We start from the raw sequence: 56,225 nt of genomic DNA, 5'->3' as shown, positions 1-56,225 counted from the left end.
GCGGGCCGGCTGGGTTTTTGACGGTATGACGATGGACGGTGGCGAGGAAGTGGTGACGGCACCTGACCCCCGGTCTCTGGCCCAGGCCGTCATTGACCGTTGGGCGGATCGCTATGCCGGTCGCTATGCGGTTGCTGCGGGTGAGGTCGGTGATCTTCCGCAGGTTGATATTCTGGTACAGGGCATTCAATCCGTGGCGGACTACGGCAGGGTTACCCAGGTTCTCGAAGGGTTTACGCCGGTCCGCGCGGTGGGTGCTTCGCGGGTTAAGGGGGATCAGCTGACGCTGCGAGTCACCTTCAGCGGCGAACTGGACCAGCTCAAGCAATACGTGGCACTGGACCCCCGCTTTATCCCGCTGGATAGCGGTTCCTTCGCAGCGGAGCCGGAACCGGAGGAAGAAGCGGCAGCGCCGGATGCAGAGGCAGTGCCGGAAACTGAATCCACGCCCGAGGCGGAAGCCAGCCCGGAAGCGGGCGCCGGGGAAGGTGGCACGTCGGAAACGACCGGCGCGGGCAATCAGACGGCGGGTACCGAGCCCGCGACCGAGGCCTTGCCATTGGATGCCGAGGGTGCGGAACAGGCCTTCGAGTCGCTGTACCAGGTGTTGTACTACCGTTGGCAGCCTTCATCAGCCATTGGAAATGCCGGGGAAGAATAGGGCGTTGCCGGAGGGAGCCTTGTGAGATCTCAACGCTGGCGGTGGATACCCAATGCGCTGACATTTCTGCGTATTGTGCTGATAGCTCCCTTTGCCGGCGCCCTGTTACTTGAAAACTACCAGCTGGCCCTGATTATTTTCTTCGTGGCCGCTGTTTCCGATGGCTTTGACGGGTTCCTGGCCAGGCGCTACAACTGGCGCTCCCGGCTTGGTGCAATTGCGGATCCGCTGGCAGACAAGGCGTTGCTGATCACCGCCTACCTGATGCTGACATTGACCTCGGTGCTGCCGACCTGGCTATTCATCGTGGTGCTTGGGCGAGATCTTCTGATCGTTGTCGGCGCGCTTGCCTATCATTACGGCGTCGGGCGATATGACATGGAGCCGAGCATGCTCGGTAAAATCAATACGCTGATCCAGATTGTGGTGGTGCTGGCCATTATCATCCTGCTGGCCGGGTTGCCCATGCAGCCATGGGTCCTGGAAGCGGGTATCCTGCTGGTGGCGGTTTCGGCCGTGATCAGTGGCGGGCACTACATGGTGGTCTGGGGTGTGCGGGCCTGGAGGGCCAAGCAGTCATGAGCGCTTCCCAGCTGGTTCTGGGCGTCAAGTTGCGGGACGATGCCCGGTTTGACAACTTCCACGGAGATCGCAACATAGAGGCCGCACAGCGCCTCAAAGTGATCTGCGATCAACCGGCCGGAGTGCCGGTGGTGGTGATCTGCGGTGACTCGGATACCGGGAAAAGCCATCTGCTGCAGGCCGCCTGCCACCATGCCGAGGCTCGTGGCCGCACCGCCGTCTGCATCAGTATCGTGGAGCTGGAGCCGTTCGGTCCAGAGGCGCTGGCGGGTCTGGACACGCAGGACCTGGTCTGCCTGGACGACCTCGACCGAATTGCCGGTGACCCGGCATGGGAAGAGGCGGTTTTTCACCTTTACAACCGGATTCACGACCGCCATGGCCTGTTAATGGTCAGCCTTTCGGAAGTTCCGGCCTCTCTGGGCTTTCGCCTGCCCGATCTGGTGTCACGGCTCACTCACGGGCTGACTTTGCAGCTGGGCATCTACCGGGATGAGGACCGCCAGACCATTCTCCGGGCCAGGGCCGAGCAGCGTGGCCTGGTCATGAGCGATGATGTCGCCAGTTTCATCATGCGCCGCGCGCCGCGGCGCCTGGGTGATTTGCTGGCCATGCTTGATGTTCTGGACGAGAATTCCCTGCAGGCACAGAGACGGCTGACCATCCCGTTCGTCAAAACGGTCATGGGATGGTGAAGGCCGCAATGATACAAAGGACGGTAAAACCAATTCAGGTTAACGGAGGGACGACATGAGACGGGTTGTATTCAATCAGAAAGGCGGGGTGGGCAAATCGAGCATCACCTGCAACCTGGCGGCCATCAGTGCTGCCCGGGGAAAGCGGACGCTGGTGGTCGATCTGGATCCCCAGGGCAACTCGACGCATTACCTGCTGGGCAGGCCGGCGGCAGAGCTGAGAGATACGGTTGCCGACCTGCTGGAGCAGACGGTGGCGTTTACCGTCTTCAACCGCCGCCCGGACGAGTTCGTGCATGCGACGCCGTTCGACAATCTGTTCGTGATGCCCTCGAGCCCGGAGCTGGACTTTCTTGAGCGCAAGCTTGAAGCCAAGCACAAGATCTACAAGCTCCGGGAGGCCCTGAAAAAACTGGGCGACAGTTTCGATGCGATCTATGTTGATACCGCGCCGGCGCTGAACTTCTACACCCGTTCCGCACTGATTGCTGCCCAGCGGTGCCTCATTCCGTTTGACTGCGACGATTTCTCGCGTCAGGCGCTGTACAACATCCTCAACGAGATCCAGGAGTTGCAGGAAGACCATAACCAGGACCTGGTGGTGGAGGGCATTATCGCCAACCAGTTCCAGCCCAGAGCCAGCCTTCCGCGGAAGCTGGTCATGGAGCTCACCGAGGAAGGCCTGCCGGTATTGCCGGTCCGGCTGTCCAGCTCGGTCAAGATGAAGGAATCCCATCAAAGCCGGCAGCCACTCATTCACATGGCTCCAAAGCATCCGTTAACCCGCCAGTATGAAGACCTGTTCCGGGTCCTGCATGGTGAGGCGGTGGAGCTGGAGCCGCTGACCGACTAGGTAATTGCATGACTGATTCACACACCACCGTTGCCCGGGTAGCGGACAGCCTGCTACAGATCGAGATCGAACTCCGGCAACTGGAGGTCTGGGAGAGCGAACCGCCGCCCGAGGAAGCCTTTCAGAGCGAGAAGCCCTTCTGTCTGGACACCATGGAGTTCACCCAGTGGCTCCAGTTTGTCTTCGTGGAGCGGATGAAAATCCTGATCGAAAATGGCCACCCCTTGCCGGAGGTGTCGGGTATTGCGCCGATGGCAGAGGAGCACTTCCGTGGCCGGCCGGAGTCCGGCCACGGGCTGATCCGGGAACTGGAGAAAATGGACGAGCTGCTGTCCGGGAAATAATTCCGGTCAGTCCAGGCGCATGGACAGATCCACCGCCTTCAGGTCTTTCGTCAGCGCACCGATGGAGATGTAGTCCACGCCGGTCTCGGCAATCGGGACAAGGGTCCGGTCATTGATGCCTCCGGAGGCTTCGAGCCTGGCCTTGCCGTTTGCGACCTTCACGGCGGTTCGCATGTCATCCAGTGAAAACTCGTCGAGCATGATGATGTCGGCGCCTGCCGCCAGTGCCTGATCGAGCTCGTCGAGGTTTTCCGTTTCAACCTCGACCGGGCGGCCCGGCGCAATGCGACGCGCCTCCTCAACGGCTTTGGCAATCGAGCCGCAGGCAGCGATGTGGTTTTCCTTGATCAGAAACGCATCCCAGAGCCCGATCCGGTGATTGTGGCAGCCACCGCAGGTAACCGCATACTTCTCTGCAAGCCGCAGTCCCGGGAGTGTTTTGCGGGTATCCAGGAGTTTGACGTCGGTGTGAGCGACTTTCCCGGCATAGGCCGAGCAGGTGGTCGCCACACCGGACAGGGTCTGAAGCCAGTTCAGGGCGGTGCGTTCGGCAGTCAGCAGGCTGCGGGCGGCGCCTTCCATGGTGAACAGGACCTGATTGGGGGAGACCCGGTCACCATCCTGAGCCTGCCATCGAAGCGTCACCTGGGGGTCCACTTGGCGAAAGACTTCGTCGACCCACGCCCGGCCGGCCAGGGTGGCGGCTTCACGGGTGATGACGCGGCCTGTGGCCAGTTTGTCGGCCGGAATCAGTCGGGCAGTGATGTCGCCGTCCCCGATGTCCTCTCTCAGGCTTTGGGCAACGGTTTCGATTCTGGACTGGCGCAGGAGTTCGGCAGGGAGCATGGTGTCGGGTCCGGTCTGGTCATGGGAAAGGAAATCTGGCGCAAGATTCTAAAGCCATGTTTCCCGATTACCAAATGTGAGGCCTGTCACATTTGACCCTGATGGGCTCCTGTGCGACACATTTGGTGACAAAATCTGACAGAATCTGACGCTAAGAGCTTCTATTATAGTAACTTATACAAACAGGCACTCTACAATCCATGACCCCGGAGTTAGGCAATGGCGCAGGATAACAAGGTAGTCAGCTTTCAGGACCGGAAGCCGGCGGGCCAGTTCTCGCTGCCACCTGCACTGATCCGTTTGCGGGATACTTCGGGCAGGGAACTGAAATCCGTTCTCAACGAGTTTTTTGATCGCTCTGACGATGCCCTGTTCGAACTGGCAGACCGTGCCGGCAACGAACACGGCCAGCTTGCCTATTTCGATGCCATGCGGGAACTCCGCCTCCGCCGCAAATCCATCTCTGTTTCGATCCTGCAGTATGTTTCCCGGGCTTTCAACGAGATCGGCCGGTTTCGTCCGCACGTTGCCCAGGGGGATCTTGAGGAAATAGATCACGACAACCTCAGCCTGATGGACCATGGTGAGCTCGAGCAGCAGGTTGCCATCGATAACCTGGTCAACAAGCTGCGTAACCGCTATGCCGATGCAATCCGGCTGCTGACAGTCCGGGTCAATCATCTTGTCGCCGACATCGAACTCTCCGACAGCCAGATGCCCCTGAGCCCCGAAGTTATTTGTGGTGGTGTCAGTGAGGCATGCGCCGACCTGGATATCGACATCCGGGCCAAGCTGGTGGTGCTCAAGCTGTTTGACAAGCTATTGGTGGGAATCCTTGCCAATTTCTATCAGGACGCGAACAAGACGCTGATCGACGAAGGGGTGCTCCCGGATATGAAACGCCCTCCCGTGGGCAAATCGTCCCCCCCTTCGGCAGGCAAGTCCTCCGGTTCCGCGCAAGGTCAGGCGGCTGCCGGTGGCGAGGAAGGGGCAGGTGCGACCTTCTCGGAATTAAGCGCGTTATTGCGTCAGGGGGACGAGTCCTCCCGTGCAGAGGTCGGCCAGTCCGGCGTTGCGTTCCTGGATACTGACGGGCTGATGTCAAAGCTCAGCCAGGTACAGGTTCAGGTCGTGAGCTGGGAAGTCGATCAGGTGGTACCCCTCAGGGAGCAGATCCTGCTGGTTCTGAAGACGGACGAGGGCAAGCCCCTGCAAGTGGGGCAGATGGACAACGATGTGATCAACCTCGTGTCCATGCTGTTTGATTTCATTCTTGAAGATCGCCAGCTCCATGCGGTGATGAAGGCTCTGATTGCGCGGTTGCAGATACCGGTGCTGAAGGTGGCCCTCAGCGATCCGAACTTCTTCAACCGGGGCGGCCACCCGGTTCGTAAGCTCCTGAACGACATGGCGCTGTCTGCTATTGGCTGGACAGAAAAGAGGCCGGGTCAGCGGGATCCGTTCCGGGAGAAGATTGAATACATCGTGGACCGGATCCTGAACGAATTCACAACCAATGTGTCGCTGTTCGAGGAGTTGCTCCAGGATTTCAGCCATTTCATGGACCTGGATCGCCGCCGCCGGGAGTTGGTCGAGCAGCGCCTCAGGGATGCCGAGGAAGGTCGGGCGCGGCAGGAACGGGCCAATGAAATGGCGGACACCATGGTGTCCGGGGTTGTCAGTAATCGGCAGATACCGGAGCAAGTGCTTGCGCTGCTCGAGCAACCCTGGACCCGCTATCTCCAGTGGGTGTTTCTGCGCCAGGGAGAGCAAAGCGAGGCCTGGAAAGCCGCTCAGGAATTCACGGAACGTCTGGTGTGGAGTGTCGATCCCAGGCCGATCACCGAAACAACGCGAAGCGAGCTTTTACGGGCGATTCCCGCAATCGTGGACGAATTCCGCAAGGCCATGCAGGAAATCTCGTGGGATCCCTTTGCCACGGATTCTGCAATCCGGGATCTGGAACTGGCCCATGTGGATGTCTTCCAGCGACTGGTGACGGCCGTGCCTCAGCCGGAGGCGCCGGCGGGTGCTCCGGAAGCTGCCCCGGAAGAGCCGCTGGCCGATGCCGGTCTCGCCGATGCTGCTGCGGTTTCGGACGAAGACTCCGGCATCGAAGCGGAATGGCTGGCTCGTGCGGACAGCCTTCGGGTTGGTTCCTGGATCGAGCTGAACCGCGACGACAACCGGATCCGCTGCAAGCTGGCTGCCTTTATCAAGGCGACCGGCAAATACATTTTCGTCAACCGCAGCGGAGCGAAAGTGGCCGAATACCCGCGCGAACAGCTGGCCCGGGCCATGGCTGCCGGCGAGATCGGAATGCTGGATGACGGTCTGATCTTCGACCGGGCACTCGAGTCCATCATCGATAACCTGCGCAGCAGCAGAAAAGACTGATGGTTTCCGAATCCGGGATCGACAGACTCAGGGAAACAGGACGCCTTCCGGGGGCTGTCTGGTGGCCTTCGCCCAATTTCGGGCCAAGGCCGGACGGGGCCGGCATCAGCCTGCTGGTGGTTCATAACATCAGCCTTCCGCCTGGACAGTTCGGTGGTCCGGAAATCCAGGATTTTTTCTGCAATTGCCTGGATCCGTCCGCTCATCCCTACTTTGAAACCATTGCCCACATTCAGGTATCCGCGCACGCGCTGATTCGCCGGGACGGCGAGGTCATCCAGTTTGTCAGCCTGCTGGATCGGGCCTGGCACGCCGGGCGATCCTGTTTTGATGGGCGGGAGGAGTGTAATGACTTTTCCATCGGCATCGAGCTGGAAGGGGCTGATGACATTCCCTATACCGAGGCCCAGTACCGGAAACTCGCTGACATTGCCCGTCAGGTGATGGCCGCATGGCCGGAGATTGATACCAGCCGGATTGCCGGTCACAGTGATATCGCGCCCGGTCGCAAGACCGATCCGGGCCCCGCCTTTGATTGGGAGCATTTCATGGCCTGTCTGCAGTCCCGCTCCGGATCCGGAGAGCTCGCCTGATGGTGCTCATCGTCTTCCTGCTGGCTTACCTTGTGCGCCGAAAGCTGGACAGTGCCGGACATGTTTCGGGAGACGCTCTCTGGCGATCCTGGTTTCACCGGGGCAGCCGGGTTCACGCGGGCGCCGAAACCAGTGTTGCCGGGGGGCTTGCGCTGGTGCTTTTGCCCGCGTTCCTGAGCGGTTTGCTGGAGTACCTGCTGATCGGTTACGGCCTGCGGTGGCTGGTCTATCCGGTGGAGTTTGTGGTGCTGGTTGCGATGATGGGGGCTCCGGGATGGAAGCGGACCCTGCGGGCCTATTCCGATGCCTGGAGCAGGGACGATATGCAGGCTGCCTGGCATCATGTCCGTGACCGGTTGCCTGTGGAGGATCGCCGGGAGGACAGTTCTGCCGAAAGCATGCACCTGTCGCTGTCACGGGCCTTCATCGTTTCGGTGTTCGAGCGTTACTTTCTGGTGGCGTTCTGGTTCGTGATCGGTGGCATGCCCGCGGCCATAGTAGCCCGCGGGGTGGTGGCGCTGGCGGAGCAATGGCCCCAGGCGGCGGCCCGGCCCCGATTTGTCCGTTGGGCCGAATGGCTGGCCTGGATTCCTGCCCGCCTGGTCTCGGTAACCTTCGGGATTGCCGGTGATCTTGCTGGCTGGCTCAGTGAAGCGAGGAGCTTGCTGCTGGCCCTCCGAAAGCCGGCCGCAGAGGTGCTAGCCGAATCAGCGAACAGTGCTTTGACCGGCTATGCACTTGATCCGGAAAGGTTCCTGCAGGTGCATCCGGACGAGTGGTCCCGTTTCGGTTCCTCCAGCCTGACTGCAGTGAGGGATCTGCTCGATCGGTCGATGCTGGCGTGGCTCTGTGGGCTTGCGCTGCTTGTGATTTCCGGCGCTGTGTGAGGTTTGTGGATCGACGAAATCCGGCCCTTAGAGGCCGGATTTTTTTTGTTCCCAGAGAATCTCTTCACCGCCATCCCGGCGCGCAAGCACCCGCGCGATGACGAACAGCAGGTCCGAAAGCCGGTTGAGGTAGTGACGTGACGCTGTATTGATGGAATCCTCGTGGCCGAGTGCCACAACTACCCGCTCGGCCCGACGGCAAACGGCACGGGCAAGGTGGCACTGGGCGGCCGCCGGTGTTCCTCCGGGCAGAATGAAGTTCTTCAGCGGCGGCAGATGCTCGTTATGTCGATCCAGGGTTTCCTCGAGCCACTGGATATGGTCGTCGCCGATAACCCGGCTTCCGGGAATGGCGAATTCGCCACCGAGATCGAACAGGTGGTGCTGGATGCGGCGCAGGGATTCGATCAGCTCGTCGTCCTGGTCCAGGGTCTCGATCAGCAGACCGATGTGGCAGTTGAGTTCGTCGGCCGTACCCATGGCTTCTACCCGCTGGGCGTTCTTGGCGATACGGTTGCCGTCGGCGAGGCCGGTGGAACCGTCATCCCCGGTGCGGGTGTAGATCTTCGAAAGGCGATTGCCCATCAGGAAACTCCTCTGACTCTTTATGTGGCGACAGTTGTTTTACCCTGTCGGTCAGCAATTGGTTCACCGGTGTGGGGATATCAAGGCGCTGTCCGAGCTGCACCAGGTACCCGTTGATGAAGTCGATCTCCGTGGTCCGCCTGTTCAGGATATCACCGCGCATGGAGGAGGTGTTCCGGGCGGTGTTGCGGGCGACGGTCTCGATCCTCTGGCGCAATTCCCCTGCGGTGGGATCACCAATGCCCTCGGCGGCCATCAGCCCGGCGATTTCCCTGCAGAGTGGATCAATGTGACGCTGGAAGAAATCGTTGGCCAGGATATCGCCATTGGGACAGTCGAGGATGGCCGTGAAGGGGTTGATGCCGGCGTTAACCACCAGTTTTTGCCAGAGCCGAACGAGGATCTGGTCTTCCGCATGGACAACAAGCCCGGTGGTTGCGAGCTGTGCGACGACACCGGGAAGTTCCGGCCGGGCCCTGGGAGTCAGCGCACCAACCCAGGTTTCACCGGAACCGGCATGGACGAGCCGATTCGGATCCGGCCGGTTGGCGCCCTCGGTCGTGGACGCCGCCAGGATGGGACGTTGGGGCGAGGTGTCCGCCACAGCCTGCTGGCTGCCAAGCCCGTTCTGGAACAGAACGATGGGGACCGATTCCGGAATCTTCGGCAGCCAATGCTGCAGGGCAGTCAGGGTGTCGCCGGCCTTGGTGGTGACCAGTAGCAAGCTCAGGTCGTCCGGCTGTTGGAGCCACGGCAGGGCCAGGCTACGCTGGCTGCCCTGGATGGATTCGAAGGAGTAGCTGAGGAGAGCCGGGGCCGGATCAGCATCCGGCCGCGGTAGAAAGGCCACCTGGTCCTGCGGGAGCAGGGCGGCCCAGAGCCGCCCCAGTGAGCCTGCGCCCAGGATACCGATCATGGGGCTTACATCGCCTCGATGTCGGCCCGCTGGTCGCTCAGCCGCTTCAGGCTGCCTTGGGCATCGCGGAGTTTTTCCTTCTCCTTTTCCACCACTTCGGCCGGGGCCTTGGCGGTGAACTTCTCGTTGCCGAGCTTGCCTTCGAGGCGCCCGATTTCTTTCTGCAGGCGGTCCAGTTCCTTGTCCAGGCGTTTGAGCTCGGCGTCCTTGTCGATCAGGCCGGCCATGGGCACAAGGACCTCCATCTCGCCCACCAGCTGGGTGGCGGACATGGGGGCCTTGTCACCCTCGAACCACTCCAGCTTTTCCAGCTTGGCCAGGGAGATCAGGAACTGCCGGTTGTCGTTCATGCGGCGCTGGTCTTCGGCACTGCCGCCCTTGAGCAGAACCGGAACCTGTTTACCCGGCGAGATGTTCATCTCGCCACGGATGTTCCGTACGGCCACAATCACGCCTTTGAGCCACTCGATGTCGGCGGCGACGGCGGCATCCTGCTTGCTTTCGTCCGGCTGCGGGAACGGCTGCAGCATGATGCTGTCGCCGGTCTTGCCCGCCAGCGGTGCGATGCGCTGCCAGATTTCCTCGGTGATGAAGGGCATCATCGGGTGGGCCAGACGCAGAACCGCTTCCAGCACCCGTACCAGGGTACGGCGGGTACCACGCTTGGCCTCCGCACTGGCGTTGTCGTCGTTCAGTACCGGCTTGGACAGCTCCAGGTACCAGTCGCAGTACTCGTTCCAGATGAACTCATAAAGGGCATAAGCGGCGAGGTCAAAGCGGTACTGGTCCAGGTGCCGGATGACTTCCTGCTCGCAGTGCTGCAGCTCGCTGATGATCCAGCGGTCGGCGAGGGACAGTTCTACCGGCTCGTCGTTCACGCCGCAGTCCTCGCCCTCGGTGTTCATCAGCACGTAGCGGGCCGCGTTCCACAGCTTGTTGCAGAAGTTGCGATAGCCTTCCAGCCGCTTCATGTCCCAGTTGATGTCCCGGCCTGTGGTGGCCATGGCCGCCAGGGTAAAGCGCAGGGCGTCGGTACCGTGGGCGGCGATGCCTTCGGGGAATTCCTTCCTGGTGCGCTTGCCGATTTTCTCGGCCAGCTTGGGTTGCATCAGATTGCCGGTCCGCTTCTCCAGCAGGTCATCCAGGCCGATGCCGTCGATCATGTCCAGCGGATCGATAACATTCCCCTTGGACTTGGACATCTTGTCGCCATGCTCGTCCCGGATCAGGCCGGTGACGTAGACCGTGTGGAACGGTACCTGCGGCGTGCCGTCCTCGTTCTTCATGAAGTGCATGGTCATCATGATCATCCGGGCGACCCAGAAGAAAATGATGTCGAAGCCGGTGACCAGCACGTCGGTGGGATGAAAGGTCTTCAGGCGCTCGGTGATTTCCGGCCAGCCCAGGGTGCCGAAGGTCCACAGGGCGGAGCTGAACCAGGTGTCCAGCACGTCTTCGTCCTGTTCCAGAGCAACGTCGGCGGCCAGGTTGTGCTTCTGGCGCACTTCCGCTTCACTGCGGCCGACGTAGATGTTGCCTTCGGCGTCGTACCAGGCCGGAATCCGGTGGCCCCACCACAGTTGCCTGGAGATACACCAGTCCTGGATGTCCCGCATCCAGGCGAAGTACATGTTCTCGTACTGTTTGGGCACGAACTGGATACGGCCGTCCTCGACGGCTTCGATGGCTGGCTTGGCCAGGGTCTTGGCATCGGCAAACCATTGATCGGTCAGCATCGGCTCGATGATCAGTCCGGAGCGGTCGCCACGGGGCACACTCAGCACGTGGTCTTCGATGTTTTCAACGAGCCCGGCCGCTTCCATGTCGGCGACAATCTGTTTGCGGGCGTCTTCCCTTGTCAGGCCGGAGTAGGCGGCCGGCATGGTGCCGTCAATTTCTGTGTTTTCGGTGCCATCGGCGTTAAAGACCTCGGCCACGTCCCGGATGTTGGCGTCCTGGGTCATGACGTTGATCATGGGCAGGTTGTTGCGCTTGCCCACGGCGTAGTCGTTGAAGTCGTGGGCCGGGGTGATCTTTACGCAGCCGGAGCCTTTCTCGGGATCGGCGTGGTGGTCGGCCACGATGGGGATCCGACGGTTAACGAGGGGCAGCAGAACGTGCTTGCCAATCAGGTGTTGATAACGCTCGTCCTCCGGGTGTACAGCTACGGCGGTGTCGCCCAGCATGGTTTCCGGGCGGGTCGTGGCAACAACAACATGGTCTTTGCCGTCCTGTGTTGTAGCGCCGTCAGCCAGCGGGTAGCGCAGGTGCCAGAAGAAACCTTTTTCTTCCTTGTTCTCGACCTCGAGGTCGGAGATGGCGGTATGCAGTTTCGGGTCCCAGTTGACCAGGCGTTTGCCACGGTAGACCAGGCCGTCTTCGTAGAGGCGGATGAAAACTTCCTGGACGGCCTTGTAGAAGCCGTCGTCCATGGTGAAGCGTTCGTTGTCCCAGTCAACGGAGTTGCCGAGGCGGCGCATCTGGCGGGTGATGGTGCCACCGGAGTGTTCCTTCCAGTCCCAGATGCGTTTGATGAACTCTTCCCGGCCGAGATCGTGGCGGGTTTTATTTTCTTCCGCAGCCAGTTTGCGCTCGACGACCATCTGGGTAGCGATGCCGGCGTGGTCGGTGCCGACGGTCCACAATGCGTTGCGGCCCTGCATGCGCTTGTATCGGGTCAGGGTGTCCATGATGGTGTGCTGGAAGGCATGGCCCATGTGAAGGCTGCCGGTCACGTTGGGGGGCGGGATGGCGATGCTGTAGGACTGGCCTTCACCGCTGGGGCGGAAGTACCCTTTGGATTCCCAGTTTTCGTACCACTGGCGCTCGATGTTTTCTGGCTGGTAGGTTTTTTCCATGGGTTTCTGCAGTGACCGTTGGTTGATTCACAAGGGAAAAATTAGACGCCCGATTATACATGGTCGGGTTGTTTGCGGCGAACCTCGCTTTTGATCTTTCAGGACTGCTTGCTTGGGTGTGGCGCCGGAGGAAAAGTCCCTTTCCAAAACACGCTACGAGCACGTCCATGTGCGCTTGTTTCGGGCCGTCCCTGGCCCTCAACAGTTTTGGAAAGGGACTTTTCCTCCGACGCAGCGGCCTGTGAGTAGTTCGCTCGTTAGCGCTTTCGCTGGTCGTGGACTCTGGGTTCGATGCCGAGAGCTCGAAGTTGTTTGAAGTGGGACCGTGCCTGATTCAGTACGTTCGGATCATTGTGGGCCACCAGTGCCAGTCTTTTGAAACGGTCCGCATCCGCCGGCAGGGTGGTGGAGAGGATGATCACGGTATCCCAGTCTTCGGCCACCGGCGGGCACAGCAGGATACCAACGCGGTCGGTGCAGGTGGTGGCTGAATCCGGAATGATGGCATGGGGGATGAACGCGTCGGGGCTGAAGTTCCAGAGGAGGTCGTCCAGTTCCTGGGCCTGTTGCATGGTGTCGCAGACGACGCAGACGCGGTCACCCTGGTGCCAGGCTTTGTCCACGAGTTTGACGGCGTGGACGTTGCGGGCAGCGGGGGTGTTTTTGGCGAGGATGTGGAACCAGTAGCGCTGGTTCCGATCTTCCTGCCCGGACGGGCCGGCAGCGGGGCTGCCGGGGTCCGGGGTGTTCTGGGGCTGACTGTCCTGCATTATTTGCCGGCGTGGGACATGAGGTAGTCAACCAGCAGCGGTACCGGGCGGCCGGTGGCGCCTTTGGCTTTGCCGGAGAGCCAGGCGGTGCCTGCGATGTCCAGGTGGGCCCAGCGGTAGTCTTTGGCGAATCGGGACAGGAAGCAGGCGGCGGTGATGGTGCCTGCCGGGCGGCCGCCGATATTGGCCATGTCGGCGAAGTTGCTGTCGAGCTGGCTCTGGTATTCGTCCCAGAGGGGCAGGCGCCAGGCGCGGTCGCCGGTGCGCTCGCCGGCGGCGAGCAGTTCGTTGGCCAGCTCATCGTTGTTGGCCAGTAGGCCGGTGGCCTGGTTGCCGAGGGCGATGATGCAGGCGCCGGTGAGGGTGGCCATGTCGATCACCGCTTCGGGGTCGAATTTCTTCACGTAGGTAAGGGCGTCACACAGCACCAGCCGGCCTTCGGCATCGGTGTTGAGGATTTCGACGGTCTGGCCGGACAGGGTGGTAACGATGTCGCCCGGACGGGAGGCGCCGCCATCCGGCATGTTTTCGGCAGCGGCCACGACCGCGACGACGTTGATCTTGGGTTTGGTCTCGGCCAGGACTTTCATGGTACCGAAGACACTGGCGGAGCCGCCCATGTCGTACTTCATTTCATCCATGCCTTCGCCCGGCTTCAGGCTGATGCCGCCGGTGTCGAAGGTGATGCCCTTGCCCACGAGAACGTAGGGCTTGTCCTTGGTCTTGCCACCGCGGTATTCCATGACGATCAGCCTTGGGGGCTGGGTGCTGCCTTTGCCGACCGCGAGGATGGTGTTCATGCCCATCTTTTCCATCTGTTTTTCATCAAGCACTTCGGTCTTGATGCAGTCGTGTTCCTTGGCCAGCTGTTTGGCCTGGTCGGCGAGCCAGATCGGGTGGCAGATGTTGGGCGGGGTGTTGCCCAGGTCACGGGTGAAGTTCATGCCGCGGCCAGTAGCGAGGCCAAGGTTGAAGGCGTCTTTGAGGGCTTTGCCGCCGCCGGACGCGACCACGGTCACCTTGTTCAGCTTCCGGGAGGCGGGCTTGTCGCTCTTGAACTGGCTGAAAGTGTAGAGCTGTTCTTCGAGGATACGGCCGATGACGTTCAGCAGGGCTTCTTCGGAGCTGACAGCCGGCTCACCCTTGACCTGGGTGTCCGCCATGGCGATCAGTGCGCTTTTCGAAGGGCCGTCCTTGAGGGCGCCGAGAACGGCGGTAACGGCCTTGCGGAAGTTGGCCGGTGTACGATCGTCGTTCTTGCCGGTGCCGACGACCAGCAGGCGGCTCCAGGGGCGGCCGTCCAGGGGGAATACGCCGGTGCTGCCGTTCTTGCCGGTGATGTCTCCTGCCGTTTGCAGCTTCTTGATCAGTCCGTCGAGCGCTTCGTCCGCGTGGGTGGTCGACTCGGGCCAGTCGCCTTTTTCGGGCACGCCGACGACAAGGCAGTCCGCCTTGGTGGTTGCGATAGCTTTGCTGCTCAGGCTGAAGTTCATGGCAACTCCTGTTGGTTATTCGGAAGAAACGCCCGCGGGGATGCGGGCTGGATGTCTGTTCTAGTCTAGCATTTGGGGGCGGCAGGGGATTTATCAACCGGGTAGAGCCAGTGAGGCTGTGGCCCGGATGTAATTCCCCGGCTCTGTCATTCAGACCAAAGGTTACATAGAATACGCGCTGTTTCCGGATTCCTCCATTCGTTTCCGCAGGTGCGGCCAGAGAGACCGTTTTGAGTATTATTTTCCGTTATCTCATTCGCCAGGTCATGATCAGCATGGTTGCTGTCTCCGGCATCCTGCTGCTGGTCTTTATGAGCGGCCGATTCCTGAAGTACCTGGCCAGCGCAGCCGAGGGCAAGCTGTCGGCCGATGTGCTGGCGCTGATCATGATGTATCGCTTCCCCGGTTTCCTTGAGCTTATTCTGCCGCTTGGGCTGTTCATCGGCATTCTGCTCGCCTATGGCCGCATGTACCTGGAAAGCGAGATGACCGTTCTGTTTGCCTGTGGCACCAGTGACCGGCAGTTACTGGCCAAGACTCTGTTGGGCAGTCTGCCGGTAATGCTGACCGTCGGCGCTATGAGCTTGTATGTGTCCCCATGGGGCATGAAACAGGTGGAATATATTTTTGCCGAGCAGGCCAAGGCGACGGAGTTCGAGATGCTGGCACCGGGCCGGTTCCAGAACCTGCTCTCCGGTGGTCGGGTGACCTACACGGAGGATCTGAGTGATGACAAACGTCGGCTGGAGGGCGTGTTCATTGCCGAATATGGCCGAAACGGGGAAGGTCTGAGCATTATCACGGCGGAGGCCGGTTCCCAGCTTATTGATGAGGAAACCGGGAGCCGCTTTCTGATCCTGGAGCAGGGCGCCAGGTTTGACGGCTCACCCGGGGCGCTGGACTACAAGGTGACGGAATTCGGTGCCTATGGGCTCAAAATCCAAAGTGGCACGGCGCGTGATGTCGAACTCGAGGACGGTGTCAGTACTGCCCGGCTGTGGGCATCGGATGATCCCGAGGACCGGGCAATGCTCCACTGGCGCCTTTCCCTGCCCCTGATCGTTCCCATCATTACGCTGCTGGCCGTGCGTCTGAGCCGGGTCAATCCGAGGCAGGGGCGGTTTTTCCACCTGCTGCCGGCCATGCTGGTCTACATCACTTACCTCGGCCTGTTAATCGTGGCCCGGGATGCCCTGGCTGATGGCAAAGTGCCGGAGTGGGTCGGCATGCTCTGGGTCCATGCCCTGTTCCTGCTGTTTGGTCTCTGGTTGCAGTTTGGTCCTCCCTGGCTGCGTCGGCGCCGTCTGATGAAGGAGGGGGCCGCCCATGCGTAAGATTGACGGTTACACCATGCGCACCGTGGGCGGGGCTATGTTCCTGGTCATGGTGGTGGTGCTGTCGCTGGACCTGATCTTTGCCTTCATTGGTGAGCTCGAGGATACCCGCAACGATTACGACACGCTGCAGGCACTTTGGTACGTGATGCTCACGCTGCCGCGGCGGATTTATGACTACCTTCCGCTGGGGGCGTTCATGGGCTGTCTGATTGGCCTCGGTTCCATGGCCAGTTCCTCGGAGCTTACGGTTATCCGGGCTGCCGGTGTCTCCCTGAAGCGGATTGTGTGGTCGGCCATGAAGCCGGCTCTGGTGGTGGTGCTGCTGGGAGTGCTGATCGGGGAATACGTGGCGCCGCCGGCCGAGCGTTACGCCCAGAGCCAGAAGGCCGTCGCCCTTGGGGCAGGGAAGAACGTGGCGTCCGCCCAGGGCGTCTGGCACCGGGAAGGCAACGTCTTCATGCACCTGAACGCAGTGCAGCCCAACGGTGTGTTGTACGGTGTGTCCCTGTTCCGTTTCAATGACGACATGCAACTGGAGTCCTCCAGTTTTGCCGAGCGCGGGATCTACCAGGGCGATCACTGGTCACTGGAAAAGGTCAGGACAACCCATATCGAGGAGGATGGCACCCGCCTGGAAAAGAGGCAGGTCCTTCGGTGGGAGACCGGGCTGTCTCCGCAGGTGCTGAGCGTGCTCATCGTAAAGCCCGAGAATCTGTCGATGAGCGGCCTCTACACCTACGCAACCTATCTGGGCGAGCAGGATCTGAATGCGGCCAACTACTGGTTGGCGTTCTGGAAAAAGACCCTGATGCCGCTGGGGACGGCGGTGATGGTCCTGGTTGCCATCTCGTTCATCTTCGGGCCGCTCCGGTCCGTCACCATGGGGTTCCGGGTATTCACCGGGCTGCTGGTCGGGTTGCTGTTCAAATACATGCAGGACCTGCTCGGGCCCATGAGCGTGGTTTACGGTTTCAACCCGATGCTTGCGGTGCTGATTCCGATCGCCGTCAATGCGGCAGTGGGCGCCGTGCTCATGCGGCGGGCCGGGTGATCCCCGGCCCCGGTCAGAGTGCTTTTTTCTTCGTTTCTTTCGGTACCTGAACAACGACGCTGTCCGATACCCGATCGGTAACGGACAGCCCGTTGATCGGCAGGAACAGCGCGATAATGGCCGGAATGGTCACGAACAGGGTGACGGGGCCCACGTAATAGCCCGCAAGCATGGTAATGAAGATGACCGCCGCGGCAGTGCCGTAGCGCAGCAGCGCCTGGGTCCAGCTCACGGACGTGCCGTCCAGGTTCTCGATACGGACCCGCCAGACCTGCATGCCCAGGGTCTGGCCGATCCGGGTCCAGAAGTAGGCGAAGAACAGATAAAGCACCAGGAAAAGCACGAAGGTGAGGCCGGGGTCGCCGGACAGCTGGCCGGCTTCGGCCATCTGCTCGTACTGCTCCCAGCCTGTGATCCAGCCGGCAATCATGGTGTACACCCAGGTCGCCACCAGCAGTACGGCAATGCTGATCAGGCCATCGTAGATAATGGCGAGGGCGCGCTTGGTAAACGTCGCTGGCGGGAACAGTTCCTCGGCGTCATGAAAGCGTCGGGGCATGGGGTCTCCTGTGAGGTTTCACGTTTTTCATGTTCTCGGCGTGTGCTAGAGTAGCGGATTTGCACACGCATGTAAGTATTCGTATTCAATCGCGGACCCGAGGGGTTCCCCGCCGGGTTTCTGGAAAGGTATCAAAGGTCTATGAAAACCGCAGAGTTGCGACAGGCGTTTCTCGAGTATTTCAAACAGCAGGGGCACACCATTGTCGAGAGCAGTTCTCTTGTGCCCCACGACGACCCGACATTGCTGTTTACGAACGCGGGTATGAACCAGTTCAAGGATGTCTTCCTTGGCCGCGAAGAGCGCGACTATACACGAGCCACCACCTCCCAGAAATGCGTGCGTGCCGGTGGCAAGCACAATGACCTCGAGAACGTTGGCTACACTGCGCGCCACCACACTTTCTTTGAAATGCTGGGTAACTTCAGCTTCGGTGATTATTTCAAGCGCGAGGCCATCAACTACGCCTGGACCTTCCTGACCGGCGAGGAATGGCTGAACCTGCCCAAGGAGAAGCTCTGGGTGACCGTGTACGCCGAGGATGACGAGGCCTTCGATATCTGGAACAAGGAAATCGGTGTTCCAGAAGACCGCATTGTCCGTATCGGTGACAACAAGGGAGCCCGTTACGCCTCCGACAACTTCTGGCAGATGGGCGACACCGGCCCCTGTGGCCCCTGCACCGAGATTTTCTACGATCACGGTCCGGAAGTTGCCGGTGGACCTCCCGGCAGTCCGGAAGAGGACGGCGACCGATACATCGAGATCTGGAACGTGGTTTTCATGCAGTACAACCGTACTGCCGATGGCGAAATGCTGAAGCTGCCGAAGCCTTCCGTGGACACCGGCATGGGCCTTGAGCGCATTACCGCAGTGCTTCAGGGCGTCCACAGCAACTATGAAATCGACCTGTTCCAGGATCTGCTCAAGGCGGCTTCCGAAATCCTGGGTGGCGTGGGTACTACCGAAGCGTCGCTGCGCGTTGTTGCGGACCACATCCGTTCCTGTGCCTTCCTGATCGCCGACGGCGTCATGCCCTCGAATGAAGGCCGTGGTTTCGTGCTGCGCCGGATCATTCGGCGGGCCGCACGCCATGGCAACAAGCTGGGCGCGACCGAGCCGTTCTTCCATAAGCTCACCGATGCGCTGGTGAAGCTGATGGGCGAGGCTTACCCGCAGCTGGTCAGCAGCCAGAAGCAGATCGAAAAGGTGCTGCTGCAGGAAGAAGAGCAGTTCGCCAAGACCCTGGACAAGGGCCTGCGCCTGCTGGAGCAGGACATTGCCGAGCTGAAAGGGTCCGTGATTCCGGGCGAGACCATTTTTACCCTGTATGACACCTACGGATTCCCGGTGGATCTGACCAATGACATCGCCCGTGAGCGTGGTCTGACCCTGGATTACGAAGGCTATGAAAAGGCGATGGAAGCCCAGCGGGACCGCGCCCGTGCGGCCAGCAAGTTCGGCATCGACTATAACGCCACCGGGCTGAAGCTCGAAGGCCAGACCGAGTTCACCGGTTATGACCATATTGACGGCCATGAACGCATTCGTACCGTTCTGGTCGGCAGCGATGAGAAAAACGCCGAGGCCGGCGATGAAGCGGTGGTGGTGCTTGAGCGTACGCCGTTCTATGCCGAATCCGGTGGCCAGGTAGGCGACACCGGTCTGCTGACCTGGAGTGGTGGCCGGTTCAAGGTGACCGATACCCGTAAGGAAGGTGACAACCACCTGCATATCGGTACCGTGATCGAGGGTGAGCTGTTCCCGGGCCTGGAGGTGGATGCCCGCATCGACCACGCCCGCCGCGAGCGCACCAAGCGCAACCATTCGGCCACCCACCTGCTGCATGCCGCCCTGCGAAAGGTACTGGGTGAGCACGTCAGCCAGAAGGGTTCCCTGGTGGACCCGGACAAGCTGCGTTTCGACTTCTCCCACTTCGAGGCGGTGACGCCGGAGCAGCTGAAAGAAATCGAGCGCCAGGTGAACGAGCAGGTACTGGAAAATACCCCGGTTCAGACCGAGATCACTGACATGGAAAACGCCAAAGAGAAAGGGGCGGTGGCGCTGTTCGGTGAGAAGTACGGCGATACCGTGCGGGTTCTGAGCATGGGCACCGACAACTATTCTGTCGAGCTGTGCGGTGGTACCCATGTGGCTCGTACCGGTGATATCGGGTTGTTCCGTATCACGTCGGAAAGCGGCATTTCCTCCGGCGTTCGCCGTATCGAGGCGGTGACCGGTTTCGGTGCCCTGGAGTGGGTGGAGGAAACCGAGCGTACCCTGCGTAACACCGCGAAGCTGGTACGGGCAACCCGGGAAACCGTGGTCGAGAAAGTCCAGCAGACCCTGGATCGCAATCGTCAGCTCGAGAAGGAAGTGGATGCACTCAAGGCCAAACTGGCCAGCTCCGCCGGCAGTGACCTGGCCGGTTCAGCGGTGGAAGTCGCCGGCCTCAAGGTCGTCGCCGCCGAACTGGAAGGTGCGGACCGTAAGGCGCTGATGGAAACCGCCGACCAGCTGAAGAACAAGCTGGGTGAGGGCGTTGTGGTGCTGGCGACGGTCGAGGATGGCAAGGTCATCCTGGTGGCCGGCGTGACCAAGTCCGCGACCAATCGCATCAAGGCCGGTGACCTGATGAAGCACCTGGCCGCCGAAGTGGATGGCAAAGGCGGTGGCCGGCCCGACATGGCGCAGGGCGGAGGTAACAATCCGTCGAAGCTGGCGGGAGCCCTGGAAGGTGTGCCGGCCTGGGTGGAAAAAAATATCGCTTAAGCAACTGTTTTCCGAAGCGGGCTGGGGTTTATAATCCCGCCCGTTTTCTTTTGATTGGTGGGGTACGGCCCCGCTGAGATTCCCTGTATCGGAGTTTGGGAAAGACATGGCCCTGTTGGTTCAGAAATTTGGTGGTACCTCGGTGGGAACCACCGAGCGCATAGAAGCGGTTGCCGAAAAGGTATGCCGGTTCCGCAAGGAAGGTCACGATGTGGTGGTCGTGGTTTCCGCCATGAGTGGCGAGACCAACCGTCTGATCGCTCTTGCCAGTGACATCATGGAAGAGCCCACGCCGAGGGAGATGGATGTACTGGTATCCACCGGTGAGCAGGTCACCATTGCCCTGCTGTCCATGGCCTTGCAGAAACGGGGGTGTGATGCCCGTTCCTACACGGGTTCCCAGGTGCGGATACTCACCGACAGCAGTCACACCAAGGCTCGCATCCAGCGCATCGATGAACACAACATGCGCTCTGATCTCGAAGCGGGTCGCGTGGTGGTGGTTGCCGGGTTCCAGGGTACCGACGAGAACGGCAACATCACCACCCTCGGTCGTGGCGGTTCTGATACGACGGCAGTGGCATTGGCGGCCGCATTGAAGGCGGATGAGTGTCAGATCTACACTGATGTGGATGGCGTTTACACCACTGATCCGCGGGTTGTTGACAGTGCACGCCGCCTGGAGCGGATCACGTTCGAGGAAATGCTCGAGATGGCGAGCCTGGGGTCCAAGGTACTCCAGATTCGGTCGGTCGAGTTTGCAGGTAAATACAACGTTCCATTACGGGTGCTGTCCAGCTTCCAGGAAGGCGAGGGCACCCTGATTACTTTTGAGGATGAAAACGCCATGGAACAACCGGTTGTTTCCGGCATTGCTTTTAACCGTGATGAAGCCAAACTGACCATTTCCGGTGTTCCCGATACCCCGGGCAGCGCGTCGCGTATCCTGAAGCCGGTCAGCGACGCCAATATTGAAGTGGACATGATCGTCCAGAACGTGGGTGAGGATAACAAGACCGCTTTCACCTTTACCGTTCACCGGAACGACTTCAAGCGGGCCAGGGAAGTACTGCAAGGTGTTGCCGACGAACTGACCGCCGGCCAGGTGGTTGGCGACAGCAAGATCGCCAAGGTCAGCATCGTGGGTGTGGGAATGCGCTCCCACGCGGGTGTTGCCTCCCGGATGTTTGAAGCGCTGTCGAATGAAGGTATCAACATTCAGATGATCTCCACATCGGAAATCAAGATCTCCGTGGTGATCGATGAGAAATATCTCGAGCTTGCCGTTCGTGCACTGCACAGTGCTTTCGAGCTGGACAAGAGCGGGGTGCAGGAAGAGACCTGAATTAGCGGATGCCAGGCTTATCCGAGGGTCTCACAACAAGGGAATCATTAATTGAGTCTATCAGATTGCGTGTTCGCATAAGGGAATGTGCGTCTGTTGATCGATCAGTGATCCCATTATAAAAGTAAGAAGTACAAAAAGTACGCTAAACCATTTTTCGGAACAGGTAGAAGCTCTGGATAGGGAGTAAGGGATATGTTGATTTTGACTCGCCGCGTTGGCGAAACTCTGATGATCGGTGATGAAATCACTGTCACCGTTCTGGGAGTCAAGGGGAACCAGGTTCGTATTGGTGTAAACGCCCCTAAGGATGTTGCGGTACACCGCGAAGAGATTTATCAGCGGATTCAGTCCGAAAAAGGCTCCGAGGAGCCGGAACCGGGCAATCGTTGATCAGTAAAAAGCCGTTCAGGAATCACCCGAACGGCTTTTTTTATATCCGGGCAAATCGAGACTGAAAAATCTCGTGTCAACCCTATGAAAACAGAAAAATTATGGTAGTATACGCCCCGTTCTCAAGGAGAGGTGGGTGAGTGGCTGAAACCAGTTCCCTGCTAAGGAACCGTACGAGCAATCGTACCGAGGGTTCGAATCCCTCCCTCTCCGCCATTTCCTTTTCCGGAAGGCAGAGAACCGTCGAGGTAGCACTCGACAGGAAAGACGAATGCGCGGCTGTAGCTCAGCTGGATAGAGTACCTGGCTACGAACCAGGCGGTCGGAGGTTCGAATCCTCCCAGCCGCGCCACTTTCCCCCAAGTTTCAAGCGGCTGTAGCTCAGCTGGATAGAGTACCTGGCTACGAACCAGGCGGTCGGAGGTTCGAATCCTCCCAGCCGCGCCATATTAAGATCGAAACGCCTCAGTTTGTGTGCCCCACAGATTGAGGCGTTTTGCTTTGTATAGCTGGGAGAATTTGAACCGATAAGAGGTTCGACCGAAACCCACGCAGTGGGTTGAGGAACGCCGGAGCAGCGCGACGGCGGCCCCGAAGGGGGAAGGGCCGAAGGCCCGCCTAATCCTCCCAGCCGCGCCATATCAAATAAAGAACCCCGCCGAGTGCGGGGTTTTTTATTTTCTGACCACGCACCTCTGTTTTGCCCTCAGTCAATTTCTGATTGAACACTATTTGTACAATTCTGACCCTCCCGCCTATGCTTCAGAATGGAAGTAAATCATTTGGCAAGGAGGTCCAACCATGAATAAAACCATAAACGGCTCCTACGATGATCACGACCAGGCCAAGAATACCTGGGATGATCTGATTGCAACCGGTATTCCCAGGGACAATATCTACATCGACGAAGATGCAAAACAGGTCAAGGTGATTGTGCCGTCGGAAACCGAACGAGAGGTCCGCGAGATCTTCGAGAGGCACCGGCTGCACTGACCGCGGGCATTGCGGACCAACAGGGAAAGGAGCAAGTGTATGAGCGGAAAAGATGGTGATGTAGCCGAACGGGGTCGCCGGGACAGACTTATCCAGGAGGAAATTCACGACCCTTACATGGCCCGGAGCAAGCCTCCCGAGCCAACGGTTTGCCCTCAATGCAGTGCCGTTTTCCAGAAAGGGCGCTGGCAGTGGTCGGCTGAACCGGGCGGGAATGTCCACGAGATGATGTGCCCGGCCTGTGAGCGGATCCGGGACGACATGCCCGGCGGCATTCTCACACTCTCCGGGGCTTTCCTCGGTAAGCACCGGGATGAAATACTGAAGCTTATCCGGAACAAGGTCGAGGAAGAGAAGGCCCAGCACCCGATGAAACGCCTGATGGGAGTTGAAGACGGGCCGGAAGGCGAGCTGGTGGTGAAATTTACCGACCTGCATCTGCCCCGGGGCACCGGGGAAGCCATCGAGCGGGCCTACGACGGTGATCTGGACATTCAGTACACCAAGGAGTCGAACCTCGTCCGGGTCTACTGGAAGCGCGACCAGTAATTGTCAGAGTGACCGCCCGGCATCGGTCGCCAGGGCCTCGAACCCCGAAACAAGATCGAGGAGTTCCGACGTGATGACCGTTTGCCTGGCGCGTCGGTAGTCCTTCGTCACATCATCGAGCCTTTCTCCGAGATTACGTTCGGCCGCCTGCATGGCGGCCAGACGTCCCCCGTGTTCACTGGCCTGGGATTCCGCGCAGGCCCGAAAGAGGAGGACAAAAAGGTACTGGTCCAGCAGCCGCCGGAACAGCGCTTCCCGTTCCATGGTGTAGGTGGGTAGGCTTCGGGAGGGCCAGGGCTCCTCTTCCAGGCGATGAAAACGCCTCAGGTTTACCGGTAGCAACTCAACGCCGGTGGGGTGGTAGCCCTGCATTGTGGAGTGGCGGTTGTAGAACAGGTACACATAATGCACGCCGCCCTGTTCACGCCATTGATCAATCTTCAGGAGAATCTGACCGACCGTTTTCGTGATCTGGCTAGCCGAGCCCGGTACCGGAAACACCTCCTCGATAGCTTGCCCGGCATGTTCGAGGCTGGCTGCTGCCCTGGTGCCCACGGCGAGGATTCTGCGGCTGTCCTTTTCCGCAGGAATGCCCTCCATGCGTTCGAGCGCGAATTCAACGATCTCTTCGTTAAAACGACCGCACAGCCCATGGTCCGAGCCGAAAACGACAGCGCCCAGACGGTGCCCCTCAGAGGCTGAGGCCGCCTCGAAGCTTGAACGACCAAAGTCCTTCAGGATCACATGCAGCCCCATTTCAACGGTCCGGTAATAGCCCGAGAGCGCCCTGACGGCTTGCTCGTACTGATGGATATTTGCGGCCGAAAGCGCTTTCATGGTTTTCACGATGCCACGCAGGTCCTCAAGGCTGTCCAGCTGTTTTTGCAGATTCTCCAGTGATTCCATGTCAGGTCCGGTCCGTTTGTGAAGGTGAGAACTCAGCCAGTGCCTCGAGGATGGCGTCGGTGGTCCGCTGCCACTGCTCATCATCGAGCTTTTTGCCCGCGTCGATTTGGGCGCAGATTTCCGGAAGGGTCGCCAGCAGGTGGTGCTGAATTTTCTGCTCGGCCTCCGCCACCTCTTCCGCTGGCAGGCCATCCAACAGGCCGGCGTTTACGGCAAACAGAATGACCGTCTGCTCGCTGGCTCTTAGGGGGCGGTGTTCATGCTGTTTCAGTACTTCCCGGACCCGCCGGCCACGCTCGATGGTGCTGCGGGTCTCTTCGTCGAGGCGCGTGGAAAAGCGGGCGAAGGTCTCCAGTTCCTCGAACTGCGAATAGTCGAGGCGCAATTCGCTGGCGACGCTGCGCAGGGAAGGGTGCTGGGTTTTTCCGCCGACCCTGGATACTGATTTGCCTACGTGGATGGCCGGCAGGAGGCCTTTCTGGAACAGCGCTGGTGACAGGTAGATCTGGCCGTCAGTGATGGATATCAGGTTGGTGGGAATGTAGGCGGAGATGTCCTGGGCCTGGGTTTCTATCACCGGCAGGGCGGTCAGCGAACCACCGCCGAACTCGCTGCGCAGGTGAGTACTGCGCTCCAGCAGCCGGGAATGAATGTAAAAAATATCGCCCGGGTAGGCTTCCCTGCCTGGTGGCCGACGCAACAACAGGGACAGTTCCCGGTAGGCCCGGGCGTGACGGGTCAGGTCATCGTAGACGATCAGCGCATCCCGGCCCTGTTCCATGAAGTATTCGGCCATGGTGGTGGCGGCGTAGGGCGTGATAAAGCGCAGGCCCGGTGGATCGTCGTCCGAGGCGACCACAACCACCGTATGTTCCATGGCGTTGTGTTGACGCAGGATTCCCACCACCTTGGCCACCGACGTGGCACGCTGGCCGACCGCACAGTAGATGCACACCACGTTCTTGTTACGCTGATTGATGATGGTGTCGATGGCAATGGAGGTTTTGCCCGTCTGCCGGTCGCCGAGAATCAATTCGCGCTGTCCCCGCCCGATGGGTATGAGGGCATCGATGGATTTGATGCCGGTCTCCAGGGGTGTGGTCACCGGTGCTCGCTCGATGATTTCCGGTGCCGGCCGTTCGATGGGGCGGCGCTCGTGGAATTTCAGCGGTTTGCCCCCATCCAGCACCCGGCCTGTGGCGTCAATTACCCGCCCTAGCAGTCCGTCACCCACCGGTGTGTCGGTTTCCCGGCCGGTTGCGGTCACCCGAATGCCGGCACTGAGCTTCTCGCTGTCGCCCAGGAGCATGATGCCGACCTCTTCCGGTTCCAGATTGATGGCCACCCCCAGAACGCCGTCGGGGAATGCCACGAGCTCCTCCGAGGTAACACTGGCCAGGCCACGCACCCGGGCTATGCCGCCACCCACCTGCAGGACCGTCCCGGTCTCCTGGCTGTGCAGGGTGAAGTGACTGTCCCGGGCCACGCTCCGGATGGTTGCCATGGTGTTGTCCAGCATCTCCATCAGCATGGCGTCAGCCTCCCGCCCCGGTTGGTTCGAGAGGCTCAAAAGCCCTCTCGATGCTGGCGGAGAGTTCGTCCAGATAATCAGACAGGTTCCAGCTGATCCGCTGGCTTTCGCAGGTGAGCTCGATACCGCAGATCAGCTCCGGTGCCCGGGTGTAGTTCACGGTCAGGTCGGCACCAATCAGTTCGTGAATCGACCGCGTGAGGGTGCCTCGCTGGGCCGGGTCAAGCTCGAAGGAAGTGGCAACGGTGGCAGGCTCCGAAGAACGGCGCATGGCTTCGCGGGTGGCATCATCCAGTGTGTGTAGCTGCCTGACAAAGGTATGGGCAATGCGATCCTCAAGATGTTCGTCGGCCAGGTCCTGCAATGCCTTGCGAATTACCGTTTCGACCACATCCAGGGATTGGTGCCGCAACCCGTCGATAAAAGCGGTCTTTTCCTCACGGATCTCCCGCATCCAGTGGCTGCGGACGCGGGCAGTTTCCTCCCTGGCCTGGTCGAGCATCTGGCTGCGGGTCTGTCGGGCTTCCTGGCGGGTTTCTTCCAGCAGGTCGTCCCGCTCCTTTTCAAAACCGGCCAGTTTCTGCTGATAGCTTTGTTTCTCGTGAATCGCCTCCTGCTCTCGGCTGTTTGCCTCGTCCATCCGGTTCTGTATTTTCTGCTCACGCCGGTCCATGGCCCGGATCACCGGCTGGTACAGGAAACGCTTGAGCAGCCAGACCAGGATCAGGAAATTGACAACCTGGGCCGAGACCGTGATCCAGTTGATTTCCATGGATCAGCCCCCGGCAGCGGCCGTTACATGATCCCAGAACGGATTGGCGAAGATCAGGATCATGGCCACCACAAAGCAATAGATGGCGGTCGATTCGATCATGGCCAGACCCACGAAGAGGGTACGGGTGATGGTGGCGGATTCATCCGGCTGCTGGGCAATGGCACTCAGGGCCTGGGCCACGGCGCGGGCTTCACCGAACGCGGGCCCGATGGAGCCGATGGCGATGGTCAGGCCGGCCGTGATAACCGAGACCATTCCGATCAGGGAAACACTGTCCATAGGCAACTCCTTTACTGTTCCGGGGATGTTTTATTCTGGTTTTCATCGGGCTCGCCATGCTCATGGGCGGAGGTAGCCGAGGCGATGTAGACCATGGCAAGAATGGCGAAAATGTAGGCCTGGATCATGCCGGTGAGTAGCCCGAGCAATTGCATGACTACCGGAAAGAAGTAGGGCGTCAGGCTCAACAGAATGGCAACAATGACCGTGCCGCTCATGATGTTGCCGTACAGGCGGACGGCCAGGGCAACGGTGCGGGAGATCTCACCGATGACATTGAACGGCAGCATCAGCGCGGTCGGCTTGATGTAATGCTCCAGGTACGCTCCGGCACCCTTGCTGGCAATGCCGAATACCGGCACTGCCACAAACACGCAGATGGCGAGGGCCGTAGTGGTGGACAGAGAGCCGGTGGGCGCCAGGTAACCCGGGATCACATTGAGCAGATTGGCCATCGCAATGAACAGGAACAGAGTGCCCACGAAAGGCAGGTAAGGCCCCGGTTGCTGATGACTGACCTGGGCGATCTGGTCCCGAATGCCGACCACCAGCACTTCCAGCAGGTTTTGCCAGCGTGACAGCTCGGGACCATCGGACAGTCGGCGGGTGACCAGCCAGGAGCCTGCGGTGAGCAGGACCATCACCAGCCAGGTAAACACGATCGTCGCATTCAGTTCAAAATCGCCCCATTGCCAGTAAACAATGCTGTCGGGGGTAATGGTCATGCCTCAGGATCCTCCGCCGCCGGTTGGGCCTGAAGCCGGTGTTTCAGGAGCAGCCTGGGCAGCGTAAAGCCGGCGGCTGCCACCAGTAGGTGCTCCCAGCCGGCCACCCGGGCAATCAACAGGAATCCTGCCAGGATGATACCAAACCGGAGCATGAGGCTGGCGAGCATCAGCAAGGCCGGATGGTCTGCCGTCGGTAACCGGCGGACGGTCAGCCAGAGACCCCAGAGAAAGCCGCTGCCCAGCAGGCAACCAAGCGCGAAACTCGCACCATAGCCCAGCATCAGTGCGGTCAGGGATTCTCCTTCAATCATCCTCGCTCTCCTGTTTGATCCAGTACCAGGCATTCAGGCAGCCCAGTGCTACGCCGATAATCAGCAGGGTCAGTGTCCAGGATACCTCCCCGGGCCAGCGTCGGTCGGCCCAGACCCCGATGGCGATGCCGATCAGGGTCGGGACGGCCACTGACCAGCCCACCAGGCCGAACATGCCCAGACCAAACCAGGCAGTACGGCGGCCCCTGGCCCGAGCTTGCCGTTTGCGCTCGGCCCTGCGGCCCACTTTTCGGCCCAGGTTCCCGGGATCGTTGCCGGGCCCGGGCGTGTTGGGGGCATCAGCCATGGAACTCTTCCTTCAGATCGAGGAACCGCCGCAGTGCTCCGGCTTCAAGCCTTGCAAGTGCACTGCGGGCTTTGCGTTCGTGTTCGTCCAGTTCGAGGAAGCGCTCCTCGATCAGTGCCTGCAGCTCCGTGATGTCTGTTCCCGTGACGCCCTGGGGCGTGGATATGGAGACATCGCGCCCGCACTTGACCAGGATGCCCCGGTCCACGGCGGCAAAGTGTTCCTCTCCCTCCTCGGTATAGAAGGAAAGGACGCCCGGCACCAGTGCCGCCACAAAATCAATGTGCCGGGGTAACAGGCAGAACTCGCCGTTTTCCGCCTCGGCAACGATCTTTGAAACAGGTTGCTCCAGCAGTACTTCCGTTGGCAGCAACAGGCGAAGGTTCATGGTGTCCGGGGGCGATTTCCGGTCAGGACTCATGACTGGCCTCCGGGATGTCCACCTCGTCGATGTCACCAATCATGTACAGGGCCTTTTCGCTGACCTGTTCCAAATCGCCGGCCAGAATCCGCTCGCAGCCGGAGATGGTTTTCTCCAGCGGCACCAGCCGACCGCCTTTGCCGGTGAATTGCCCGGTGGTGAAAAAAGGCTGGGTCAGGAACCGCTCCAGTCTCCGGGCCTTGCTGACCGTGGCCCGGTCTTCACGGGAAAGCTCCTCCATTCCCAGCATGGAAATGATGTCCTTGAGATCCTCGTACTCCGCCAGGGTGCTGCGCACGGCCTGAGCTACCCGGTAGTGACGATGGCCAACAATGGTGGGGGTCAGCATTTTCGAGTCGGTTTTCAGGGGATCCACGGCCGGGTACAGGCCCTGGCTGGCCCGCTTCCGGGACAAGACGATGGAAGCGGTCAGGTGGGAGAATATATGGGTCGCGGAAGGGTCCGTCAGGTCATCCGCCGGTACGTACACCGCCTGTACCGAGGTGATGCTGCCGTTTCGGGAGCTGCAGATCCGTTCCTCCAGAGCGGCCAGTTCGGTCGCCAGGGTCGGCTGGTAACCTACCCGGGACGGAATCCGCCCCATCAGGCCGGAAACTTCCGTGCCGGACTGGACGAACCGGAAGACGTTGTCGATCAACAGCAGGACATCCCGCTTCTGCACATCCCTGAAATGCTCCGCCACAGTCAACGCAGCATGACCGACACGGAAACGGGCGCCCGGTGGTTCGTTCATCTGACCATAGACCAACACGGCTTTCTCCAGGACACCGGATTCCTTCATGGAGCTGTACATGTCTTCGGCCTCGCGCATGCGCTCGCCAATGCCGCAGAACAGGCTGATGCCTTCGTACTGCTCGGCCATGTTGTTGATCATCTCGTTGATGAGAACCGTCTTGCCCACGCCCGCGCCACCGAACATGCCGGATTTGCCGCCGCGTTCCATGGGCGCGAGCAGGTCGATGGCCTTGATGCCGGTTTCAAAGATCTCCGTACTGGTGGTGCGTTCGGCGAGTGGCAACATTGGACGGTGGATGGGCCAGTATTCAGCGGTATCGATAGGGGCGCCACCATCCACCGGATTGCCAAAGACGTTGATCATGCGACCCAGCAATGAGGGGCCGACTGGCACCTTGAGTCCGCTACCGGTCTGTCGGACCGGCATTCCGCGGGCCAATCGTCGGGTGGAGTTCAGGGCAATGCAGCGAACCGTAGCGGTATCGAGATGGGTCTGGACTTCCAGCACCACGTGCCAGTCCTTGCCGGTTCGCAGTTCGGCGTTCCGGGGAGGAAGGGGAGAACCGAAACAGACATCCACCACGTTACCCCATACTGCAGTCACGCTGCCCTGGATGTCGGGAAGCCTGCTCCTGCTGATCATGTTGTGGCTCCCGTGGATTCGGCCTGAGCAACCTGTTCCTTCACGCCCAGAAAGCTGTCCGGGCTCACTGAGAGGAAATCGATACCGCAGTTGACGAGGAACGCCGCGAACTCAGGGTGGTCGCTGGGGGCCTGCCCGCACAGGCCTACTTCAAGCCCGTGCCGGTGGGCGGTTTCGATGAGACGGGCAATCATCCGCTTGATGGCCTCGTGGTGGTCGTTGAACAGCTCTGACAGGCATTCCGAGTCCCGGTCGACACCGAAAGTGAGCTGGGTGAGATCATTGGTACCAATGGAGAAACCGTCAAAACGCTTGCTGAACTCGTCGGCCAGCTCGATGTTGGCAGGTACTTCGGCGGTCATGTAAACCGCAAGGCCGTGGTGGCCGCGGGTCAGTCCGTGTGCGGAGAGCTCCTCAAGCACCTTGTCCGCCTCCTCCGGCGTGCGGCAAAACGGGATCATGATCCGGAGATTGTCCATGCCGATGTCATCCCGGGCGATGCGAATGGCCTCACATTCCAGGGCAAACGCCTCGCGAAATCCGGCCCTGTAATAACGGCTGGCTCCACGCCAGCCCAACATCGGATTGGCCTCGCGGGGTTCGAAATCCCGGCCTCCGAGCAGTTTGACGTGCTCGTTGGACTTGAAGTCGCTGGTGCGGATGGTGACCGGTTTCGGGTATTGGGAGGCCGCGAGTTCGGCGATGCCCCGGGCGAGGGTTTCCGTGAAGAAGGCCCCGGCATCCTTCCATCCCCGGGTGAGCTTCGCGAGCTGCCGGCACTCAGCCTTATCCGTTACTCGCCCGGGATAGAGCAGGGCCATCGGATGGACTCCGATCAGGTTAATGATGAGGAACTCCATCCGGGCCAGGCCAATGCCATCGGCGGGCAGGCCCTGCCAGCGTGAGACAGCGGCAGGAATGGCCAGATTAAGCATGATCTGTGTGCGTGTGGCGGGAATGCAATCGGGATTTATCTCCGTGACCTGAAGATCGGCAATACCGTCATAGATAAGACCTTCAATGCCTCCGGCACACGAAACGGTCACGGGGGCACCATCGTTGAGCCGGAAAATGGCATTTCCGGCGCCCACAACGGCCGGGATTCCAAGCTCACGGCAGACGATGGCGGTATGGCAGGTACGGTTGCCATGCGCGGTGACGACAGCATTGGCACGTTCAAGGACCGGAAGCCAGTCAGGACCGGTGTCAGGGCAGACCAATACGCTTTGATCCGGGCAGGTTCGGGCTTCCTGCAGTGAAGCAGCCTTGCAGATGGTACCTGTCGTTAGTCCGGTTCCAATGGCAATGCCCCTGGCCAATTCAGGACCCTGATTTGTGAGGGCGTAATGCTTCATGCAGCTGAGGTGAGGGGGAGGTGGCCTGCGGCATTTGGTCGCAGGCTCGCCCGATGCCAGGTCGGTCGTTGCCGGACCTGCTACTGAGCTTTCCTGCCCCGAAATCGTTTTGTGCCGCACAGGCATACCAGGCTCCGAGAGGGTTTACATTGGGTTCACTCCAAAGATTAGCAGGCCCTCTGCGGATTACCGCTGGAGAGGGGCCGGATTTGAGCTGAGGCAACTTTGGCCTCTTTATTCCAAAAGTATATTTGAATATTCTTTTGGGTATTTCTATGGTTTAACCGGCCACCTTGGAAAACCAGGTATTAACAAAGGACGTCTCATGAGATTTGGAACGAAAGATTTTGACAGGAAGCCGCTCGCCGTTGCGGTCATGTGTTCGGTTCTCGGCGCATCACCCGCGGTATTCGCGGCAACCGTGGATAGCGTCAATACCGATAACCTCTCGGTCCCGCCAGTGGGCGGAAAAACACTGGTCTATACCGACACTGTTGGTACCGCAAGCTTTGGTTGGCTTGACCCGGTCAATGACAGTGGTGAGATCGGACTGGGTCTCTCGGTCTATAACGAATCTTTCAGCGGCACCATTGGTGAGCAGGTATACGATTTTGCGGGCTGTATCATGGCGCAGCCGGATCTCGAGGTGAACTGCAGGGCCCCCGGTGATTCCGGCAAACGGTTCAAATTGAAGACAACGGAAACCAACGGGCCGATCGATCTGGTCTTCAATGTAACCGCCGATGATGCCTCCAGGCTCTACCGGGTGATCGGCAAATTTTCGAACCTCACCGATGGCGGTCTGCAAGGCTTCCGTTTTGAAACCGGTTTTGGGGTCGGCAATGATTTCATGGCCTCGTCGGCAGCAGACGGCCTTTCCTTCGGGATGGTGGCGGACGGTTCCAGCAAACTCTCCGTTGGCCCGGTCGGAAAGTATCCCGGCGGTCTTTTCGGTGGCAGCAAGGTCGAAGGCCTTCCGTTCTTCAGCACAAGCATTGCCGAGTTTACCGAGGGCACCTCAGCCACGACTGAGGACGTTCTGGAAACCGATGGTGTGATTCCGACTCCATACTCGGATCTTTTCGGAGACTGGCTGCCGTTGGCCCAGGTGCCGACAGGGTGGTTCTACGATCACGATGGGAATCCGGCGAACGATTCGATTTTGCTGGCATGGAATGCAGGTACCGCGGAATCGCCTGACTGGCAGGCGTATCAAAAGGTTTTCAATGAATCCGTGACAGTCGATCACGATAATGATGATGCAACTGCAGAAATATCGGCTTCTGCGTGGGATCCTAACAGCCCGAGCTTCGATCCCACTGTTGCGGATGACGTTCAGCCATTGGTTGATACCCTCGATGAAGGCGATCCGGACGGTGCAATTCAGGACGCCATTTCACTCACTCGGTGGGTCGCAGCGGAGCTATACACAGGCTCTTTCAATGTCTTGATCGACGGGCAGGCGGTAACGATCGATCCGGTTGCAGATTGGTCGGGCAATCCTCCCACCGTCATAAACTCGGGGGATGGTTCGCTCTACGCCACCTGGTTTGCAGACGAAGGCGAGGACGGCTTGTATCAGCTGGCTTCGGATTCCTCGTGGGTGACTGTCGATGAAATGAATGCCGAGATCGCGGCCTCGTCCGGCGCTTTGGAACGGGTGCCTGGCTATGTCCAGGGACCGGTTGAAGATCTGGCAAACGTTAACATCAACACGTCTATCAGTGTCTCGGATACGTCGACATGGCCTACCTGTACCGGTGATGGTACCGAAACAACCTGTACATTCACTGTCCGGGTCACCGGCATGAACGACGCCGCTGATGTACCCGCCATCCCGACGGCCCCGAATAATGGCGACACCCTCTTTGGCTGCACCGCAGGCAAGCCGGGTTCACCGTTCGATCCGGTTCTGCCGGGGATGGTGCTGATGGCCCTGGCCGGTCTGTGGGCGCGGAAGCGTCACACCGCCGCCTGATGCAAGTGGCCTAAACGAAAACGGGGCTGAATTTTCAGCCCCGTTTTTTTGTGTCAGGAAAAGCGGCGAACTGTCAGTCACCACCTCCCTGGCCACCAGATCCCTTGAGCTTGTACTCCTCGTTATTGCCGCCACCGGACCCTTTGCCGCCGCGGTTACCCTGGCCGCCATTCATCATGCCCTGACCGTTGCCCTGGCCTTGTCCGCTCCCCATGCCCTGGCGATTACCCTGGCCCTGGGAGCCGTTCATCATGCCCTGGCCATTCATCATGCCTTGCCCGCGGCCCTGGCTGTTCCGGAGTTCCACGCCGCGTTCACGGGCCCGTTCAAGCATGCGTTCGCGATGCTGTTGCAGGTATTGCTGCCGCTCCGCCTGGGTATTGAGATTCTGCATGGTCCGGCGGTGTTCCTGCAGTTCCTGCTGGGTCATCAGTTCGCGGCCAAAGACCGGTTCTCCTTCCTGGGCCGCGAGGGGGAAGCTGGTCATGGTAACCAGCATGGCAACGCCGGCGGAGCGGATCAGAGTGCTCTTCAGTTTCATGGTGGAATCTCCTCCTGATTGAGAATGTCCGTTCAGTCTAGTCCAACGCTGCCGTGCCGGACGTCATAACTAGTACCTACCACATCAGGTCATCAGGGATTTCATAGCCTGCGTAAGGGTCGTCCTCACCCTGGTCATCCTGTTTGCGATCATGCAGGACCACGACCGCGCCTTCGTCCCGTTCCATGATCTTCCGGGCGACTTTTTCCGGTACCACGTCGTAGTTCTCATCGAGTCGAACCACTGCCAGGCGCCCCCGGGAGAGCTGATCCACCATGGTGTCGTCCACGAGGATCTTCTTGATTTTCTTGCCGTCCACAAACTGGTAAGAGGTCTCGCCCCGGCTGCGATCCAGGCGGTTGGTTTCCACCAGCTGGCGGATCTGGGCCTGAATGGCTTTCTTCTCCGCTTCCTTCTGGCGTTGCAGGTTCAGCTGGCGGTCCCGTTCGGCCTTCTCCTCCCGGGCCTTTCGGGCGCGGATTTCCGCCTCGTTGACCTGTACCGCCCCCTTGGGTTGCTGTTTGCGTTGTTTGCGTTTTTCACTGCGGATAGCCTTGGCCTTTTTCTCGTCGGCCAGGCCGGCTTTCAGTAACTGATCCTGTAGGGATGCCATCGATAGCTCCGTTCATTATTTACCAAATCGGGTATCCTGATGGTGTAGTATACGCGCTCGTTTTTGCCTCCATAACCAGCATTGCCTTTCCCCGGGATTTTCTTGTATGTCTTCCTTTAAAGAATTTGGTCTTTCACCCGCCATGGTTGCCAATCTCCAGCAGCTCGGTTTTGAACAACCGACTGAGATCCAGGCCAGGGCGCTCCCCCATTGTCTTGCGGGTGAAGATGTTATTGCCATGGCCCAGACAGGCAGCGGGAAAACGGCGGCCTTCGGCATCGGATTGATCGAGGGGCTTCGGCCGCGGCTGTTTGCTGTGCAGGCGGTGGTCCTGTGCCCGACCCGGGAGCTGGCGGATCAGGTGGCAAAATCCCTGCGAGAGCTGGCGCGGGCGCGGAAGAACATCAAGGTGCTGACCCTGTGTGGCGGGGTTGCCATTGGCCCGCAGATCGGCTCGCTGAGCCATGGGGCGCATGTTGTCGTGGGTACACCGGGTCGCATCCAGGACCATCTGCGCAAAGGCACGCTGAAACTCGACAAGGCCGGTGTGGTTGTCCTGGATGAGGCCGACCGGATGCTGGACATGGGGTTTCAGGACGCAATGGAAGATATCCTTGGCCACACTCCGGATTCCCGCCAGACCCTGATGTTTTCAGCTACCTGGCCGGATGCCATCCGGAAGCTGAGCAGTCGTTACCAGCGTGACCCGGTGGATGTAAGGGCGGAATCCGCCACGGAGAACCCGGACATTCGCGAGCTGTTCTATGAAATCCCCGCCGCTGCCACTGCCGAGGCCGTCATGGCTGTGCTTTCAGAGCGGCAGCCGGCATCGTGCATCGTGTTCTGTACCACCAAACAACAGTGTGATGATCTGGCCGGCAACCTGAGAGAATACGGGTTCTCGGCCCTTGCCCTGCATGGGGATCTGGAACAGAGGGATCGTGACAGTGTGCTTGTGCGTTTCGGAAACCAGAGCTGTTCGGTCCTGGTGGCGACGGACGTAGCGGCACGGGGGCTGGATATCAAATCCCTGCCACTGGTGATCAACGCAGAACCGGCAAGGGACCCGGAAGTTCACACCCATCGGGTTGGCCGGACGGGCCGGGCCGGAGAGGCGGGCCTGGCAGTAACACTCTGCACGCCCGCCAAAGGTCACAAAATCAGCCAGCTGGAAGCAGCGCGGGGCCGGCCGGTGGAGTGGGGCGATACCGAAGCCCTGCTCGCGGTGCCTGTTCGTCCGGTAACGCCAGCCATGCGGACCCTCTGTATTGCCGGCGGCCGCAAGGACAAGGTCCGCCCCGGTGACGTCCTGGGGGCGTTGACGGGGGAGGCGGGCATTCCCGGGAAGGCGGTAGGCAAGATCGATCTGTTTGATTTCCAGTGCTTTGTCGCCATCGAGCGGGAGCTTGCGGGCAAGGCTCTCAAGCGGCTTGAGAAGGGGCGGATCAAGGGGCGGAAAATCCGTGTCCGATATGCCTGATTCCGTTATGGCCCAGTGATCAGAAAAGTTGTCAATTTGGGCCGCGAGCCTCGGAAACCCCGTATGGTAAATCGCCTTTAGGTTGCTCAGGGAAAGCGAAAACGGTAAATTACGCAGGATTTTGCCTCCCGATTTGTCCCGATCGGACTGTTAGACCTTGGTCTAAGTGGTCCGACCGGGCAAGGCGGGGAAATCACACAAACCAATACAGGTAGCTATTCGATATGAATAACCTGATGTCACAAGCCGTTGATTTGATGATCGCAGGCATGGGGTTCGTGTTCGTGTTCCTGGTTATCCTGGTGTTCGCGACCGGCCTGATGTCCAAGCTGATCGGACGGTTTGCGCCGCCAGAGCCGGCAACCCCGGCCAGAACACCACGTGCCAAGCCGAAGGCGCCCACGTCGGTTGATCCTGACACCGCCGAGGCCATCAAGAAGGCGATTGCACAATACCGGTCACGCCACAAGAAGTGACCCGGTACACGATTAGAACCTTTTAACAGAAGGCTGACACGATGACTGACACAAAGAAACCGCTGGGGATTACGGACGTAATTCTGCGTGACGCCCACCAGTCCCTGCTTGCCACCCGTATGCGGCTCGATGACATGCTGCCCATCGCCGAGAAACTCGACAAGGTCGGGTACTGGTCGCTGGAATCCTGGGGTGGCGCTACCTTTGACTCCTGCATCCGTTACCTGGGCGAAGATCCCTGGGAGCGCATCCGCGAGCTGAAAAAAGCCATGCCCAATACCCAGCAGCAGATGCTGTTGCGGGGTCAGAACCTGTTGGGCTACCGCCATTATGCGGATGACGTGGTAGAGCGGTTTGTTGACCGTGCCGCCGAGAACGGCGTGGACGTATTCCGTATCTTCGATGCGATGAACGATCCGCGTAACCTTGATACTGCCATCAAGGCGGTCCGCAAGACCGGCAAGCACGCCCAGGGCACCATCTCCTACACCACCAGCCCGGTGCACACCATCGAGATGTGGGTCGACCTGGCCAAGGAAATCGCCTCCATGGGCGCGGATTCCATCGCCATCAAGGACATGGCCGGTATCCTCAAGCCGTACGTGGCCTATGATCTGGTCAGCCGCCTGAAGAAAGAGCTGGATATTCCGATCCACATGCAGTGCCACGCGACCACCGGTATGTCGACCGCCACCGCCATCAAGGCGGCGGAAGCCGGTATCGACAACGTGGATACCGCGATCTCCTCCATGAGCATGACCTACGGTCACTCGCCCACCGAAGCGGTGGTGGCGATTCTGGAAGGCACCGACCGCGACACCGGCCTGGACCTGAACCTGCTGGAAGAAATTGCCGCTTACTTCCGCCAGGTCCGCAAGAAGTACGCGAAGTTCGAAGGCAGCCTCCGGGGCACCGATTCCCGTATCCTGATTGCCCAGGTGCCGGGTGGCATGCTGACCAACATGGAAAACCAGCTGCGCGAGCAGAACGCCACCGACAAGTTCGACGACGTTCTGGCCGAGATTCCCAAGGTCCGCGAAGACCTGGGTTACATCCCGCTGGTCACGCCGACCTCCCAGATCGTGGGTACCCAGGCGGTACTGAACGTTCTGACCGGCGAGCGTTACAAGTCCATCTCCAAGGAAACCTCCGCCATCCTGAAGGGCGAGTACGGCGCAGCGCCGGCTCCGTTCAACAAGGAGCTGCAGGAGCGTGTTCTGGATGGTAAGGAGCCTGTGACCTGTCGTCCGGCGGACCTGCTTGAGCCGGAAATGGACAAGCTGACCGACGAGCTGAAGAAGCTGGCCGACGAGAAGGGCATCAAGCTGGCGGAAAACACTGTAGACGACGTTCTGACCTACGCGCTGTTCCCGCAAATCGGCCTGAAGTTCCTGGAAAACCGTGGCAACCCGGATGCCTTCGAGCCGGTTCCGACCGCTGAAGACGCCGCACCTGCCAAGAAGGCCGAAGGACCCGAGACGTACACCGTGGATGTCAACGGCAAGAAGTTCGTGGTCGCGGTGTCCGAAGGTGGCGAGATCACCCAGATCCAGGGTGAGGGTGGTGCTGCTTCCGCACCGGCCGCGTCCTCTGCTCCGGCACCTGCTGCCGGTGAAGGTGAGCCTCTGGTGGCACCGCTGGGCGGTAACATCTTCAAGGTACTGGTTTCCCCGGGTGACACCGTGGAAGAGGGCGATGTGCTGATCATCCTCGAAGCCATGAAGATGGAAACCGAAGTTCGCGCGCCTAAAGCCGGTACCATCGGTGAGGTCTTCATCAAGGTCGGTGACGCCGTATCCCCTGATGATGAAATGCTGACAATCGCATAAGGGCCAGCATTCCATGGATAAATTAATGACACTCTGGACAGGTAGTGGCCTGTTCAACATCGAGCTCGGCCAGGTGGTCATGATCGCCATCGGCCTGCTTCTGCTGTTCCTTGCGATCCGCAAGGGCTTTGAGCCACTGCTGCTGGTACCGATCGGTTTCGGCGGCATCCTGGCGAACATCCCGGAGGCAGGGCTTGCCCTGACTGCGGCGGAAAATGCCATCCACTTCGCCCTGAAGAGCGAAGCGAGCCAGGTCCTGGCTGCGCTGGCCGCGCCGCTGGATGTGGCCTACCAGGCCGGCCAGGCGGTCACGCCTGAACTGAAGGAAGCGTTCAAGGTTGCTGTGAAGGAAGCCAGCTACTCTGAAATGGCAATGGCCAACTCCGTTGCACAGGACCTCGGTTACGGCAATGGCATGCTGTACAACTTCTACTCGGTGGTTATTGGTAGCACCATCGGGCCGCTGGTGATCTTCATGGGCGTGGGCGCGATGACCGACTTCGGTCCGCTGCTGGCCAACCCGAAGACCATGTTGCTGGGTGCGGCCGCTCAGTTCGGTATCTTCGGTACCGTTCTGGGTGCAGCCCTGCTGGACTGGACCGGCGTTCTGGAGTTCAACATCCTGGAAGCGGCGGCCATCGGTATCATCGGTGGTGCTGACGGCCCGACCTCCATCTATGTATCCAGTGTTCTGGCTCCGCACCTTCTGGGTGCCATTGCGGTCTCGGCCTATGCCTACATGGCGATGGTGCCGATGATCCAGCCGCCCATCATGAAGGCGCTGACCTCCCACAAGGAGCGCGCCATCAAGATGAACCAGCTGCGTCCGGTGAGCAAGCAGGAGAAGATCATCTTCCCGCTGGTGGTGCTGATTGCGGTGGTTCTGTTCCTGCCGGATGCGGCACCGCTGCTGGGTATGTTCTGCTTCGGTAACCTGATGCGTGAGTGTGGGGTAGTGGAGCGTCTGAGCGATACGGCCCAGAACGCGTTGATCAATATCACCACGATCTTCCTGGGTCTGTCTGTCGGTTCCAAGCTGATGGCGGACAAGTTCCTGGACGCCCAGACTCTGGGTATCCTGGCGCTGGGTATTGTCGCGTTCGGTATCGGTACGGCCTGTGGTGTGCTGATGGCGAAGCTGATGAACCGGTTTGCCAAGGAGCAGATCAACCCGCTGATCGGTTCTGCCGGTGTGTCTGCGGTGCCGATGGCAGCGCGGGTCTCCAACAAGGTTGGTCTGGAAGCCAACCCGCAGAACTTCCTGCTGATGCACGCGATGGGCCCGAACGTGGCCGGTGTTATCGGCTCTGCGGTGGCTGCGGGTGTGATGATCAAGTTGTTGAGCTGATCACTTACCGCTGCTTTGAGGAAACCCCGCCTTTGTGCGGGGTTTTCTTTTTTAGGACTGCAAGACTGCGAACGTTGGGGAGGCGCCTGTGTGGAAACCCTGTCCAGAAACCGCTACGAGCACGTCCATGTGCGCTTGTTTCCGGCCATCCTTGGCCTCCAACATTTCTGGACAGGGTTTCCACACAGGCGCTACCTGGTTTGGGAGTTGTCTTTAACAGACTTAGTGAAAATCTCTGGAGCTGACCGGTAACGAGTTAATCAGATGACTCAGGTCCGACAGTTTCCCCGCCATCACATGGACAATATCGCCTTCTCTTTCCAGTACGCCTTTCACGTGTAATAACCGGGCCGTCAGTAACGGCTTTCGCTGGCGCCGTGCGGTTTCCAGCCAGACCACGACGTTTACGTTGCCGGTTTCGTCTTCGAGGGTGACGAAGGTGACGCCGGAGGCGGAGCCGGGGCGTTGGCGGCCGGTGACGAGGCCGGCGACCTGGACGGGGATGCCGGCTTTGGTGGTTTTGAGCTGTTCTGAGGTGAGGCAGAAGCGGAGGTGGCCCTGTTCCCGGAGCAGCGCCAGGGGGTGACGTTGGAGGGTTAGCCCCTGGCTGGCGTAGTCGGCCACGACGTTCTGGCCCTCGGTGGGTTCCGGGAGCTGGTCGCAGTGCTCCGGCTGGTAGTCGTCCGGGTCTTCTGCGGCGAACAGTTCGGTGGGCTGTTCGTGGTCGAGCAGTTGCCAGTAGGCCTGGTGGCGGTTGGCGGTGAAGTCCGGCATGGCGTTGGCGCCGGCCAGGAGTTCCATGTCGCGCTGGTTGAGGGCGGCCTGGCGGCGGAGTTCTGCGGCGGAGCGGTAGCCGTTGGCCCGGCGGTTCTGGTGGATGCGCTCGGCGCCACTGGCCGAGAGGCCCTGGATGATTCTGAGCCCCAGACGCAGGTGCTGGTCCGGGCCCTCGATGGTGTGGTCCCACTGACTGTGGTTGACGTCCGGTGGTAACACGGTGACGCCATGGCGGCGGGCGTCCTGGACCAGTTGGGACGGGGAGTAGAAGCCCATGGGCTGGCTGTTGAGCAGGGCGCAGTAGAAGGCTTCCGGGTAGTGGCGCTTGATCCAGGCGGAGACGTACACCAGCAGGGCGAAGCTGGCGGCGTGGGATTCGGGGAAGCCGTAACCACCGAAGCCGCAGATCTGCTGGTACAGGCGTTCGGCGAAGTCGGCGTCGTGGCCACGTTCGAGCATGCCGGTGACGAGTTTTTCCCGGAACGGGGTGAGGTCGCCGTGGGATTTCCAGGCAGCCATGGCGCGGCGCAGCTGGTCGGCTTCACCGGCGGAGAAGCCGGCGGCGACCATGGCGAGTTTGATCACCTGTTCCTGAAAGATGGGCACGCCCAGGGTGCGTTCCAGCACGCGGCGGACGGCGTCGTTGGGGTAGTCCACCGGTTCCAGGCCGTGTTTGCGGCGCAGGTAGGGATGCACCATGTCGCCCTGGATAGGGCCGGGGCGGACGATGGCGACTTCAATGACCAGATCGTAGTAGGTTTCCGGCTTCAGTCTCGGCAGCATGTTGATCTGGGCGCGGGACTCCACCTGGAACACGCCGATGCTGTCGCCTTTCTGGAGCATGGCGTAGGTGGCCGGGTCTTCCTGGGGGATGTCCTGAATGTGGAAGGGCCTGCCTTTCTGGTCGCTGATCAGTTCCAGCGCTTTGCGGATGGCGGAGAGCATGCCGAGGGCAAGTACGTCCACTTTCATCAGGCCGAGGCTTTCCAGGTCGTCCTTGTCCCACTGGATCACAGTGCGGTCTGCCATGGCAGCGTTCTCGACCGGCACCAGTTCGGCCAGCGGGCCGGCGCTGATGACAAAGCCGCCCACGTGCTGGGACAGGTGGCGGGGGAAGCCGAGCAGGGTGTTCACCAGGGTAAAGAACTGGTCCGCCACCTGCGGATTGCGGGTGAGGTTCTTGTCCAGGATCTGCTGGCGCCAGTTGGTGGCCTTGTCCCGCCAGTCGATGCCGTCCAGCAGTTGTTCCACCAGGGCCGGATCGAAGCCCAGGGCCTTGCCCACGTCGCGGATGGCGCTGCGGGGCCGGTAGCGGATCACCGTGGCTGCGAGGGCAGCCCGTTCCCGGGTATAGCGGCGGTAGATGTACTGGATGACTTCCTCCCGCCGTTCGTGCTCGAAATCCACGTCGATGTCCGGCGGTTCGTTGCGATCTTTCGAGATGAACCGTTCGAACAGCAGTTCCACGTTGGCCGGGTTCACTTCGGTAATGCCCAGGCAGTAACACACCGCCGAGTTGGCTGCCGAGCCCCGGCCCTGGCACAGGATGCCTTGGCTGCGGGCGAAGGCAACGATGTCCTGGATGGTGAGGAAGTAGTGCTCGTACTTCATCTCCGAGATCAGCTCCAGCTCCTTGCGGATCAGTCCCTGGACCTGGAGTGGGGTGCCCTCCGGGTAGCGCCGGCGCTCGCCTTCGCGGGTCAGGCGTTTCAGGTAGCTGGCCGGGGTTTCATCCTCCGGCACCAGATCCGGCGGATACTCGTAACGCAGGCTGCCGGGTTCGAAGGTGCAGGCTTCGGCAATGCGCAGGGTCTGTTGCAGCCAGGCCTCGGGGAACAGCCGCTGCAGCACCGGCAAGGGGCGCAGGTAACGTTCGCCGTTCTGGAACAGGCAGCGGCCGGCGTTTTCCAGCGTGGTGCGGTGGCGAAGGGCGGTGAGTACATCCTGCAGAGGCTGACGTTCCCGGCTGTGCATGTGGACCTCGCCGATGGCAGTGACGGGGCAGCGTAGCTGGTCGGAGAGCCAACGGATGCGAGCCAGCTGTTGTTCTTCTCCGGACTCCAGAGTTCGGGCGGCGGCAATCCAGAAGCGGAGATCAAACAGCCGGTACAACCATTCGCCGCAAGCCAGGGCCTGGTCTGCGTTCGCTTCGGGTATGGCCGGTGGCAGCCAGAGGCACAGGCAGTCGTCCAGCTCGTGGGTTTCCACATCCCTGAAAAACAGCCGGTACTGGCCTTTCTCGGCCCGGCGGCGCCCTGTGGTGATCAAACGGCATAACTGGCCATAGCCCTTGCGGGTGCGGGCCAGCAAAATAAACCGGGGAGTGGCGGCCCCCGCCGGCGTATCCTCCAGCTCAAACCAGCTGCCGGTAATCAGCTTGACCGGGCTTTCTTTCAGGGCCGCCCAGGCCCGGGGGATGCCGGCTACGGAACAGGCATCGGTGATGGCCAGGGCGGTGTAACCCAGCTCTGCGGCCCGCTCCGCCAGTTCGTGAGGGTGGGAGGCCCCGGTCAGGAAGGTGAAGTTGCTGAAACAGAAGAGCTCGGCGTAGCCGGACATCGCCTTACCCGAACCAGCCATGGATAAACCACCCCTCGCGTACGTCCCGGAAGATCCAGGCCAGCTGGCCGTTTTGCAGCTGGGCGATGTAGTAATCCCGGTGTACCCGCTGGCCGTCCCACCAGCCGCCACTGATGCGTTCCGGCCCGGCGAACCAGGCCGCCGGTGGTTCGGTCAGTGGTTGCGGGCCCTGGAGTAGCCAGAGGGGACGCCGGGGCAGGTGTTCCGGAGCTGCAAGACGGGTCTTGTGTTTCTGTCGCACCTCTGTCGCAGACCAGGCCCGTTCCGGACGATGATCCGCCTGGGGAGAGAGCCGCTTCAGGGCTTGTTCGCCCAGCCGGGCCTGCAGTCGGCTGATCAGGGTGTGCCAGGCCTCGTTCAGATCCTGGTTTTCGCCCAGCAGGTCCTGGCTGGTGGACGCTTCCCTCCCCAGAAAACGCTTCACCGACAGCACCAGGGCAACCACCGGTGCCCGCAATGGCTGCTGCTCCAATCGGAGGCGAATCAGGTTCAGGAAGGCCTCGGCCCGGTGCTCCGGGCCTGAGGTGCGTATGCGCAGACGGGTGTCCTCCTCGTGCCGGTGGCGCAGGATCAGGTGCAGGCTGTCGGTGTCCTGCTGGCGCCAGCACAGGTCGTCTTCCAGCTCCGAGAACATGCGCTGCAACGGGAACAGCAGCCCCTGGGTGTGTTCGATTTCCTGAATGAAATCGGCCTGCTGGCGAAACGAGTGGGGCGGCTGCCAGGGTGTTTGCGGATCCGGCCTGGTGCCCTGGATTTTCTGGACGTGCGCCAGGGTTTCCGGCGACAGCCGGCGGGCCAGTTCCGCTGCGGGCAGGGCGAACACCTCGCCCAGAGTATTCAGCCCCAGCCGTTGCAGACGGGTGCAGGTTTTCCCATCAAACTCCGCGGCCACCAGAGGCATAGTCTCCAGCGCCCTCAGGATATGGCCCTTGTCTGCCGTGCATTCCCCCTTGCCAGCGCGGGCAATCAGCCGGGCCGCCAGGGGCGTGTGGCCAATAGCAATCCAGGCAGTGAGCCGATGCTCGTTCAGGGCCTGCTCCACCGTTTGCCAGACCGCCGGCAGGCCGCCGTACAGCTTCTGCAGGCTGCCGATTTCTGCCAGGAGGCCATCGGGAGGCACCAATACGATGTGGGCCGCGTAGCGGTACAGCCACCTTGCCTGGTCTTCCAGTATCCGGGCTTCCTGCTCGGGCTGTGCCCGTACCATACCCAGTTCCGGAACCAGGTTGATGGCGGTTTTCAGGCGCATGCCGGCACGCACGCCCTGGTCCCGGGCTTCCGGGCAGGCCTGGGTAACGCGCTGGCCGGTGCCTTCCACGATAACCAGAGGGCGTTGGTCCTCCCGGTCACGGCGGATATGGTCCAGCAGCAGGTGTGGAAAATGCAGGTACAACCAGAGCATGAAAACCCTATCGCTGTGAGTGGTTCCAGGGGCCTTGTACCACCCGGGGGGCTTCCCGGAACGTGAGGTCTGCCCGGTGGGCCATGGCCAGGCTGCAGCGCTGGCCGGGCCAGCTGCCCCGGCGCTTGACCACGTTGACCTTCAGGTCCTGGTTGTCGCCGGGCGTCAGCTCCAGGCGCAGGGCGGCCGGGGAGTTCTGCTCCGCATACCGGCGTTCCCGGAACAGCACGCAGACATTGCTGCCGGCCTCCGCGGCCAGTTGCAGCCGGCGGACTTCGCGGGTGGCCAGTTTGCCTGGCCAGGCCAGCACCAGACCGGTAACCGGGGAACGGAGACAGTTTTCCAGGGTCCACAGAAAATCGCCGGCGTCTTCGGTATGAATCATCACCACCTGGTCCAGATCCACGCCTTCCCGCGCCAGGGCCGGAGCATAGGGCGTGTGGGGTGGGTTCAGCCAGAACACGCTCTTGCCCGCTTTCGTCAGCCGCTGCATCAGTGGTAGCAGCAGGTGCAGTTCGCCGATGCCGGGGGCATCCAGCAGGCATTCGCTCAGCGCGCCCCGAGGCCAGCCGATGCCGCCCAGCTGGTTATCCAGCACCTGGTAGCCGGTGGGCTCCGCGGGTTGTGTGGTCCGGCGATGCCGGTGCCCCTGCCAGACACGGGCATCCTGCATCAGTGTGTTCAGCAGCTCGCTCATGGGGAAAAATCTCCGAATACTGTTTAAATATACAGTATTCTGAAAGCGCTCGGATTTCAAGAAGTGAGTGATGTGAGTCTCAGGAAAGCACCGGCGGCTCGCAGGAGCCGCCGGTAGATCGCGCTCCAGGCTGGTCAGTTACCGGTTAGCGCGGGTGCAGCCAGCCCGGCAGCATGCTGTACGGATCCACGTGAACCTCCGGGTTGAAGCCAATGTGCTGGCTCTGCAGGCGAGGCAGCAGCGAGCCATCCTTGATCTGGTCAAAGACATCGGTGCAACCACCCACGAATTCGCCGTTGATGAAGATTTGCGGCAGGGTTGTCCAACCGGTTTTTTCCTTCAGTACCGCACGGATCTGACCGCCCCGGTTACCTTGCTGATAGGCCACGGAGTCCAGGTCGACGGATTTGTAGTCGATGCCGTATTCCCTGAACACCTTGCGAACGGACCAGCAGAACTCGCACCACTCCAGCGCGAACATGACAATCGGGTGTTCCGGGTCATGAATCAGGTCGTCGACTTCGGCCACTGCCGCAGGATCGAGCACCACGGCTTTTTCCTGAGCAGGAGGCGCCTGCGGCACGGTGATATCAAACCGGTAGCCCGGGGTGGAGCGTGACAGCGTCATTTCCTCTTCCGTCATTTCCACCGCTACATCTTCAAACAGCGGAGTGGTCAGGTAGCGCTCGCCGGTATCCGGCAACATGCACAGGATGTTGGCACCTTCCGGAGCCTGTTCGGCAACCTGAAGGGCTCCGGCGAAGGTGGCGCCGGAGGATATGCCGACAAAGATGCCTTCCCGGCGGGCCAGGTCCCGGGCGCATTGCAGGGCGTCGTTACCATTGATGGGCAGGAACTCGTCAATGTTGTTGGCCTGCATGACTTCTTCCGCCAGCTTGGGCACAAAATCCGGTGACCAGCCCTGCATCAGGTGCGGGCGGAACATCGGGTGACTTTCCGAGTGGTCCCCGCTGGCATTCCGTGGCTGGGAAATGCCGCTGGCCAGGATTGCCGAGTTGTCCGGTTCGCACACCACGATCCGGGTGTCCGGGCTCTGGCGTTTCAGGACCCGTGACACGCCGGTGAGCGTTCCGCTTGTGCCGAATCCTGTGACCCAGTAATCCAGCCCGACACCCTCAAAATCGTCCAGGATTTCCACTGCGGTGGTGTGCTCGTGAACGGCGGCATTGGCGGGGTTCTCGAATTGGCGGGGTTGCCACCAGCCATGCTCCCGGGCCAGCTCTTCGGCTTTGGCGACCATCCCGGAGCCTTTCTGTGAGGCCGGTGTCAGGACCACCTTCGCGCCCAGAAACCGCATCAGCTTGCGCCGTTCCACGCTGAAGTTTTCCGCCATGGTGACCACCAGCGGATAGCCTTTCTGGGCACATACCATAGCCAGGCCAATGCCGGTATTACCGCTGGTGGCTTCCACGATGGTCTGGCCGGGCTTGAGTTCGCCACGGCGTTCGGCGTCCTCGATCACGCCAAGGGCGAGGCGGTCCTTGACCGAACCCATGGGGTTGAAGGCTTCGATCTTGACGTAGAGATTGACCCCTTTGGGGCCGAGATTGTTGATACGCACTGCCGGGGTGTGGCCGATGGTATCGAGAATGCTGTTGTAGAGCGTACCCATGATGTGTCTCCTTTATGTTTTCCAGAGGAGGACGCCCTAACCCTTTTCGGGGTACGCCAGGGATCCTTCAAGTATAGTTCAGCCGGCCGCTTCCTCGTTCATCCGGGCCACCTCCTGACCCACCGCCAGCATTTCGTCCACAAGCTCGTCAGCTTCCTTCAGGGTTGTTCTTGCACCCACAAAACAGGGGCGGATGGCCAGCGCGCCATTGACCACGGTTGTGCTGGGAATGGACCGCCCGCGCTGAACCATCCGTCGGTGGATGCGCCGGTTCAGTTCATTCAGGTCGTTCCATCGCTCACTGAGATAGCGAATTCCGCAAATCGACAGTGTGGGCTCAGAGACGACGTCGAGGTTCGGGTGTGCTTCCGCACGTTCGGCCACATGCCGGGCCAGGCTGTTGTGGCGGCAGATCCGTTCGCGCAGGCCGGCAATGCCGATCTCGCGGATCAGGGCCCACACCACTGCCCCACGGGAGGGGGCAGACAGCTCCACGCCCATATCGGCGTAGGGGATGCCCAGGTTGTCCATGGAATGGGCCACGCCCTCGGTGGTGCAGGAACCCTCCAGGTAGGTGGCGGCCTCCTGGGTGAAGGCCCGGTTCAGAAGCTCCCGGTCTTTCACATAGGTAGCGCCAATACCGACCGGAGCGCCCAGCCACTTGTGAGGGTCCACGATCACGGAATCCGCGAGCTCGAGGCCGTCATACAGCGGCTGAACCCGTGGATCGAGAATGCCGGGCAGGCCATAGGCACCGTCCACATGAAACCAGAGGGAATAGGCCCGGGCGGTTTCCCCAATCTCCCTGAGCGGATCGATGGCGCCGCGGTTGGTGCTGCCGGCGTTGGCGACCACCGCGATGGGCACACGGTTTTCACCCTGGTCCGCCATCAGTTGGCGGCGCAATGCCGTGGTGGACATCCGGCCCCCGGCGTCGGTTTCGATCTTGCACACCGATTGCCGTCCCAGACCGAGCACCGCAGCGGCCCGCTGCACCGAGTGGTGGCATTCAACGGAGGCATACAGGCGGCAGGGCCGGCAGACACCTTCCCGGGCCGGGTCAATCCCCAGGCGCTCGAACGCCGACTGCCGGGCGGCACCGAGGGCCACAAGGTTGGCGACCGAACCGCCACTGCTGTAAAGGCCCTTCATGCCTTTCGGTAATCCGAACATGCGGGCCATCCAGTCCAGTGAAAGCTCTTCCAGAAAGTTGAAGGCTGTGAGGCCGATACGTTGGGGTGCCGCAACCGAACCGGCCAGGGTGGCCAGCGCGCCGATGGTGGTGGCGCCGGTGGTGATGAACGCGGTACAGCCGGGGTTGGGAATAGGGGAGCCGTTGGGAATCACCCATTGGCCCAGTTCTGCCAGCACCGCGTCGACGCCGACGCCGTTTTCGGGGACCGGCAGTTCCAGTGCCTGGCGCCAGGTATCCGCCTGCTGCATGGCGTCCGGGTGCCGGAAACTCAGGTACCCGTCCAGCTGCTCACCGAGCCGGGCAGACAGTTCCGCCAAGTGGCCACATTCGGCTTTGTCTGTGTTCATGATCATGACGCTCCCATCTGTTAGACCCGATAACTCCTGGGCGGTTTCGGTCATTAAGGGTTATCGTAAGCTCGGCCTTCTCTCCAAGCTTGGCGGGAAGGCGATTTAAATCTGGTGAAACTCTGAAGATTGCCATACCATCAAAAAACATGGACGAGCGTTTCCGGCTTGGCTTATGCGCTATCGATTCGATGACTTCGAGCTCGATACGGAGTGTTTCGAGCTGACCCGCAGCGGCGTTGCCCTGGCAACCGAACCGCAGGTGATTGAATTGCTTGTCATGCTGGTGCAGAACCGCCACCGGATGCTCAGCAAGGAAGAAATCAACGACACGGTCTGGCGTGGCCGGATTGTCTCGGACTCCGCCCTCAGCAGTCGCATCAAGATCGCCCGCAGGTTACTTGAGGATGATGGCCGGACCCAGCGCTACATCCGCACCGTGCACAAGAAAGGATTTCGTTTCGTTGCCCCTGTTGAGGAGATTGCCGCTGAAAAGGTGGCTGTCAGCGAGGCCCCGGAACCACCATCGGCAGACCCCGGCCCCGCCTGTCCACCCAGGGAACCATTCACTCACAGCGCGAAGCCCGCTGTTGCCGTCCTGCCGTTCACCAACCTGTCCACCGACCCGGACCAGGAGTACTTCTCCGACGGCATAACCACCGACATCATCTCCAACCTCTCCAAGCACCGCTGGCTGGACGTGGTGGCTCGGAATACCACCTTTGGCCTCAAGGGCCGGGCCACGAACCTGCAGGTATTGGGGCAGACGCTGGGCGTTGATTATGTGGTGGAGGGGAGTGTCCAGCGCTCCGGTGACCGGGTACGGGTTAACGTTCACCTGACGGATTGCCACACCGGGCATACGCAATGGGCAGACCGCTACAACCGTCAGATAGTGGATATCTTCGACCTTCAGGACGACATCACCGAAACCATTGCGGCACGGCTGGAACCGGAAATCGGTTACGCCGAACGCAACAAGGTGGTCCACAACCGCCCGGCCAACCTCGAGGCGTGGGATTGCTACCACCTTGGGGTGTATCACTTCTACCGGTTTACCGGGCCGGATAACCGTGAGGCCCAGTGCCTTTTGCGCCAGAGCCAGGAGCTTGATCCCTTTTTCGGTGAGGCCTTTGCCTGGTGGGCCTATGCCGTGATCCTGGGCATGGTGTACTGGGATACCCGGCCAACAGAAGCCCTTTTGAACGAGGCCCTGCAGGCATGTGATCAAGCCCTCGCACTGGTGCCGAACAATGCCACGTTCCATGCCTTGCGAGCCCGGGTATTGCTGGCGCGGCGGGAATACGGCAGCGCCATCAACGAAAACCGGATTGCCATCGAGCTGAACCCGACCTTTGCGGCGGCTTACTGCGGGCTAGGGGATTCGCTGGCCTACGAGACCCGATACGACGAGGCCCTCAGAAACTTCCGAAAATCCATAACCCTCAGTCCGAACGACCCCCAGATGTGGGCCTTTTTGACCTACGGCGCGCTGGCGATGATTTTTCAGGGCGATTACGAGATGGCACTCGAATGGACGGAGCGCGCCGCCACCATTCCCAATTGCCAGTACTGGACCACAGCGCACCGCGCCGTTGCGCTTGCGTACCTGAATCGTCCCACCGAAGCCGCTGCAGCCGTCGTCAGGCTGCGTCAGGAATTGCCCGGTTTCTCAGTAAGCTTCGCGCGGGAAAAACTGTTCTATCTCAAAGAGCAGACTCAGATCGAGCGATATCTGGAAGGACTGCGCCTGGCCGGCGTCCCCGAAACGGTGCCCGCTCTGGCCGGCTGAACATACCCTCTGGATGCGCCGGAAATGCCAGTGCCCGGGTTGATAAACTCCGAACCTGTTCCCAGAGTGGAAGTGTGGCCAAACGATGGAGGTAACGGATGACAGAACTCAGACAGCAAGCCTGCGAAGCGTGCAGCGCTGACGCACCGAAAGTCACCGCTGAACAAAAAGCCCAACTGCGCAAGGACATTCCAGATTGGGAGATTGTGGAACTGGACGGCGAAGAACAGCTTCGGCGTGAGTTCAAGTTCCGCAACTTTGTTCAGGCCCAGGAATTCACCAACAAGGTGGCCGATCTCGCCGAAGCCGAGAACCACCATCCCGCCATCCTGCTGGAGTGGGGCAAGACCACAGTGCGCTGGTGGACCCACAAGATAGGCGGCCTGCACAAGAATGACTTCGTGATGGCCGCCCGTACGGACCAGGCGTACCAGGACATGCAGTGAGGCCTCCGGGCCTCACTGCCCCTGACTTTTCATTTCTCCCGAACAGGACACCGACCGATGGTCGAGAACGAGACCGACAATCCCCTTACCGTCAGGCTCGGCAAAGAAGAGCTGATCATCCGCCGCCGCTACGAGGTGCTCAGCATCATCAACGACTTCTTCATCGCCATCTGGTTCCTGATCGGAAGCATTCTCTTCCTGTTCCCCGAATACGAAACCGCCGCCGTCTGGCTGTTCATTATTGGCAGCTTCCAATTCCTCGTGCGCCCCACCATCCGGCTGGTCAGCCACATTCACATCAAACGAATACCGGCCAGCAACTGGGAGTCCTAGAGGACAGAATCAACGGGACTCCGGACACCGAAGCGCGGATCACCGGAAAGCTCAGCCGCAGGGAACACATACTGCCAGCCAGGCTTCTCGCTGGCATTCGGATACTTTCGTGCCAGCCCTGCAGGCAAATAGACCGAACCGACCCCCTTGAGAAGATCCGCCTGATGCTGGGTGCAGGGCCGAATCGATCTGATGCCGCAGCGGTTCGATCAGACGGTCTGGGAGCAAAGTAATCCGATCCTTGTCACCCTTGCCGCTTCGAACGATCAGCTGCTGCATATCAAAGTCCACGTCTTTAACCCGTAAACGTAACGCTTCATTAATACGCAGGCCAGAGCCATAGAGGAGCATGGCGACAAGCCTGTATTCGTCGCTAAGATTGCTGATGACCGCCTTTGCCTCCTCCGGACTGAACACGGTGGGTAACCGCTTGGGCTTTCTGGCCCGTTCAAAACTGAGTTCGTCCAACGGCTGCCCCAGAAACTCACGGTACAAAAACACAAGCGCATTGAGCGCGACCCTCTGGGTTGCGGTGCTGACGTTTGCCTGCAAAACAAGATGAGACAGAAACGCTTCCACTTCGGCCGTTCCCATGGCCTCAGGGTGTTTTCGATCATGGAACCGGATGAATCGTTTGATCCAGAACAGATAGGTTTTCTCGGTTTTTAAGGCCATGCCGCGCAGGCGGATGAAGCTTCGAACCTTGTCCAGGAAGCGGGTTGGCTGTGCCGGAAGGGGGGAGGGGATATCCATATCCAATCATCCTTGAGGTACTGTTTTTATATACAGTAATTCGCAGGATTGAGAAGTCAAGACTGGACTGCAGGGCGGAGTTATACGAACGCGTTCGCAAAACTCCAAAAAAACGCATGAGAAATCCATGTAACTATCTGATAGTGTTGGAAAGAGGGAAACACTGTGGCGGAGTTATACGCCCAGAATGGTGAGCAGGGGTGGCTCGAGGATGGGCGTATAACTCCGGCGGTAGCCGTGGTGGATTGCTCTCAAGCAACTGGTTTTGAAGCGGTTTTTGGGAAATTCTTGAGAGCTTTTTAATGGAGTTTTACGAACGGGTGATATACGAACGCGTTCGTATAATTAGCTGTTATCTGTGATGAAGAGACGTATCTGGATAGCATTGATCGCTTTGTTGACCATTGGCGATGCATGGTCGGGAGAGAGCTGGGGGCCTGGGATAATCGAGTTTCAGCTTGAAAGCACTGACAAGATCGAAACGATGATTTGGATCTCTGGTTTCTCATACAGTTCTTCCGAGCTTTTATCGTCCATGGGATGTTTTGATAAGTCTGTACTGGTGGGTAGCAGAGAGTTGATACAGGCCATTAACGCCAAGTATAGAGGTGAAACAATAACTTCAGAGCAGGCTACGGCAGTACTGGGTGAGTATTTGCGCTCCAGATACGCCTGCCCAGCATATAACGAGGCAAAGCAATAACAGACGCTACGCGCCGTTGTTTGCAGCGTTATATTTCTTAAACCTCAATCAAGGAAGATCATGAGAATATCGACATTACCCCTAATCGTTCTCTGCCTTTTCATTGGCTTCACCTTTTGGGTTATGGCAGGCGCAGAACAGTCGCTTCTGGCTTTCGGTGCCCAGCTCATGTCCAGCCCAGACACCGCTCAGGTAGTCATTGATCTCTACATTCTGGCCGCGCTAGCTTGTGTTTGGATGTACCAGGACGCCAAAAGCCGTGGCAAAGGTTTGGGCTATCTCATCCCATTCTTCGTCGTAACAGCGGTGTTTGTATCTGCTGGGCCGCTGCTATATTTGGTGCTGCGTGGTGGGCGGGAGCCGGAAGCCGAAACCAGCAGAATCTAACAAGCCGCTTAAGGTTGTTCCCGGCCTGTCGGCCGTCCACCGGACGCCACTGTCGTGGCGCCGCTTAGCTCAGCGTTAGAGTTTGCTCATGATCAGACTGGTGCTTGCATTTTTTATTAGCGCCACAGCAGCTTTAGCTGGAGTGGTCGTAACGGGCATGCTCTATTCTTTTTTCGTTCCAGGCTCACCTTGGGAAGTGGCTCTGCATTTTGGAGAGCCAGCTGCATTAGTTATTTATCCAATAACGTTTGTGGTTGGTCTTCCTCTGTATTGTGCTGCCAGATTACTAAAAATGATTAGTTGGAGTAGGGTCGTATTTGGAGGAATTTTTTTGGCTCTCGTCTATCCGGTGGGTGTCCTAATCTACAGTGATTTTTCCGCAGGGTCTGTGTCAGGATTTGTTATCTGTGGAGGGATTGGCGCGCTAGCAGGTCTGGTCTTTTGTCAGGTCGCGGGAATAAAGCGAGCTTCAGATTAGCTCTAACAAGGTGGTTAACGGGACGCCAACTACGCAGCGCTCCGTTGGCGCCCATTACCACTGGCGTTAAAGGCTAAAGAGAGTTTTCAGTGAACAAGGAAGATCTTTCTCCAGAAGACCAAGCCTACTACAAGCGGTTTGAGCTTAAGCCGTTACGAGTATTGCTGTATTTGCTGGCAGTGGTTTACTTGGTTTTTGTTTATGCGGTTGGTGGTTCCCAGCTCAACGGAGGCTTTTTCAGCGGCGCGGTCGGAACCTTTGTTCTGATTCAAGGCATCGATCTCTCTCAAAGACGACTGATCGTCATTGGCGGATTCCTGACATTTGTGAGCGTCTTCCAGACGATATTATTGGTGTTGTGGTGACTACCGAGAGCTGCCGGAAAGCCTTTAACAAATAGTTGTAGTACGTTTCGGGCCAAGGGCCCTAAACCGGGCGCCCTTGTCAGGGCGCCGCTAAACAAAAGCGTCATGTGTATTTGGAGCACGATCAATGAAGAAGCTGACACTTGTATGTTTGGCGGTGCTGTTGACTGCTTGTGATGTCCAGGTCGAGTCGGGCACTGGATCAATGCAGAAATTCCAAGGTGGGGGGATTACTTTCGAAGTCCCTCTTGAATCAAACAGTGTTTCTCATAGTTCGAGTGGAATTGCATATCAAGGCGACTCTGTGTCAGCAGAAACGGATGGATCGACGTTAATTGTAAATGGGCAGAATTATGGTGCATTGGCGCCCGGCGACATTGTCAATCTCCAAAATCTGCCAAAGGTGCTTGTAAATGGTGTGGAACGAAGCCCAGACACATAACAAGGTGTTGTTGTCGCAGCGCAAGAGGCCGCCCTGCTGGGACGCCTTCGCTGACGCTCCGGCATCCCAAAACTCGGCGTTACGTGTGTTGAGTTACTCTGAGATCATTAAATTTCATTAATGGTGTCACTTGGCACAGTTATGCGCATGAAATTTGCCGATAAGAAAACCTGTTATGGTAAAGGGAAATTTAGGCTTAAGGCGGTTTCGAAATGGAAATGGAAGTGGGGAAAACTTACAACATTGTTTTTTTTGCAGGTCGATACGAAATAGGATACGAGAACTGCGTTAAATGCATAAAAAAAACGACAAAATCATATCGTATTCAAAGAACTGACGGGACTACCACCCTGGTAGGGCAGGATTCAATCGTTGAGTTGACGGAGATCGTCGACGCCACATAACCAAGCGCTCAAATTTGTTACGTCCACGAAAGGCGTGGCCTCCACCGGACAGCCACTGCTGCGCAGGGGCTGCCGTTTAGCTTGGCGTTAGGCAATAAAAGGACTCTCAGGAGCACTTGTGGTTGGCAGAAGTTCGACAAGAAAACGTTTCCTTCTGACAGCTGCCTGCCTGGTTGGTGCAGTCGCATTCTCGGCCGAGTTTTTCGGTCTGTCAGGGCTCATGACTGCGGATTCATGCATGGGAAGCCAGGTAAGAAACGAAGGGCTTCTCTGTGGAATAAGGTCGCTTTTCGTGACTTCCTTCGGGCGTTATGGTGAGAAGGCCTTGTCCGCAGTGGGGAGTATTTTTCTGCTTTACTGTTCTTGGCACATATTCAACATGGACGAGAAAGATCAGTAATGCCTAACCAACCGCTTAAGTTTGTTCCCGGCCTTGCGGCCGTCCACCGGACGCCACTGTCGTGGCGCCGCTTAGCTCAGCGTTAGATAGGCCTTTCGAAAATATGGAATCCAGTCAGTTACCTACAAATGACGAGCTCGAAAAGAGCGCAGCCACAGAGCTCGGATACATACTTTTCGAGTATTCCCGCCTCGATATGGAGTTAGGACTTTTACTAGTCTGGGCTGAAAATGGTCAAAGCCCATCTGTACTTACTAAGAAGTTGAATGACCTCAATTTTAACGGGCGGCTGAAATTGTTGGAAAAGCTGGCGCGGAAAAAATATCAGGGAATGCCTGCAGAGGTTCTCTATGCTTCATGGTTGACTAAAGCCCACGCTATACGAACTATGCGAAACCAATTTTTCCATGGCCGATGGGGTATGATCCCTGATCAGCGACTAGTTGCAAACGTGATCGGCATCCCGACATCAGTTGATCAAAGCGAAACTCGCTACTCAATTGAACAGTTGCATGATTCGATGTTAGCTGTGAAGGAATTACGAGCTGAGCTGATGAATCTTCGGGAAAAATGGCCTATCTAACAAGCGGCATCACCGCGACCGCTTTTCCGCCGCTTCGCGGCTCCAAACCGGCGCATGTGCCGGGCGTTATGTGTAGCCTGAACCTCAAGGATGGGTGTGTGAAAGACTTACTTTCAAGAATACAGTCACTAGTGGTTGGTAAATCAGAACCGCCGAGGCCGGAAGATTTTTCCAGCAAGGGCGAATATATTTGGGCACGGACAATCTATAGAAGATTTCCACCGGGACTTAATGAGCCTGCCAGTAACGTACGGTCTGAGAACGGGGATTTGGTTGAGCTATGGTCTTGGGCAAATGGAGAGAATGGCATCGGCCTGCTGAAACCAGGGTACAAGTTTTTATCTCAGCAAGAATCTGAGCACGAGTATCAAGGCCTGTATCAAAATGCCCCGGTAAAATGGCTTTCAGACTTAACACCGGTTTTCTCTGCACCGAATCAATTCTTAGTGTCCGTAAAAGAGTCAAATGGTTGTATCTACTCCGTCAATCTCTCTATGGGAAAAGCGTTTCTGGTTGCTGGGAGCTTGAGCTCATACCTCACTTTCGTATTTCACTGCCTTCAGAGCACGGATTCACATATTGAGCTCGACCCGGAATCATATGTTGGATATGAAGTTGATGCGGCCAAAGACGCTGGGCTCCATGCCTATTACCCACTGAGAAAAAATAGCGAAACAATAATAAGCCATGTTCTTGATTAGATATGTTAAAACACATAACAAGTCGCAGCAGTACGCGGCCGATGGCCGCCG

54 protein-coding genes and 3 tRNA genes (1 of these 57 running past the window's edge) are annotated in these 56,225 nt (G+C 59.5%); 32 read left to right on the top strand and 25 right to left on the bottom strand.

Going from position 1 to position 56,225, the window contains the following annotated elements; all coding sequences use genetic code 11:
• The 5 genes in view from MD273_RS09695 to MD273_RS09675 are tightly spaced (at most 55 nt apart) and all read left to right on the top strand, a layout consistent with a single transcriptional unit that may run on beyond the window.
• Positions 1–661 carry the 3' portion of a DUF2066 domain-containing protein gene (locus tag MD273_RS09695; protein WP_239037528.1) on the top strand. 650 nt of this gene lie to the left of the window's left edge, so the window shows 661 of its 1,311 coding nt (coding positions 651–1,311); its start codon lies beyond the left edge, outside the window; it ends in the stop codon at positions 659–661.
• Between the two features lie 21 nt (positions 662–682).
• Complete coding sequence (locus MD273_RS09690) at positions 683–1,243, top strand: CDP-alcohol phosphatidyltransferase family protein (RefSeq protein ID WP_239037527.1); 561 nt, start codon at positions 683–685, stop codon at positions 1,241–1,243.
• Entirely contained in the window at positions 1,240–1,938 is a 699-nt protein-coding gene (hda, locus tag MD273_RS09685) for a DnaA regulatory inactivator Hda (protein ID WP_239037526.1), read from the top strand. Before MD273_RS09690 ends, hda begins: the two co-directional genes overlap by 4 nt.
• 55 nt (positions 1,939–1,993) lie before the next feature.
• Positions 1,994–2,791 (top strand): ParA family protein, encoded by a 798-nt coding sequence (locus MD273_RS09680; RefSeq protein WP_239037525.1) that lies wholly within the window; start codon positions 1,994–1,996, stop codon positions 2,789–2,791.
• Positions 2,792–2,799: 8 nt separating this feature from the next.
• Positions 2,800–3,135 carry a YqcC family protein gene (locus tag MD273_RS09675; RefSeq protein WP_239037524.1) on the top strand — a complete coding sequence of 112 codons (336 nt, stop codon included), beginning with the start codon at positions 2,800–2,802 and terminating at the stop codon, positions 3,133–3,135.
• Positions 3,136–3,141: 6 nt separating this feature from the next.
• On the opposite strand, the gene nadC is transcribed toward MD273_RS09675, so the two are convergent.
• Complete coding sequence (gene nadC / locus MD273_RS09670) at positions 3,142–3,981, bottom strand: carboxylating nicotinate-nucleotide diphosphorylase (RefSeq protein WP_239037523.1); 840 nt, start codon at positions 3,979–3,981, stop codon at positions 3,142–3,144.
• A gap of 219 nt (positions 3,982–4,200) precedes the next feature.
• Here nadC and MD273_RS09665 point away from each other — a divergent pair, with 219 nt between their 5' ends.
• The 3 genes from MD273_RS09665 to ampE are packed head-to-tail and all read left to right on the top strand — an operon-like array spanning position 4,201 to position 7,858.
• Positions 4,201–6,378, top strand: coding sequence for a DUF1631 domain-containing protein (locus MD273_RS09665; protein WP_239037522.1), 2,178 nt, complete (start codon positions 4,201–4,203; stop codon positions 6,376–6,378).
• Positions 6,378–6,971 (top strand): 1,6-anhydro-N-acetylmuramyl-L-alanine amidase AmpD, encoded by a 594-nt coding sequence (gene ampD, locus MD273_RS09660; RefSeq protein ID WP_239037521.1) that lies wholly within the window; start codon positions 6,378–6,380, stop codon positions 6,969–6,971. Before MD273_RS09665 ends, ampD begins: the two co-directional genes overlap by 1 nt.
• On the top strand, positions 6,971–7,858 hold the full coding sequence (ampE, locus tag MD273_RS09655; RefSeq protein ID WP_239037520.1) for a regulatory signaling modulator protein AmpE: 888 nt from the start codon (positions 6,971–6,973) through the stop codon (positions 7,856–7,858). The genes ampD and ampE overlap by 1 nt, the downstream gene beginning before the upstream one ends.
• Positions 7,859–7,885: 27 nt before the next feature.
• Here the strand turns inward: ampE and MD273_RS09650 are convergent, their stop codons facing one another.
• From MD273_RS09650 to MD273_RS09630, 5 genes are all read right to left on the bottom strand, one after another.
• Positions 7,886–8,443, bottom strand: coding sequence for a cob(I)yrinic acid a,c-diamide adenosyltransferase (locus tag MD273_RS09650; protein ID WP_239037519.1), 558 nt, complete (start codon positions 8,441–8,443; stop codon positions 7,886–7,888).
• Complete coding sequence (locus MD273_RS09645) at positions 8,400–9,359, bottom strand: ketopantoate reductase family protein (protein ID WP_239037518.1); 960 nt, start codon at positions 9,357–9,359, stop codon at positions 8,400–8,402. The genes MD273_RS09650 and MD273_RS09645 overlap by 44 nt, the downstream gene beginning before the upstream one ends.
• A 5-nt stretch (positions 9,360–9,364) precedes the next feature.
• Positions 9,365–12,217, bottom strand: a complete 2,853-nt coding sequence (locus tag MD273_RS09640; protein WP_239037517.1) for a valine--tRNA ligase — start codon at positions 12,215–12,217, stop codon at positions 9,365–9,367.
• Between the two features lie 257 nt (positions 12,218–12,474).
• Positions 12,475–12,987: a DNA polymerase III subunit chi gene (locus MD273_RS09635; RefSeq protein ID WP_239037516.1), complete on the bottom strand. Its 513-nt coding sequence runs from the start codon at positions 12,985–12,987 to the stop codon at positions 12,475–12,477.
• On the bottom strand, positions 12,987–14,480 hold the full coding sequence (locus tag MD273_RS09630; RefSeq protein WP_239037515.1) for a leucyl aminopeptidase: 1,494 nt from the start codon (positions 14,478–14,480) through the stop codon (positions 12,987–12,989). Before MD273_RS09630 ends, MD273_RS09635 begins: the two co-directional genes overlap by 1 nt.
• Before the next feature lie 230 nt (positions 14,481–14,710).
• Here MD273_RS09630 and lptF point away from each other — a divergent pair, with 230 nt between their 5' ends.
• A complete protein-coding gene (lptF, locus tag MD273_RS09625; RefSeq protein ID WP_239037514.1) occupies positions 14,711–15,814 on the top strand; it encodes an LPS export ABC transporter permease LptF in 1,104 nt (367 codons plus the stop codon).
• The gene (gene lptG, locus MD273_RS09620; RefSeq protein ID WP_239037513.1) at positions 15,807–16,868 is read left to right on the top strand and encodes an LPS export ABC transporter permease LptG; all 1,062 of its coding nucleotides are present in this window, start codon (positions 15,807–15,809) and stop codon (positions 16,866–16,868) included. The genes lptF and lptG overlap by 8 nt, the downstream gene beginning before the upstream one ends.
• A 13-nt stretch (positions 16,869–16,881) precedes the next feature.
• On the opposite strand, the gene MD273_RS09615 is transcribed toward lptG, so the two are convergent.
• On the bottom strand, positions 16,882–17,427 hold the full coding sequence (locus tag MD273_RS09615) for an RDD family protein (RefSeq protein WP_239037512.1): 546 nt from the start codon (positions 17,425–17,427) through the stop codon (positions 16,882–16,884).
• A 141-nt stretch (positions 17,428–17,568) separates the two neighbouring features.
• Between MD273_RS09615 and alaS the strand changes: the two genes are divergently transcribed.
• The 8 genes from alaS to MD273_RS09575 all read left to right on the top strand — a co-directional run bounded on the left by alaS (position 17,569) and on the right by MD273_RS09575 (position 23,479).
• Complete coding sequence (gene alaS, locus MD273_RS09610; RefSeq protein ID WP_239037511.1) at positions 17,569–20,199, top strand: alanine--tRNA ligase; 2,631 nt, start codon at positions 17,569–17,571, stop codon at positions 20,197–20,199.
• 106 nt (positions 20,200–20,305) lie between these two features.
• The gene (locus MD273_RS09605; RefSeq protein WP_239037510.1) at positions 20,306–21,544 is read left to right on the top strand and encodes an aspartate kinase; all 1,239 of its coding nucleotides are present in this window, start codon (positions 20,306–20,308) and stop codon (positions 21,542–21,544) included.
• Positions 21,545–21,739: 195 nt separating this feature from the next.
• Complete coding sequence (gene csrA, locus MD273_RS09600; protein WP_092002912.1) at positions 21,740–21,937, top strand: carbon storage regulator CsrA; 198 nt, start codon at positions 21,740–21,742, stop codon at positions 21,935–21,937.
• A gap of 126 nt (positions 21,938–22,063) precedes the next feature.
• Positions 22,064–22,153: transfer RNA gene (locus MD273_RS09595), tRNA-Ser, on the top strand.
• Positions 22,154–22,212: 59 nt separating this feature from the next.
• Positions 22,213–22,289: transfer RNA gene (locus MD273_RS09590), tRNA-Arg, on the top strand.
• A gap of 18 nt (positions 22,290–22,307) precedes the next feature.
• Positions 22,308–22,384 (top strand) — tRNA-Arg (locus MD273_RS09585).
• Positions 22,385–22,738: 354 nt separating this feature from the next.
• On the top strand, positions 22,739–22,930 hold the full coding sequence (locus tag MD273_RS09580; RefSeq protein WP_239037509.1) for a hypothetical protein: 192 nt from the start codon (positions 22,739–22,741) through the stop codon (positions 22,928–22,930).
• Positions 22,931–22,969: 39 nt separating this feature from the next.
• On the top strand, positions 22,970–23,479 hold the full coding sequence (locus MD273_RS09575; RefSeq protein WP_239037508.1) for a BCAM0308 family protein: 510 nt from the start codon (positions 22,970–22,972) through the stop codon (positions 23,477–23,479).
• A 3-nt stretch (positions 23,480–23,482) separates the two neighbouring features.
• On the opposite strand, the gene MD273_RS09570 is transcribed toward MD273_RS09575, so the two are convergent.
• From MD273_RS09570 to MD273_RS09525, 10 genes are read right to left on the bottom strand one after another with little or no spacing between them, the layout of a single operon-like run.
• On the bottom strand, positions 23,483–24,385 hold the full coding sequence (locus MD273_RS09570) for a F0F1 ATP synthase subunit gamma (protein WP_239037507.1): 903 nt from the start codon (positions 24,383–24,385) through the stop codon (positions 23,483–23,485).
• A 1-nt stretch (position 24,386) separates the two neighbouring features.
• Positions 24,387–25,916, bottom strand: a complete 1,530-nt coding sequence (locus MD273_RS09565) for an alternate F1F0 ATPase, F1 subunit alpha (RefSeq protein WP_285229126.1) — start codon at positions 25,914–25,916, stop codon at positions 24,387–24,389.
• A gap of 4 nt (positions 25,917–25,920) precedes the next feature.
• Positions 25,921–26,688, bottom strand: a complete 768-nt coding sequence (gene atpF / locus MD273_RS09560; protein ID WP_239037506.1) for a F0F1 ATP synthase subunit B — start codon at positions 26,686–26,688, stop codon at positions 25,921–25,923.
• 3 nt (positions 26,689–26,691) lie between these two features.
• Positions 26,692–26,970, bottom strand: coding sequence for a F0F1 ATP synthase subunit C (locus tag MD273_RS09555; RefSeq protein WP_239037505.1), 279 nt, complete (start codon positions 26,968–26,970; stop codon positions 26,692–26,694).
• Positions 26,971–26,981: 11 nt separating this feature from the next.
• Positions 26,982–27,695: a F0F1 ATP synthase subunit A gene (locus tag MD273_RS09550; protein ID WP_239037504.1), complete on the bottom strand. Its 714-nt coding sequence runs from the start codon at positions 27,693–27,695 to the stop codon at positions 26,982–26,984.
• Positions 27,692–28,009, bottom strand: coding sequence for an ATP synthase subunit I (locus MD273_RS09545; protein ID WP_239037503.1), 318 nt, complete (start codon positions 28,007–28,009; stop codon positions 27,692–27,694). The genes MD273_RS09550 and MD273_RS09545 overlap by 4 nt, the downstream gene beginning before the upstream one ends.
• Complete coding sequence (locus MD273_RS09540) at positions 28,002–28,316, bottom strand: AtpZ/AtpI family protein (protein WP_239037502.1); 315 nt, start codon at positions 28,314–28,316, stop codon at positions 28,002–28,004. Before MD273_RS09540 ends, MD273_RS09545 begins: the two co-directional genes overlap by 8 nt.
• Positions 28,309–28,737 carry a F0F1 ATP synthase subunit epsilon gene (locus tag MD273_RS09535; RefSeq protein WP_239037501.1) on the bottom strand — a complete coding sequence of 143 codons (429 nt, stop codon included), beginning with the start codon at positions 28,735–28,737 and terminating at the stop codon, positions 28,309–28,311. Before MD273_RS09535 ends, MD273_RS09540 begins: the two co-directional genes overlap by 8 nt.
• Positions 28,727–30,136, bottom strand: coding sequence for a F0F1 ATP synthase subunit beta (gene atpD, locus MD273_RS09530; protein WP_239037500.1), 1,410 nt, complete (start codon positions 30,134–30,136; stop codon positions 28,727–28,729). Before atpD ends, MD273_RS09535 begins: the two co-directional genes overlap by 11 nt.
• On the bottom strand, positions 30,133–31,455 hold the full coding sequence (locus MD273_RS09525) for a putative PEP-binding protein (protein ID WP_239037499.1): 1,323 nt from the start codon (positions 31,453–31,455) through the stop codon (positions 30,133–30,135). Before MD273_RS09525 ends, atpD begins: the two co-directional genes overlap by 4 nt.
• 70 nt (positions 31,456–31,525) lie before the next feature.
• Between MD273_RS09525 and MD273_RS09520 the strand changes: the two genes are divergently transcribed.
• Positions 31,526–33,469, top strand: coding sequence for a choice-of-anchor F family protein (locus MD273_RS09520; protein WP_239037498.1), 1,944 nt, complete (start codon positions 31,526–31,528; stop codon positions 33,467–33,469).
• Positions 33,470–33,542: 73 nt separating this feature from the next.
• Here the strand turns inward: MD273_RS09520 and MD273_RS09515 are convergent, their stop codons facing one another.
• Positions 33,543–34,010 (bottom strand): hypothetical protein, encoded by a 468-nt coding sequence (locus tag MD273_RS09515; RefSeq protein ID WP_239037497.1) that lies wholly within the window; start codon positions 34,008–34,010, stop codon positions 33,543–33,545.
• A gap of 76 nt (positions 34,011–34,086) precedes the next feature.
• The gene (locus tag MD273_RS09510; RefSeq protein WP_239037496.1) at positions 34,087–34,623 is read right to left on the bottom strand and encodes a DUF2058 domain-containing protein; all 537 of its coding nucleotides are present in this window, start codon (positions 34,621–34,623) and stop codon (positions 34,087–34,089) included.
• Positions 34,624–34,729: 106 nt separating this feature from the next.
• Here MD273_RS09510 and dbpA point away from each other — a divergent pair, with 106 nt between their 5' ends.
• The 4 genes from dbpA to MD273_RS09490 all read left to right on the top strand — a co-directional run bounded on the left by dbpA (position 34,730) and on the right by MD273_RS09490 (position 39,756).
• Positions 34,730–36,103, top strand: a complete 1,374-nt coding sequence (gene dbpA, locus MD273_RS09505; RefSeq protein ID WP_239037495.1) for an ATP-dependent RNA helicase DbpA — start codon at positions 34,730–34,732, stop codon at positions 36,101–36,103.
• Positions 36,104–36,327: 224 nt separating this feature from the next.
• Positions 36,328–36,579, top strand: a complete 252-nt coding sequence (locus MD273_RS09500) for an OadG family protein (protein ID WP_239037494.1) — start codon at positions 36,328–36,330, stop codon at positions 36,577–36,579.
• A 41-nt stretch (positions 36,580–36,620) separates the two neighbouring features.
• Positions 36,621–38,408, top strand: coding sequence for a sodium-extruding oxaloacetate decarboxylase subunit alpha (gene oadA, locus MD273_RS09495; protein WP_239037493.1), 1,788 nt, complete (start codon positions 36,621–36,623; stop codon positions 38,406–38,408).
• Between the two features lie 13 nt (positions 38,409–38,421).
• Positions 38,422–39,756, top strand: a complete 1,335-nt coding sequence (locus tag MD273_RS09490) for a sodium ion-translocating decarboxylase subunit beta (protein WP_502846037.1) — start codon at positions 38,422–38,424, stop codon at positions 39,754–39,756.
• A gap of 222 nt (positions 39,757–39,978) precedes the next feature.
• On the opposite strand, the gene MD273_RS09485 is transcribed toward MD273_RS09490, so the two are convergent.
• The 5 genes from MD273_RS09485 to MD273_RS09465 form a co-directional block, all read right to left on the bottom strand.
• Positions 39,979–43,113, bottom strand: coding sequence for an error-prone DNA polymerase (locus tag MD273_RS09485; protein WP_239037491.1), 3,135 nt, complete (start codon positions 43,111–43,113; stop codon positions 39,979–39,981).
• Complete coding sequence (locus MD273_RS09480; RefSeq protein WP_239037490.1) at positions 43,097–44,515, bottom strand: Y-family DNA polymerase; 1,419 nt, start codon at positions 44,513–44,515, stop codon at positions 43,097–43,099. Before MD273_RS09480 ends, MD273_RS09485 begins: the two co-directional genes overlap by 17 nt.
• A 7-nt stretch (positions 44,516–44,522) precedes the next feature.
• A complete protein-coding gene (gene imuA, locus MD273_RS09475; RefSeq protein WP_239037489.1) occupies positions 44,523–45,212 on the bottom strand; it encodes a translesion DNA synthesis-associated protein ImuA in 690 nt (229 codons plus the stop codon).
• Positions 45,213–45,357: 145 nt separating this feature from the next.
• A complete protein-coding gene (gene cysK, locus MD273_RS09470; protein ID WP_239037488.1) occupies positions 45,358–46,845 on the bottom strand; it encodes a cysteine synthase A in 1,488 nt (495 codons plus the stop codon).
• 78 nt (positions 46,846–46,923) lie between these two features.
• Positions 46,924–48,387, bottom strand: coding sequence for a pyridoxal phosphate-dependent decarboxylase family protein (locus MD273_RS09465; protein WP_239037487.1), 1,464 nt, complete (start codon positions 48,385–48,387; stop codon positions 46,924–46,926).
• 175 nt (positions 48,388–48,562) lie between these two features.
• Here MD273_RS09465 and MD273_RS09460 point away from each other — a divergent pair, with 175 nt between their 5' ends.
• From MD273_RS09460 to MD273_RS09450, 3 genes are all read left to right on the top strand, one after another.
• Positions 48,563–50,179, top strand: a complete 1,617-nt coding sequence (locus tag MD273_RS09460) for a winged helix-turn-helix domain-containing tetratricopeptide repeat protein (protein ID WP_239037486.1) — start codon at positions 48,563–48,565, stop codon at positions 50,177–50,179.
• A gap of 98 nt (positions 50,180–50,277) precedes the next feature.
• The gene (locus tag MD273_RS09455; protein WP_239037485.1) at positions 50,278–50,625 is read left to right on the top strand and encodes a 4a-hydroxytetrahydrobiopterin dehydratase; all 348 of its coding nucleotides are present in this window, start codon (positions 50,278–50,280) and stop codon (positions 50,623–50,625) included.
• A 57-nt stretch (positions 50,626–50,682) separates the two neighbouring features.
• A complete protein-coding gene (locus MD273_RS09450) occupies positions 50,683–50,958 on the top strand; it encodes a YrhK family protein (protein ID WP_239037484.1) in 276 nt (91 codons plus the stop codon).
• Between the two features lie 51 nt (positions 50,959–51,009).
• Here MD273_RS09450 and MD273_RS09445 read toward each other — a convergent pair whose 3' ends face one another.
• Positions 51,010–51,711, bottom strand: coding sequence for a phage integrase N-terminal SAM-like domain-containing protein (locus tag MD273_RS09445; protein WP_239037483.1), 702 nt, complete (start codon positions 51,709–51,711; stop codon positions 51,010–51,012).
• Between the two features lie 763 nt (positions 51,712–52,474).
• Between MD273_RS09445 and MD273_RS09440 the strand changes: the two genes are divergently transcribed.
• The 6 genes from MD273_RS09440 (at position 52,475) to MD273_RS09415 (ending at position 56,174) form a co-directional block, all read left to right on the top strand.
• Positions 52,475–52,801 (top strand): DUF2834 domain-containing protein, encoded by a 327-nt coding sequence (locus MD273_RS09440; RefSeq protein WP_239037482.1) that lies wholly within the window; start codon positions 52,475–52,477, stop codon positions 52,799–52,801.
• A gap of 88 nt (positions 52,802–52,889) precedes the next feature.
• Positions 52,890–53,279 carry a hypothetical protein gene (locus MD273_RS09435; RefSeq protein WP_239037481.1) on the top strand — a complete coding sequence of 130 codons (390 nt, stop codon included), beginning with the start codon at positions 52,890–52,892 and terminating at the stop codon, positions 53,277–53,279.
• Positions 53,280–53,368: 89 nt separating this feature from the next.
• On the top strand, positions 53,369–53,644 hold the full coding sequence (locus MD273_RS09430) for a hypothetical protein (RefSeq protein ID WP_239037480.1): 276 nt from the start codon (positions 53,369–53,371) through the stop codon (positions 53,642–53,644).
• 127 nt (positions 53,645–53,771) lie between these two features.
• The gene (locus MD273_RS09425; RefSeq protein ID WP_239037479.1) at positions 53,772–54,086 is read left to right on the top strand and encodes a hypothetical protein; all 315 of its coding nucleotides are present in this window, start codon (positions 53,772–53,774) and stop codon (positions 54,084–54,086) included.
• Positions 54,087–54,951: 865 nt separating this feature from the next.
• Positions 54,952–55,473 (top strand): hypothetical protein, encoded by a 522-nt coding sequence (locus MD273_RS09420; RefSeq protein WP_239037478.1) that lies wholly within the window; start codon positions 54,952–54,954, stop codon positions 55,471–55,473.
• A gap of 98 nt (positions 55,474–55,571) precedes the next feature.
• Positions 55,572–56,174, top strand: a complete 603-nt coding sequence (locus tag MD273_RS09415) for a hypothetical protein (RefSeq protein WP_239037477.1) — start codon at positions 55,572–55,574, stop codon at positions 56,172–56,174.
• Positions 56,175–56,225 lie beyond the last annotated feature (51 nt).

The sequence above is a fragment of the Marinobacter sp. C7 genome (assembly GCF_022343555.1).
In the GTDB taxonomy this organism is placed as follows: domain Bacteria; phylum Pseudomonadota; class Gammaproteobacteria; order Pseudomonadales; family Oleiphilaceae; genus Marinobacter.
Note: the sequence above shows the minus strand (reverse complement) of the source record. Positions and strands in the feature narration are given on the sequence as shown.

What these genes read in the sequence shown, in the direction of transcription:
- hda (WP_239037526.1), top strand. Translation starts at nt 1,240, where the DNA reads ATGAGCGCTTCCCAGCTGGTTCTGGGCGTCAAGTTGCGGGACGATGCC.
- MD273_RS09680 (WP_239037525.1), top strand. Translation starts at nt 1,994, where the DNA reads ATGAGACGGGTTGTATTCAATCAGAAAGGCGGGGTGGGCAAATCGAGC.
- MD273_RS09675 (WP_239037524.1), top strand. Translation starts at nt 2,800, where the DNA reads ATGACTGATTCACACACCACCGTTGCCCGGGTAGCGGACAGCCTGCTA.
- nadC (WP_239037523.1), bottom strand. Translation starts at nt 3,981, where the DNA reads ATGCTCCCTGCCGAACTCCTGCGCCAGTCCAGAATCGAAACCGTTGCC.
- MD273_RS09665 (WP_239037522.1), top strand. Translation starts at nt 4,201, where the DNA reads ATGGCGCAGGATAACAAGGTAGTCAGCTTTCAGGACCGGAAGCCGGCG.
- ampD (WP_239037521.1), top strand. Translation starts at nt 6,378, where the DNA reads ATGGTTTCCGAATCCGGGATCGACAGACTCAGGGAAACAGGACGCCTT.
- ampE (WP_239037520.1), top strand. Translation starts at nt 6,971, where the DNA reads ATGGTGCTCATCGTCTTCCTGCTGGCTTACCTTGTGCGCCGAAAGCTG.
- MD273_RS09650 (WP_239037519.1), bottom strand. Translation starts at nt 8,443, where the DNA reads ATGGGCAATCGCCTTTCGAAGATCTACACCCGCACCGGGGATGACGGT.
- MD273_RS09645 (WP_239037518.1), bottom strand. Translation starts at nt 9,359, where the DNA reads ATGATCGGTATCCTGGGCGCAGGCTCACTGGGGCGGCTCTGGGCCGCC.
- MD273_RS09640 (WP_239037517.1), bottom strand. Translation starts at nt 12,217, where the DNA reads ATGGAAAAAACCTACCAGCCAGAAAACATCGAGCGCCAGTGGTACGAA.
- MD273_RS09635 (WP_239037516.1), bottom strand. Translation starts at nt 12,987, where the DNA reads ATGCAGGACAGTCAGCCCCAGAACACCCCGGACCCCGGCAGCCCCGCT.
- MD273_RS09630 (WP_239037515.1), bottom strand. Translation starts at nt 14,480, where the DNA reads ATGAACTTCAGCCTGAGCAGCAAAGCTATCGCAACCACCAAGGCGGAC.
- lptG (WP_239037513.1), top strand. Translation starts at nt 15,807, where the DNA reads ATGCGTAAGATTGACGGTTACACCATGCGCACCGTGGGCGGGGCTATG.
- MD273_RS09615 (WP_239037512.1), bottom strand. Translation starts at nt 17,427, where the DNA reads ATGCCCCGACGCTTTCATGACGCCGAGGAACTGTTCCCGCCAGCGACG.
- alaS (WP_239037511.1), top strand. Translation starts at nt 17,569, where the DNA reads ATGAAAACCGCAGAGTTGCGACAGGCGTTTCTCGAGTATTTCAAACAG.
- MD273_RS09605 (WP_239037510.1), top strand. Translation starts at nt 20,306, where the DNA reads ATGGCCCTGTTGGTTCAGAAATTTGGTGGTACCTCGGTGGGAACCACC.
- csrA (WP_092002912.1), top strand. Translation starts at nt 21,740, where the DNA reads ATGTTGATTTTGACTCGCCGCGTTGGCGAAACTCTGATGATCGGTGAT.
- MD273_RS09580 (WP_239037509.1), top strand. Translation starts at nt 22,739, where the DNA reads ATGAATAAAACCATAAACGGCTCCTACGATGATCACGACCAGGCCAAG.
- MD273_RS09575 (WP_239037508.1), top strand. Translation starts at nt 22,970, where the DNA reads ATGAGCGGAAAAGATGGTGATGTAGCCGAACGGGGTCGCCGGGACAGA.
- MD273_RS09570 (WP_239037507.1), bottom strand. Translation starts at nt 24,385, where the DNA reads ATGGAATCACTGGAGAATCTGCAAAAACAGCTGGACAGCCTTGAGGAC.
- MD273_RS09565 (WP_285229126.1), bottom strand. Translation starts at nt 25,916, where the DNA reads ATGCTGATGGAGATGCTGGACAACACCATGGCAACCATCCGGAGCGTG.
- atpF (WP_239037506.1), bottom strand. Translation starts at nt 26,688, where the DNA reads ATGGAAATCAACTGGATCACGGTCTCGGCCCAGGTTGTCAATTTCCTG.
- MD273_RS09555 (WP_239037505.1), bottom strand. Translation starts at nt 26,970, where the DNA reads ATGGACAGTGTTTCCCTGATCGGAATGGTCTCGGTTATCACGGCCGGC.
- MD273_RS09550 (WP_239037504.1), bottom strand. Translation starts at nt 27,695, where the DNA reads ATGACCATTACCCCCGACAGCATTGTTTACTGGCAATGGGGCGATTTT.
- MD273_RS09545 (WP_239037503.1), bottom strand. Translation starts at nt 28,009, where the DNA reads ATGATTGAAGGAGAATCCCTGACCGCACTGATGCTGGGCTATGGTGCG.
- MD273_RS09540 (WP_239037502.1), bottom strand. Translation starts at nt 28,316, where the DNA reads ATGGCTGATGCCCCCAACACGCCCGGGCCCGGCAACGATCCCGGGAAC.
- MD273_RS09535 (WP_239037501.1), bottom strand. Translation starts at nt 28,737, where the DNA reads ATGAGTCCTGACCGGAAATCGCCCCCGGACACCATGAACCTTCGCCTG.
- atpD (WP_239037500.1), bottom strand. Translation starts at nt 30,136, where the DNA reads ATGATCAGCAGGAGCAGGCTTCCCGACATCCAGGGCAGCGTGACTGCA.
- MD273_RS09515 (WP_239037497.1), bottom strand. Translation starts at nt 34,010, where the DNA reads ATGAAACTGAAGAGCACTCTGATCCGCTCCGCCGGCGTTGCCATGCTG.
- MD273_RS09510 (WP_239037496.1), bottom strand. Translation starts at nt 34,623, where the DNA reads ATGGCATCCCTACAGGATCAGTTACTGAAAGCCGGCCTGGCCGACGAG.
- dbpA (WP_239037495.1), top strand. Translation starts at nt 34,730, where the DNA reads ATGTCTTCCTTTAAAGAATTTGGTCTTTCACCCGCCATGGTTGCCAAT.
- MD273_RS09500 (WP_239037494.1), top strand. Translation starts at nt 36,328, where the DNA reads ATGAATAACCTGATGTCACAAGCCGTTGATTTGATGATCGCAGGCATG.
- oadA (WP_239037493.1), top strand. Translation starts at nt 36,621, where the DNA reads ATGACTGACACAAAGAAACCGCTGGGGATTACGGACGTAATTCTGCGT.
- MD273_RS09490 (WP_502846037.1), top strand. Translation starts at nt 38,422, where the DNA reads ATGGATAAATTAATGACACTCTGGACAGGTAGTGGCCTGTTCAACATC.
- MD273_RS09485 (WP_239037491.1), bottom strand. Translation starts at nt 43,113, where the DNA reads ATGGCTGGTTCGGGTAAGGCGATGTCCGGCTACGCCGAGCTCTTCTGT.
- MD273_RS09480 (WP_239037490.1), bottom strand. Translation starts at nt 44,515, where the DNA reads ATGCTCTGGTTGTACCTGCATTTTCCACACCTGCTGCTGGACCATATC.
- imuA (WP_239037489.1), bottom strand. Translation starts at nt 45,212, where the DNA reads ATGAGCGAGCTGCTGAACACACTGATGCAGGATGCCCGTGTCTGGCAG.
- cysK (WP_239037488.1), bottom strand. Translation starts at nt 46,845, where the DNA reads ATGGGTACGCTCTACAACAGCATTCTCGATACCATCGGCCACACCCCG.
- MD273_RS09465 (WP_239037487.1), bottom strand. Translation starts at nt 48,387, where the DNA reads ATGAACACAGACAAAGCCGAATGTGGCCACTTGGCGGAACTGTCTGCC.
- MD273_RS09460 (WP_239037486.1), top strand. Translation starts at nt 48,563, where the DNA reads ATGCGCTATCGATTCGATGACTTCGAGCTCGATACGGAGTGTTTCGAG.
- MD273_RS09455 (WP_239037485.1), top strand. Translation starts at nt 50,278, where the DNA reads ATGACAGAACTCAGACAGCAAGCCTGCGAAGCGTGCAGCGCTGACGCA.
- MD273_RS09450 (WP_239037484.1), top strand. Translation starts at nt 50,683, where the DNA reads ATGGTCGAGAACGAGACCGACAATCCCCTTACCGTCAGGCTCGGCAAA.
- MD273_RS09445 (WP_239037483.1), bottom strand. Translation starts at nt 51,711, where the DNA reads ATGGATATCCCCTCCCCCCTTCCGGCACAGCCAACCCGCTTCCTGGAC.
- MD273_RS09440 (WP_239037482.1), top strand. Translation starts at nt 52,475, where the DNA reads ATGAGAATATCGACATTACCCCTAATCGTTCTCTGCCTTTTCATTGGC.
- MD273_RS09435 (WP_239037481.1), top strand. Translation starts at nt 52,890, where the DNA reads ATGATCAGACTGGTGCTTGCATTTTTTATTAGCGCCACAGCAGCTTTA.
- MD273_RS09425 (WP_239037479.1), top strand. Translation starts at nt 53,772, where the DNA reads ATGAAGAAGCTGACACTTGTATGTTTGGCGGTGCTGTTGACTGCTTGT.